Annotated in this window: 68 protein-coding genes (2 of these 68 running past the window's edge); 13 read left to right on the top strand and 55 right to left on the bottom strand. The window is 69.7% G+C overall.

All coding sequences use genetic code 11. The features are described from left to right. The 3 genes in view from ABH926_RS12895 to ABH926_RS12885 are tightly spaced (at most 51 nt apart) and all read left to right on the top strand, a layout consistent with a single transcriptional unit that may run on beyond the window. On the top strand, nt 1–314 hold the 3' portion of the coding sequence (locus tag ABH926_RS12895) for a GNAT family N-acetyltransferase (RefSeq protein ID WP_370365711.1). It extends 493 nt beyond the left edge of the window; the window shows 314 of its 807 coding nt (coding positions 494–807); its start codon lies beyond the left edge, outside the window; its stop codon occupies nt 312–314. Between the two features lie 51 nt (nt 315–365). Then, the gene (locus tag ABH926_RS12890) at nt 366–959 is read left to right on the top strand and encodes a helix-turn-helix domain-containing protein (RefSeq protein WP_370365710.1); all 594 of its coding nucleotides are present in this window, start codon (nt 366–368) and stop codon (nt 957–959) included. A gap of 13 nt (nt 960–972) precedes the next feature. Further along, nucleotides 973–2,250, top strand: a complete 1,278-nt coding sequence (locus ABH926_RS12885) for an MFS transporter (RefSeq protein ID WP_370365708.1) — start codon at nt 973–975, stop codon at nt 2,248–2,250. Here the strand turns inward: ABH926_RS12885 and ABH926_RS12880 are convergent. Then, nucleotides 2,147–3,658, bottom strand: coding sequence for an NAD(P)H-hydrate dehydratase (locus ABH926_RS12880; RefSeq protein WP_370365707.1), 1,512 nt, complete (start codon nt 3,656–3,658; stop codon nt 2,147–2,149). The two genes, ABH926_RS12885 and ABH926_RS12880, sit on opposite strands and share 104 nt — an antisense overlap. Before the next feature lie 100 nt (nt 3,659–3,758). On the opposite strand from ABH926_RS12880, the gene ABH926_RS12875 reads away from it, so the two are divergent. Beyond that, a complete protein-coding gene (locus tag ABH926_RS12875) occupies nt 3,759–4,400 on the top strand; it encodes a DUF1707 domain-containing protein (RefSeq protein WP_370365706.1) in 642 nt (213 codons plus the stop codon). Nucleotides 4,401–4,704: 304 nt separating this feature from the next. Here ABH926_RS12875 and ABH926_RS12870 read toward each other — a convergent pair whose 3' ends face one another. Together ABH926_RS12870 and glmS are read right to left on the bottom strand one after the other, a co-directional pair. Further along, a complete protein-coding gene (locus tag ABH926_RS12870) occupies nt 4,705–5,055 on the bottom strand; it encodes a holo-ACP synthase (protein ID WP_370365704.1) in 351 nt (116 codons plus the stop codon). A gap of 17 nt (nt 5,056–5,072) precedes the next feature. After that, nucleotides 5,073–6,962 (bottom strand): glutamine--fructose-6-phosphate transaminase (isomerizing), encoded by a 1,890-nt coding sequence (gene glmS / locus ABH926_RS12865; RefSeq protein WP_370365703.1) that lies wholly within the window; start codon nt 6,960–6,962, stop codon nt 5,073–5,075. 86 nt (nt 6,963–7,048) lie between these two features. On the opposite strand from glmS, the gene coaA reads away from it, so the two are divergent. Continuing rightward, complete coding sequence (coaA, locus tag ABH926_RS12860; RefSeq protein ID WP_370365702.1) at nt 7,049–8,035, top strand: type I pantothenate kinase; 987 nt, start codon at nt 7,049–7,051, stop codon at nt 8,033–8,035. A 61-nt stretch (nt 8,036–8,096) separates the two neighbouring features. Here the strand turns inward: coaA and ABH926_RS12855 are convergent, their stop codons facing one another. The 7 genes from ABH926_RS12855 to ABH926_RS12825 all read right to left on the bottom strand — a co-directional run bounded on the left by ABH926_RS12855 (nt 8,097) and on the right by ABH926_RS12825 (nt 14,036). Beyond that, entirely contained in the window at nt 8,097–9,098 is a 1,002-nt protein-coding gene (locus tag ABH926_RS12855) for a hypothetical protein (protein ID WP_370365701.1), read from the bottom strand. Between the two features lie 14 nt (nt 9,099–9,112). Beyond that, a complete protein-coding gene (locus ABH926_RS12850; RefSeq protein WP_370365700.1) occupies nt 9,113–9,616 on the bottom strand; it encodes a SigE family RNA polymerase sigma factor in 504 nt (167 codons plus the stop codon). Nucleotides 9,617–9,930: 314 nt separating this feature from the next. Further along, nucleotides 9,931–10,059 carry a hypothetical protein gene (locus ABH926_RS12845; RefSeq protein WP_370365699.1) on the bottom strand — a complete coding sequence of 43 codons (129 nt, stop codon included), beginning with the start codon at nt 10,057–10,059 and terminating at the stop codon, nt 9,931–9,933. A 28-nt stretch (nt 10,060–10,087) separates the two neighbouring features. Further along, nucleotides 10,088–10,882 (bottom strand): ABC transporter permease subunit, encoded by a 795-nt coding sequence (locus ABH926_RS12840; RefSeq protein WP_370365698.1) that lies wholly within the window; start codon nt 10,880–10,882, stop codon nt 10,088–10,090. A gap of 13 nt (nt 10,883–10,895) precedes the next feature. Then, the gene (locus ABH926_RS12835; RefSeq protein WP_370365697.1) at nt 10,896–11,885 is read right to left on the bottom strand and encodes an ABC transporter ATP-binding protein; all 990 of its coding nucleotides are present in this window, start codon (nt 11,883–11,885) and stop codon (nt 10,896–10,898) included. Beyond that, complete coding sequence (locus tag ABH926_RS12830) at nt 11,882–12,838, bottom strand: ABC transporter permease (RefSeq protein WP_370365696.1); 957 nt, start codon at nt 12,836–12,838, stop codon at nt 11,882–11,884. The genes ABH926_RS12835 and ABH926_RS12830 overlap by 4 nt, the downstream gene beginning before the upstream one ends. Continuing rightward, a complete protein-coding gene (locus ABH926_RS12825; RefSeq protein ID WP_370365695.1) occupies nt 12,831–14,036 on the bottom strand; it encodes an ABC transporter ATP-binding protein in 1,206 nt (401 codons plus the stop codon). Before ABH926_RS12825 ends, ABH926_RS12830 begins: the two co-directional genes overlap by 8 nt. Before the next feature lie 198 nt (nt 14,037–14,234). On the opposite strand from ABH926_RS12825, the gene ABH926_RS12820 reads away from it, so the two are divergent. Next, entirely contained in the window at nt 14,235–15,554 is a 1,320-nt protein-coding gene (locus ABH926_RS12820) for an ATP-dependent 6-phosphofructokinase (RefSeq protein WP_370365694.1), read from the top strand. Between the two features lie 46 nt (nt 15,555–15,600). Here the strand turns inward: ABH926_RS12820 and glmM are convergent, their stop codons facing one another. From glmM to ABH926_RS12800, 4 genes are all read right to left on the bottom strand, one after another. After that, nucleotides 15,601–16,944 carry a phosphoglucosamine mutase gene (gene glmM / locus ABH926_RS12815; RefSeq protein ID WP_370365693.1) on the bottom strand — a complete coding sequence of 448 codons (1,344 nt, stop codon included), beginning with the start codon at nt 16,942–16,944 and terminating at the stop codon, nt 15,601–15,603. Nucleotides 16,945–17,092: 148 nt separating this feature from the next. Further along, nucleotides 17,093–17,611, bottom strand: a complete 519-nt coding sequence (rpsI, locus tag ABH926_RS12810) for a 30S ribosomal protein S9 (protein ID WP_370365692.1) — start codon at nt 17,609–17,611, stop codon at nt 17,093–17,095. 48 nt (nt 17,612–17,659) lie between these two features. Beyond that, nucleotides 17,660–18,103, bottom strand: coding sequence for a 50S ribosomal protein L13 (gene rplM, locus ABH926_RS12805; protein ID WP_370365690.1), 444 nt, complete (start codon nt 18,101–18,103; stop codon nt 17,660–17,662). A 200-nt stretch (nt 18,104–18,303) separates the two neighbouring features. Next, complete coding sequence (locus ABH926_RS12800) at nt 18,304–19,965, bottom strand: ABC-F family ATP-binding cassette domain-containing protein (RefSeq protein ID WP_370365689.1); 1,662 nt, start codon at nt 19,963–19,965, stop codon at nt 18,304–18,306. Between the two features lie 56 nt (nt 19,966–20,021). On the opposite strand from ABH926_RS12800, the gene ABH926_RS12795 reads away from it, so the two are divergent. Together ABH926_RS12795 and ABH926_RS12790 are read left to right on the top strand one after the other, a co-directional pair. After that, complete coding sequence (locus ABH926_RS12795; protein WP_370365687.1) at nt 20,022–20,507, top strand: NADPH-dependent FMN reductase; 486 nt, start codon at nt 20,022–20,024, stop codon at nt 20,505–20,507. A gap of 9 nt (nt 20,508–20,516) precedes the next feature. Continuing rightward, nucleotides 20,517–21,062 (top strand): DUF6886 family protein, encoded by a 546-nt coding sequence (locus tag ABH926_RS12790; RefSeq protein WP_370365686.1) that lies wholly within the window; start codon nt 20,517–20,519, stop codon nt 21,060–21,062. Between the two features lie 29 nt (nt 21,063–21,091). Here ABH926_RS12790 and truA read toward each other — a convergent pair whose 3' ends face one another. Then, nucleotides 21,092–21,946 (bottom strand): tRNA pseudouridine(38-40) synthase TruA, encoded by an 855-nt coding sequence (gene truA, locus ABH926_RS12785; RefSeq protein WP_370365685.1) that lies wholly within the window; start codon nt 21,944–21,946, stop codon nt 21,092–21,094. 102 nt (nt 21,947–22,048) lie between these two features. Here truA and ABH926_RS12780 point away from each other — a divergent pair, with 102 nt between their 5' ends. Further along, nucleotides 22,049–22,525, top strand: coding sequence for a hypothetical protein (locus ABH926_RS12780; protein ID WP_370365684.1), 477 nt, complete (start codon nt 22,049–22,051; stop codon nt 22,523–22,525). Between the two features lie 65 nt (nt 22,526–22,590). On the opposite strand, the gene rplQ is transcribed toward ABH926_RS12780, so the two are convergent. The 8 genes from rplQ to ABH926_RS12740 form a co-directional block, all read right to left on the bottom strand. Further along, a complete protein-coding gene (gene rplQ / locus ABH926_RS12775; RefSeq protein ID WP_370365683.1) occupies nt 22,591–23,115 on the bottom strand; it encodes a 50S ribosomal protein L17 in 525 nt (174 codons plus the stop codon). Between the two features lie 89 nt (nt 23,116–23,204). Further along, nucleotides 23,205–24,230 carry a DNA-directed RNA polymerase subunit alpha gene (locus ABH926_RS12770; RefSeq protein ID WP_012785190.1) on the bottom strand — a complete coding sequence of 342 codons (1,026 nt, stop codon included), beginning with the start codon at nt 24,228–24,230 and terminating at the stop codon, nt 23,205–23,207. A gap of 95 nt (nt 24,231–24,325) precedes the next feature. Further along, nucleotides 24,326–24,952, bottom strand: a complete 627-nt coding sequence (rpsD, locus tag ABH926_RS12765; protein ID WP_012785189.1) for a 30S ribosomal protein S4 — start codon at nt 24,950–24,952, stop codon at nt 24,326–24,328. Nucleotides 24,953–24,972: 20 nt separating this feature from the next. Beyond that, nucleotides 24,973–25,383, bottom strand: a complete 411-nt coding sequence (gene rpsK / locus ABH926_RS12760) for a 30S ribosomal protein S11 (protein ID WP_012785188.1) — start codon at nt 25,381–25,383, stop codon at nt 24,973–24,975. Nucleotides 25,384–25,458: 75 nt separating this feature from the next. After that, a complete protein-coding gene (gene rpsM, locus ABH926_RS12755) occupies nt 25,459–25,839 on the bottom strand; it encodes a 30S ribosomal protein S13 (protein ID WP_370365682.1) in 381 nt (126 codons plus the stop codon). Nucleotides 25,840–26,025: 186 nt separating this feature from the next. Continuing rightward, nucleotides 26,026–26,139 (bottom strand): 50S ribosomal protein L36, encoded by a 114-nt coding sequence (rpmJ, locus tag ABH926_RS12750; protein ID WP_009740505.1) that lies wholly within the window; start codon nt 26,137–26,139, stop codon nt 26,026–26,028. A 132-nt stretch (nt 26,140–26,271) separates the two neighbouring features. Continuing rightward, nucleotides 26,272–26,493, bottom strand: coding sequence for a translation initiation factor IF-1 (gene infA / locus ABH926_RS12745; RefSeq protein WP_012785186.1), 222 nt, complete (start codon nt 26,491–26,493; stop codon nt 26,272–26,274). Between the two features lie 347 nt (nt 26,494–26,840). Further along, nucleotides 26,841–27,461, bottom strand: a complete 621-nt coding sequence (locus tag ABH926_RS12740) for a DUF1707 domain-containing protein (RefSeq protein ID WP_370365681.1) — start codon at nt 27,459–27,461, stop codon at nt 26,841–26,843. A 115-nt stretch (nt 27,462–27,576) separates the two neighbouring features. Here ABH926_RS12740 and ABH926_RS12735 point away from each other — a divergent pair, with 115 nt between their 5' ends. The 3 genes from ABH926_RS12735 to ABH926_RS12725 all read left to right on the top strand — a co-directional run bounded on the left by ABH926_RS12735 (nt 27,577) and on the right by ABH926_RS12725 (nt 31,648). Next, nucleotides 27,577–28,695: a sensor histidine kinase gene (locus ABH926_RS12735; RefSeq protein ID WP_370365680.1), complete on the top strand. Its 1,119-nt coding sequence runs from the start codon at nt 27,577–27,579 to the stop codon at nt 28,693–28,695. Nucleotides 28,696–28,765: 70 nt separating this feature from the next. Continuing rightward, on the top strand, nt 28,766–29,443 hold the full coding sequence (locus tag ABH926_RS12730) for a response regulator (RefSeq protein ID WP_370365679.1): 678 nt from the start codon (nt 28,766–28,768) through the stop codon (nt 29,441–29,443). 78 nt (nt 29,444–29,521) lie between these two features. Continuing rightward, nucleotides 29,522–31,648 (top strand): MMPL family transporter, encoded by a 2,127-nt coding sequence (locus tag ABH926_RS12725; RefSeq protein ID WP_370365678.1) that lies wholly within the window; start codon nt 29,522–29,524, stop codon nt 31,646–31,648. A 109-nt stretch (nt 31,649–31,757) separates the two neighbouring features. On the opposite strand, the gene ABH926_RS12720 is transcribed toward ABH926_RS12725, so the two are convergent. The 26 genes from ABH926_RS12720 to ABH926_RS12595 form a co-directional block, all read right to left on the bottom strand. Continuing rightward, a complete protein-coding gene (locus ABH926_RS12720) occupies nt 31,758–32,522 on the bottom strand; it encodes a sensor domain-containing protein (protein ID WP_370365676.1) in 765 nt (254 codons plus the stop codon). An 85-nt stretch (nt 32,523–32,607) separates the two neighbouring features. Further along, nucleotides 32,608–33,435: a type I methionyl aminopeptidase gene (gene map / locus ABH926_RS12715; protein WP_370365675.1), complete on the bottom strand. Its 828-nt coding sequence runs from the start codon at nt 33,433–33,435 to the stop codon at nt 32,608–32,610. 43 nt (nt 33,436–33,478) lie between these two features. Continuing rightward, complete coding sequence (locus ABH926_RS12710; protein ID WP_370365674.1) at nt 33,479–34,156, bottom strand: adenylate kinase; 678 nt, start codon at nt 34,154–34,156, stop codon at nt 33,479–33,481. 91 nt (nt 34,157–34,247) lie between these two features. Next, on the bottom strand, nt 34,248–35,594 hold the full coding sequence (gene secY, locus ABH926_RS12705; RefSeq protein WP_370365673.1) for a preprotein translocase subunit SecY: 1,347 nt from the start codon (nt 35,592–35,594) through the stop codon (nt 34,248–34,250). Between the two features lie 1,070 nt (nt 35,595–36,664). Beyond that, nucleotides 36,665–37,105, bottom strand: coding sequence for a 50S ribosomal protein L15 (gene rplO, locus ABH926_RS12700; protein WP_370337345.1), 441 nt, complete (start codon nt 37,103–37,105; stop codon nt 36,665–36,667). Nucleotide 37,106: 1 nt separating this feature from the next. Further along, nucleotides 37,107–37,289: a 50S ribosomal protein L30 gene (rpmD, locus tag ABH926_RS12695; RefSeq protein WP_012785176.1), complete on the bottom strand. Its 183-nt coding sequence runs from the start codon at nt 37,287–37,289 to the stop codon at nt 37,107–37,109. Nucleotides 37,290–37,294: 5 nt separating this feature from the next. Continuing rightward, complete coding sequence (rpsE, locus tag ABH926_RS12690; protein ID WP_370365672.1) at nt 37,295–37,930, bottom strand: 30S ribosomal protein S5; 636 nt, start codon at nt 37,928–37,930, stop codon at nt 37,295–37,297. Nucleotides 37,931–37,961: 31 nt separating this feature from the next. Then, complete coding sequence (gene rplR, locus ABH926_RS12685) at nt 37,962–38,345, bottom strand: 50S ribosomal protein L18 (RefSeq protein ID WP_370365671.1); 384 nt, start codon at nt 38,343–38,345, stop codon at nt 37,962–37,964. After that, a complete protein-coding gene (gene rplF, locus ABH926_RS12680) occupies nt 38,345–38,887 on the bottom strand; it encodes a 50S ribosomal protein L6 (protein ID WP_370365670.1) in 543 nt (180 codons plus the stop codon). Before rplF ends, rplR begins: the two co-directional genes overlap by 1 nt. A gap of 17 nt (nt 38,888–38,904) precedes the next feature. Continuing rightward, the gene (rpsH, locus tag ABH926_RS12675) at nt 38,905–39,303 is read right to left on the bottom strand and encodes a 30S ribosomal protein S8 (RefSeq protein ID WP_370365669.1); all 399 of its coding nucleotides are present in this window, start codon (nt 39,301–39,303) and stop codon (nt 38,905–38,907) included. Between the two features lie 96 nt (nt 39,304–39,399). Further along, nucleotides 39,400–39,585 (bottom strand): type Z 30S ribosomal protein S14, encoded by a 186-nt coding sequence (locus tag ABH926_RS12670; RefSeq protein ID WP_012785171.1) that lies wholly within the window; start codon nt 39,583–39,585, stop codon nt 39,400–39,402. Nucleotides 39,586–39,589: 4 nt separating this feature from the next. Then, nucleotides 39,590–40,162, bottom strand: a complete 573-nt coding sequence (gene rplE / locus ABH926_RS12665) for a 50S ribosomal protein L5 (RefSeq protein ID WP_370365668.1) — start codon at nt 40,160–40,162, stop codon at nt 39,590–39,592. A gap of 1 nt (nt 40,163) precedes the next feature. Next, on the bottom strand, nt 40,164–40,523 hold the full coding sequence (rplX, locus tag ABH926_RS12660) for a 50S ribosomal protein L24 (RefSeq protein WP_370337618.1): 360 nt from the start codon (nt 40,521–40,523) through the stop codon (nt 40,164–40,166). A 12-nt stretch (nt 40,524–40,535) separates the two neighbouring features. Beyond that, a complete protein-coding gene (gene rplN / locus ABH926_RS12655) occupies nt 40,536–40,904 on the bottom strand; it encodes a 50S ribosomal protein L14 (RefSeq protein WP_012785168.1) in 369 nt (122 codons plus the stop codon). Between the two features lie 92 nt (nt 40,905–40,996). Then, complete coding sequence (rpsQ, locus tag ABH926_RS12650) at nt 40,997–41,278, bottom strand: 30S ribosomal protein S17 (RefSeq protein WP_370365667.1); 282 nt, start codon at nt 41,276–41,278, stop codon at nt 40,997–40,999. After that, the gene (gene rpmC / locus ABH926_RS12645) at nt 41,275–41,499 is read right to left on the bottom strand and encodes a 50S ribosomal protein L29 (protein WP_194896210.1); all 225 of its coding nucleotides are present in this window, start codon (nt 41,497–41,499) and stop codon (nt 41,275–41,277) included. The genes rpsQ and rpmC overlap by 4 nt, the downstream gene beginning before the upstream one ends. After that, nucleotides 41,499–41,918 carry a 50S ribosomal protein L16 gene (gene rplP, locus ABH926_RS12640; RefSeq protein WP_012785165.1) on the bottom strand — a complete coding sequence of 140 codons (420 nt, stop codon included), beginning with the start codon at nt 41,916–41,918 and terminating at the stop codon, nt 41,499–41,501. Before rplP ends, rpmC begins: the two co-directional genes overlap by 1 nt. Continuing rightward, a complete protein-coding gene (gene rpsC, locus ABH926_RS12635) occupies nt 41,918–42,793 on the bottom strand; it encodes a 30S ribosomal protein S3 (RefSeq protein ID WP_370365666.1) in 876 nt (291 codons plus the stop codon). Before rpsC ends, rplP begins: the two co-directional genes overlap by 1 nt. Beyond that, nucleotides 42,793–43,185 (bottom strand): 50S ribosomal protein L22, encoded by a 393-nt coding sequence (gene rplV / locus ABH926_RS12630; RefSeq protein ID WP_012785163.1) that lies wholly within the window; start codon nt 43,183–43,185, stop codon nt 42,793–42,795. The genes rpsC and rplV overlap by 1 nt, the downstream gene beginning before the upstream one ends. Then, nucleotides 43,178–43,459, bottom strand: a complete 282-nt coding sequence (gene rpsS, locus ABH926_RS12625; RefSeq protein WP_344656634.1) for a 30S ribosomal protein S19 — start codon at nt 43,457–43,459, stop codon at nt 43,178–43,180. The genes rplV and rpsS overlap by 8 nt, the downstream gene beginning before the upstream one ends. Nucleotides 43,460–43,471: 12 nt before the next feature. Next, nucleotides 43,472–44,308, bottom strand: coding sequence for a 50S ribosomal protein L2 (gene rplB, locus ABH926_RS12620; RefSeq protein WP_370365665.1), 837 nt, complete (start codon nt 44,306–44,308; stop codon nt 43,472–43,474). Then, nucleotides 44,308–44,643 carry a 50S ribosomal protein L23 gene (gene rplW / locus ABH926_RS12615; RefSeq protein WP_370337325.1) on the bottom strand — a complete coding sequence of 112 codons (336 nt, stop codon included), beginning with the start codon at nt 44,641–44,643 and terminating at the stop codon, nt 44,308–44,310. Before rplW ends, rplB begins: the two co-directional genes overlap by 1 nt. Next, nucleotides 44,640–45,293, bottom strand: a complete 654-nt coding sequence (rplD, locus tag ABH926_RS12610) for a 50S ribosomal protein L4 (RefSeq protein WP_370365664.1) — start codon at nt 45,291–45,293, stop codon at nt 44,640–44,642. The genes rplW and rplD overlap by 4 nt, the downstream gene beginning before the upstream one ends. 1 nt (nt 45,294) lies before the next feature. Next, nucleotides 45,295–45,942, bottom strand: coding sequence for a 50S ribosomal protein L3 (gene rplC / locus ABH926_RS12605; protein ID WP_370365663.1), 648 nt, complete (start codon nt 45,940–45,942; stop codon nt 45,295–45,297). An 11-nt stretch (nt 45,943–45,953) separates the two neighbouring features. Continuing rightward, complete coding sequence (rpsJ, locus tag ABH926_RS12600) at nt 45,954–46,262, bottom strand: 30S ribosomal protein S10 (RefSeq protein WP_012785157.1); 309 nt, start codon at nt 46,260–46,262, stop codon at nt 45,954–45,956. Between the two features lie 587 nt (nt 46,263–46,849). Next, complete coding sequence (locus ABH926_RS12595; protein WP_370365662.1) at nt 46,850–48,097, bottom strand: FAD-dependent monooxygenase; 1,248 nt, start codon at nt 48,095–48,097, stop codon at nt 46,850–46,852. Between the two features lie 147 nt (nt 48,098–48,244). Here ABH926_RS12595 and ABH926_RS12590 point away from each other — a divergent pair, with 147 nt between their 5' ends. Beyond that, entirely contained in the window at nt 48,245–48,424 is a 180-nt protein-coding gene (locus ABH926_RS12590; RefSeq protein ID WP_370365661.1) for a type II toxin-antitoxin system prevent-host-death family antitoxin, read from the top strand. 24 nt (nt 48,425–48,448) lie between these two features. Here the strand turns inward: ABH926_RS12590 and ABH926_RS12585 are convergent, their stop codons facing one another. The 6 genes from ABH926_RS12585 to rpsL all read right to left on the bottom strand — a co-directional run. Next, entirely contained in the window at nt 48,449–49,129 is a 681-nt protein-coding gene (locus ABH926_RS12585; RefSeq protein WP_370365659.1) for a hypothetical protein, read from the bottom strand. Beyond that, entirely contained in the window at nt 49,119–49,337 is a 219-nt protein-coding gene (locus ABH926_RS12580; RefSeq protein WP_370365658.1) for a hypothetical protein, read from the bottom strand. The genes ABH926_RS12585 and ABH926_RS12580 overlap by 11 nt, the downstream gene beginning before the upstream one ends. A 170-nt stretch (nt 49,338–49,507) precedes the next feature. Further along, a complete protein-coding gene (tuf, locus tag ABH926_RS12575; protein ID WP_370365657.1) occupies nt 49,508–50,701 on the bottom strand; it encodes an elongation factor Tu in 1,194 nt (397 codons plus the stop codon). A gap of 112 nt (nt 50,702–50,813) precedes the next feature. Then, nucleotides 50,814–52,931: an elongation factor G gene (gene fusA / locus ABH926_RS12570; RefSeq protein WP_370365656.1), complete on the bottom strand. Its 2,118-nt coding sequence runs from the start codon at nt 52,929–52,931 to the stop codon at nt 50,814–50,816. Between the two features lie 37 nt (nt 52,932–52,968). Continuing rightward, the gene (rpsG, locus tag ABH926_RS12565) at nt 52,969–53,439 is read right to left on the bottom strand and encodes a 30S ribosomal protein S7 (RefSeq protein WP_012785149.1); all 471 of its coding nucleotides are present in this window, start codon (nt 53,437–53,439) and stop codon (nt 52,969–52,971) included. After that, nucleotides 53,439–53,504, bottom strand: partial view of a 30S ribosomal protein S12 gene (gene rpsL / locus ABH926_RS12560; RefSeq protein WP_012785148.1) — the final stretch only. 309 nt of this gene lie beyond the right edge of the window; the window shows 66 of its 375 coding nt (coding positions 310–375); the start codon falls outside the window, past its right edge; the stop codon is at nt 53,439–53,441. The genes rpsG and rpsL overlap by 1 nt, the downstream gene beginning before the upstream one ends.

Raw genomic sequence — 53,504 nt, 5'->3', positions numbered from 1 at the left:
TGGTGAACGCGGGGAGGTTCACGGTGCTGGCGCGCGGTGCCGCCGGCAGCGCACACGCCGGCGTGGCGATGGCCGGCGGCGGCTGCGGGCCGGCGATCGCCGGGACCACGGAGATCGGCGGGATCGGTACGCGGCCGGCGTTCCGGCGGCGCGGGGCCGGGGCCGCGGTCACCGCGGCACTGTCGCGGCATCTGCTGGAGGTCGCGGCGCTGGACTGTGTCTGGCTGTCCCCTGCCGGGCCCGACCAGGAGCGGCTGTATTCGACGATCGGGTACCGGAGCCTCGGGGAGATGCTGTTCATCTGGAAGCCCTAAGTTACAGAAGACACCTTGCAGAAGGAATCTTCTGTATGTAGCGTGGCCGGTATGACCGAGCCGCGCCGCATCACCGATCCCGAAATCCTCAAGGGCCTGTCGCATCCGCTGCGCCAGCGGCTGTACCGGCTGCTGACGCAGCTCGGGCCGTCGACGACGACCATCCTCGCCGCGCACCTGGACGGCGCCGACCCCGGGCAGATCAGCTACCACCTGCGGGAGCTGGGCAAGCGGGGGTTCATCGAGGAGGTGCCCGAGCTGGCCCGGGACCGGCGGGAGCGGTGGTGGCGGGTGCCGCAGGGGACGTTCAGCTGGTCGAGTGCCGATTTCCAGACGCCGGAGGGGCAGGCCGTGGCCGACGCGGCGTTCGCGCAGACCGTGCGGGACCAGTTCGAGCGGCTGGAGGCGTATGTCACCCGGAAGGCCGAATGGTCGCCGGAGTGGCAGGCCGCGGGGACCGCGACCAGCACGAACCTGCGGCTGACCCGGGAGGAGCTGCGCGGGCTCAGCGACGAGCTGAACGCGGTGATGCGCAAGTGGGCGGCGCTCGGGCGGCGGGATCCCGCGCTGCGCCCTGAGGAGCAGCCGGTGGACGGGCGGGAACAGGTGTTCCTGTTCTTCCACGCCTTCCCCGAGAAGGTCTGAGGGGGGATCCACGATGACTGCTGTCGTCGTCGCACCGGTCCTCTCGCGGCCTACACCGGCTCTGCGGAACCCGCGGTATCTGCGGTTGCTCGGCGGCGCCACGCTAAGCGCGCTCGGGGATCAGGTCTGGTACGTCGCGCTGTCCTATGCCGCGGTGCGGTCGGCGTCACCGGCTGCCGCCGGGCTGGTGTTGTCGGTCTCCGCGATACCGCGGCTGCTGCTGGTGCTGTTCGGCGGGGTGATCGTCGACCGGTTCGACGCCCGGAAGCTGATGATCGGCAGCGACGCGCTGCGGATGGCGGTGTGCCTGGGGGCCGCGGCGTTCGCGGCGGCGGCCTCGCCCGGGTTGGGGCTGTTGGCGGCGGTCGCGGTGGTGTTCGGGGCCGTGGACGCGCTGTTCATGCCGGCGTCGGTGGCCTTGCGGCCTCGGCTGCTGGAGCCGCATCAGTACTCCGGCGGTGCGGTGCTGTGGACGCTGTCGGGGCGGCTGGCGCTGACGGTGGGGGCGCCGTTGGGCGGACTGGTCGCGGCCTCGGCGGGGTTCGCGGCGGCGCTGGTGGTGGACGCGGTGAGCTTCGCCGTGTCGGTGGCGAGTCTGGTGGGGCTGCGGGTCGGGGGCGATGAGGCCGCGGCGGGAACCCGGGACGCGCGCAAGGAGCCGTTCGGCCGCAGCTTCGCGGCCGGGCTCGGCTATCTGCGGCGGCACGCGGTGCTGGGGCCGTTCGTGGTCTGGCTTGCGCTGACGAACATCGGGATGGTCGGGCCGCTGAACGTGGGCGCGGCGCTGCTGGCCACCCGGCGCGGGTGGGGCGCGCCGGGGATCGGGCTGCTGCTGACCGGGTTCGGGGTCGGGGCGGCCTTGGGCGCGGTGCTGATGGCGAAGGTGCGGCTGCGGGGCGGTCTCGGGGTCTGGCTGGCTTGGGCCGGGGCTGCTCAGGGTGCTGCCGGGGCGGCGATGGCGCTGGCTCCCGCGCTGGGCGTGGCGGTCGCGGTCGCGGCGACGGTCGGGGTGCTGTCCAGCGCCATGGGCGTGCCGGCGACGGTCGTGATGCAGGCGGAGTGCGACGACGCCTTCCGGGGGCGGGTCGGGAGTGTCACGACGCTGATCTCGCTCGGGATCGTGCCGCTGACCATGGGCTTGATGGGCCTGATGGTGGGGGCGCTGGGGCTGCGGGCGGCGTTCGGGATCAGCGGCGCCGTCGAGGTGCTGGGGTTGGTGTGCCTGCTGTCGCGGGGATTCCGGACGGTGCGGGCTCCGCAGACGCCGCAGGCTCCGCAGGCGCAGCGGTGAGGGCTTCGACCAGGTCCCCGGCGATGAGCTGGCGGCCCGGGTGGCGGCGTTGGAGGTCGAGGGCTGCCTGGCCGTGCAGATAGGCCGCGACGCTGGCGGCGTCGTGCGCGGACAGGCCCGAGGCGAGCAGGCCGCCTGCGAGCCCTGACAGCACGTCGCCGGAGCCCGCGGTGGCCAGGGCCGGGGTGCCGGTGCGGTTCACCCGGACGGCGGAGTCGCCGGGGTCTGCGACGAGTGTGGTCGAACCCTTCAACAGAACGGTGCAGCCGAAGCGGCCGGCGAGTTCGCGCACGGCGGCCAGCCGGCGGGCCTCGACGTGCTCGGCGCTCCAGGGGTCGCGTAGCAGGCGGGCCGCCTCGCCGGCGTGCGGGGTGAGCAGCGTCGGGTGGTCGCGGTCGAGGGGCTTGCCGCGAGCGGCCAGGGCGGCCAGGCCGTCCGCGTCGACGAGGACCGGGACCTCGGCGGCCAGGGCGGAGGCGACACGGTCGGCGCTGTCCGGGCCGATACCGGGGCCGACGACCCAGGACTGGACCCGGCCCTCGCCGATCAGCACTTCGGGGTAGCGGGCCAGGACGCCGTCGACGACCTCGGGCTCGCCGACGAACCGCACCGCCCCCACGCCGCTGCGCAGGGCCGCGCCGGTCGCGAGGACGGCCGCGCCCGGGTAGCGGGGGGATCCGGCGGCGAGGCCGACGACGCCGCGGCGGTACTTGTTGCTCTCGGCGGAGGCCGTGGGCAGCAGCGCTTCGACGTCGGCGGCTTCCAGGGCCTCCAGAACCGGGGCGCCTTCCAGGTACGGCGCCAGGCCGATGTCGACGAAGCGGAGGTCGCCGACATGTTCGGCGCCCGGGGAGATGAGCAGGCCGGGCTTGTAGGTGCCGAAGGTGACGGTGACATCGGCGTGGACCGCGGGGCCGGCGACTTCGCCGGTGTCGGCGTCGATGCCGCTGGGCAGGTCGACGGCGACGATGAGCGGGCCGGCCGCCTCGATCTGTTCGAAGAGCCCTGCCGCGTTCGGTCGCAGACCACCGCGACCGCCGATGCCGACGACGCCGTCGAGGACCAGGTCGGCTTCGCTGTAGCGCGACTCCCCCGCCGGGCTCACGCGGCCGCCCGCGGCCCGCACGGCCGCCAGGCCGCCGGCGTGCGCCCGCGCCTCGTCGAGCAGGACGGCTTCGACCTTCGCGCCGCGGCGGGCCAGGCGTGCGGCGGCGTACAGGGCGTCGCCGCCGTTGTCGCCGCTGCCGGCGATGACGACGACGCGCGCGCCGTACACCCGTCCCAGCAGCCTGACGCACTCCGACGCCAGACCGGAGACGGCGCGCTGCATCAGCTCGCCGTCGGGCAGACGCGCCATGAGCGCGGCCTCCGCGTGCCGGACCTGGTCTACCGAATGCGCCCTCAGCATGTGTACACCCTGTCATGGCCCGGCAGGCCTCGATAGGATCTCCGCCATGTCAGGGGAGGGCCCGCCCGTCTCCCACCACCACCCGTTAAGGAGACACTTCGTGTCGCAGGACTTTCCGGTGCCGCGGGCAGAGATGCGGGCGTCGCACGAGGACCGCGACATCATCGTCGACCAGCTGCGGGTGGCCGCCGGCGACGGACGCATCGACGGCGACGAGCTCGACCAGCGGATCGAGGCCGCGATGAGCGCCCGGACCTACGGCGAGCTGGACAAGCTCACCAAGGACCTGCCGCGTGCGACGCAGCAGGCGGGTCTGGCGCGCCGGACCGAGGCGCAGGCTTCGCAGAACATCACCATCTCGCACGGGAACACGCACAAGCGCGGCGCGTGGCTGGTGCCGCGGCAGCTGAACGTCACGGTGCGGCACGGCAACGTCCTGCTGGATTTCACCGAGGCGGTGTTCAGCGGCGCCCGCGAGGTCGACATGGTGCTGGACGTACGGCACGCGAACCTGCGCATCCTGGTGCCGGCCGGCACGGTGCTGGACACCTCGGGCCTGGCGACCCGGCACGCCAACCTCGGCCAGCCCGGCCTCGGGCCGGCCGCGCCGGACGCGATCCGACTCACGCTCAGCGGCCAGGCTGAGCACACCAACCTGCGGGTGCGGCGGCTCTCGCGGTTCGCGGAGCGCCGGCGCGAGCGGCTGGCGCAGCGGGCCCGGCAGCAGTCGCTGCCGCGATGAGGCCGGGGCCGGCCGGGCGCAGGCCCGGCGGACCGTCGGGGACGCGGCCCGCGGGGCGGCCCGGTGCGCCGTTCGGGGAGCGGCATCGGTGAGGGGTCGCGGGCGGCGAGCTGCGGCGGCTGCCGGCTCGCTGCTCGGTGAGCACTGCCGGTAAAGCATCGCGGGCACGCGCAGACGGCCCGGCTTGCTGCTCGGCAAGCGGCGCCGGTAAGCGACACGGGCATCGCGCAGACCAGGTGCGAGCGCCGCTCGGCAAGCGCCGCGGCTGAAGAGGCCCGAAGTGCCGCCGCCCGGCCCGACCGCCTCACCCCTCGGCGATGACCACCGCCGAAGCGATCCCGGCGTCATGCGACAGCGACACGTGGAACGTCCGGATCCCGCGCGAGTCCGCCAGCGCCGCGACCGTCCCGGTGACCCGCAGCTCCGGCCGGCCGTCCGGCAGGGTCACCACCTCGCCGTCGTGCCAGCGCAGGCCGCGGGGCGCGCCGAGGGACTTGGCCAGTGCCTCCTTCGCCGCGAAGCGGGCGGCCAGGGAGGCCGTGCCGCGCTCGCGCTCGGCGGGCGTGAACAGCTTCTCCCGCAGAGCCGGGGTGCGGGCCAGCGAGGCCGCGAACCGTTCGACGTCCACCACGTCGATGCCCACACCCAGGATCATGCGCGTCCTTACTCGACCTACTCCACCGTGACCGACTTCGCCAGGTTACGCGGCTGGTCCACGTCGTAGCCCAGGGCGTCCGCCAGTTCGGCGGCGAACACCTGCAGCGGGACCGTGGCCACCAGCGGCTGCAGCAGGATCGGCAGCTCCGGGACGTGGAACAGGAAGTCCGCGTAGGGGGTGACCACGTCGTCGCCGTCCTCGGCGATGACGATGGTCTTGGCGCCGCGGGCCCGGATCTCCTGGATGTTGCTCACGATCTTGTCGTGCAGCAGCGGCCGCTTCGGCGAGGGCACCACGACCACCACCGGCAGGTCCTGCTCGATCAGGGCGATCGGGCCGTGCTTGAGCTCGCCGGCGGCGAAGCCCTCGGCGTGGATGTAGGCCAGCTCCTTGAGCTTGAGCGCGCCCTCCAGGGCCATCGGGTAGCCGACGTGGCGGCCCAGGAACAGCACCGTGCGCGCGCCGACCATGGAGCGGGCCAGCTTGCGGACCGGCTCCATGCGGTTCAGGGTCTCGGCGATCGCCGCCGGGGAGTCCGACAGCTGGGTGAGGACCTCGGCCACCTCGTCGTTGAACTTCACGCCGCGCACCTGCGCCAGGTACAGGCCGACCAGGTAGCAGGCGGTGAGCTGGGTCAGGAACGCCTTGGTGGAGGCCACGCCGATCTCCGGGCCGCCGTGGGTGTAGACCACGGCGTCGGACTCGCGCGGGATGGTGGAGCCGTTGGTGTTGCAGATCGCCAGGACCCGGGAGTGCTGCTCGCGGGCGTGCCGCATGGCCATCAGGGTGTCCATGGTCTCGCCGGACTGCGAGATCGCTATCACCAGCGTGTCCTTGGTCAGGATCGGGTCCCGGTAGCGGAACTCGCTGGCCAGCTCGACCTCGACCGGGATCCGGGTCCAGTGCTCGATGGCGTACTTGGCGATCAGGCCGGCGTGGTAGGCGGTGCCGCAGGCGATCACGATGATCTTCGTGACGGCGCGCAGCTCGTCCTCGGTCAGCCGCATCTCGTCCAGGGTCAGCTTGCCGTCGCCGTTGACCCGGCCCAGCAGGGTGTCGGCGACCGCCTGCGGCTGCTCGGCGATCTCCTTCTGCATGAACCAGTCGTAGCCGCCCTTCTCGGCGGCCGAGGCGTCCCAGGAGACGTGGAACCGCTTGCCCTCGACGACCTCGCCGTCGAAGGTGGTGATCTTCACCGAGCCGTCCCGGAAGACCTCGGCGACCTGGTCCTGGCCCATCTCGATGGCCTCGCGGGTGTGCGCGATGAACGCCGAGACGTCCGAGGCCAGGAACGCCTCGCCCTCGCCGACGCCGATCACCAGCGGGGAGTTGCGGCGCGCGCCGACCACCACGTCGGGGGCGTCGGCGTGCACGGCGACCAGCGTGAAGGCGCCCTGCAGCCGGTTCACGACCCGGCGCATCGCGGCGCCCAGGTCGCCGTCGCCGGCCGCGGCGAAGTCGCGGGCCAGCAGGTGCGCGACCACCTCGGTGTCGGTCTCGGACAGGAACTCCAGGCCCTCGCCGGCCAGTTCGGCCTTCAGCCGCGCGAAGTTCTCGATGATGCCGTTGTGGATCACCGCGACCTTGCCGGCGGTGGCGCTGTAGGCACCGTCGGTGGCACTGAAGTGCGGGTGGGCGTTGCCGTCGGTGGGTCCGCCGTGGGTGGCCCAGCGGGTGTGGCCCAGGCCCGTGGTCGACGCCGGGAGGGGGCGGGCGTCGAGTTCCTTCTCCAGGTTCGCCAGCTTCCCGGCCTTCTTGGCGCCGGCCAGCCGCGCCTCGCCGCCGGACCGGTCGACCACGGCGATGCCCGCCGAGTCGTAGCCCCGGTACTCCATCCGACGCAGACCCTCAATGACGATACCCAGGGCTTGCTGGGAGCCTACGTAACCCACGATTCCGCACATGGGTCCAGAGCATAGTGGTATGCCCGGTGACCTGGATTGGTACAGACCAATCCAGGGCATGACTACCTGTCGGTAGGGTTGGCCGGGTGACCAACACCGCGCCGTCTGCTCCCAGCCCTTTCCTGGAGTTCAGCCGGGAAGAGTGGGCCGCCCTGCGGGACCTGACTCCGATGCCGCTGACCGAGCCCGAGATCGAGCGGCTGCGCGGGCTGCTCGACGTCACCGACATCGACGAGGTGCGCGATGTCTACCTGCCGCTGACCCAGCTGCTCAGCCTGTATGTGCGGGCCACCTCGGAGCTGCGCGGCACCATCGCGTCTTTCGCCGCGGGCGCCGGCGGCGGGGACCGGCAGGGCCAGTGGACGCCGGAGACCGCGCCGCCGTTCGTCATCGGCATCGCCGGCTCGGTCTCGGTGGGCAAGTCCACGTTCTCCCGCACGCTGCGCGACCTGCTCGCCCGCAGCCCGGAGCATCCCGAAGTGGGCCTCATCACCACCGACGGCTTCCTGTACCCGAACGCCGAGCTGGAGCGCCGCGGCCTGATGGGGCGCAAGGGCTTCCCGGAGTCCTACGACCAGCGCGCGTTCCTGCGCTTCCTGTCGGCGGTGAAGTCCGGCCAGGAGGCGGTGGAGGCGCCGGTGTACTCGCACCTGGTCTACGACATCGTCCCGGGCGAGTGCGTCGAGGTGAAGCGGCCGGACATCCTGCTCGTGGAGGGCCTGAACCTGCTGCAGCCGGCCCGCACCCGGGCCGACGGCCGGACCTCGCTGGCGGTGTCGGACTTCCTGGACTTCTCGGTCTACCTCGACGCGCGCCGCTCGGACCTGAAGACCTGGTACACAGACCGGTTCCTGGCGCTGCGCTCGACGGCGTTCAGCGACCCGCAGTCCTACTTCCACAAGTTCGCCTCGCTGTCCGACGAGGCGGCGCGGGGGCTGGCGCTGGAGATCTGGACGTCGATCAACGAGCGGAACCTGATGGACAACATCCTGCCGACCCGGGGCCGGGCGCGGCTGGTGCTGCTCAAGGGCGCTGATCACCGAGTGGAGCGGGTGCGGCTGCGCAAGCCGTGACCGCCGGTCCGGGAAAGCGATGCGCGGGTCGAAGTCGAGTTCCGGCCCGCGCATCGCGCTTTCACCGCGAGGTGGACGGCGCGGTGTTCGGGGCGGTGTTCGAGGCGGTGGACGGGGCGGTGGTCGAGGCGGTGGTCGGGGCGGCCATCACCTGCAGGTTCAGGTCGGCCAGCTGCTGGCGGACCGTCGGGAACAGCGGCGAGGTCGCCAACGTCGCGAACTGCTGCGGGCTCAGCACCGGACCGTTCTGGTCGAAGCCCCACAGCGCGTGCGCGTCGGGGACCTCGGTGCCGGGCCTCCAGGGCATGTCCCGGACCATTTCGGTCAGCTCCATGCTGAACGCCGGGGCGGTGCCGCTGGGGATGAACTCGTACACCGCTGTGTGGAAGACCAGCGCCGTGGGATCGGTCACCATCGTCTTGTCACTGAGGCTGTCCTGCGCCTCGGTGTCGGTGGAGGTGACCAGGACCGTTCCTCCGGGCACCTGGACCGTTCCGGAGACCAGGGGGATCGCCGCCGTCGCCTGGTGGGGGTGGTTGTACTTCGCGTCGACGGGAGCGGCCCGATAGTCGTAGTCGCCGGGGGCCCACTGCGCGAGGCTGGTCCCGGTCGGCCCGGTGATCGTCAGTGTCGTGCACATGCCGGCCTGCCCGATGCCCCGGCAGGAGATCCGGACTCCTGCCGGGAGATACGGCTTCAACGCGTCGAGCAGTTGTTGCTCACGCTGCGGCGGATTCCCCGAAAGCTGGAACACCGCCGGGGTGGTCATGGGCGCGGTGGGATTCGGCTTGGCGGGCTCGGCAGCGCTTTGCGTCGTCGTCGCGGCATGACCCGAGCCGACCGATTCGGGCCCGCCGTCGCCGCCGGGCCGTAGCGCCAGCACCCCGGCGAGCGCCACCGCGGCCACCGCACCGGTCACGCCGGCCGTCGTCCACCGGTCGCGGCGGCGCCGTCCGTTCCCCCAGGCGACGGCGGGGCCGATCAGGTCGCGCGAGGTGGGGACCCGGTCCAGGTCGGCATCCTGGAACAAGGCCCTGACATCGTCGCTCTCATGGTCCGTCATCGATTCCTCCTTCATCAGTCTCGACGGATGTCACTGAGCGAGTCGCCGATCCGGACCCGTAGCAGCGTCAGGGCCCGCGAACTCTGACTCTTCACGGTCCCCTGTGAGACGCCGAGGGCTTCGGCGGTCTGCGCGACCGAGTAGTCCTCCCAGAACCGCAGCACCACCACAGCCCTGGCCCGGTCCGGCAGGTCGGCGAGCGCCTCCAGCAGGACGGCGGTGGTGCCGTCGCCGTAGCCGTCGCCCGGCGCGGGCGGTTCGGACACGGATTCGATCGACACCGTCGCGAACCGCTTCTTCCGCTTCGCCGACAGGTGACAGCGGTACAGCACCTGTTTGGCGTACGCGTCCGGATGCTCGACCCGCTTGATCCGGCGCCAGGAGCGGTACATCAGCCCGAAGGCCGTCTGCACCAGATCCTCGGCGCTATGCCAGTCCCCGCACAGCAGATACGCACCGCGCAGCAGCTGCTTCTGGCGGCTCGCGGCGAATTGCCGGAAGTCCTCCTCGTCGCTCATCCACCCTCCCGTTGATCGCCGACTCACCAGTACTCAATGCCGTGGCGGGCGGATCGGTTGGAAGCAGTGAGCTGCGTGTCTCCGTTTTCTACAAGACACGGCCGCGGCCGGGGGCGGACGCCGCCGGCGCCGCGCCGGTCAGCCCAACAACACGCTGGTCACCCGTCCGGGGAGCCGGTCGAGCGCGGAGCCGGGTAGGGCGCCGCGCCGCAGCTCCGCCAACCAAGCACCTCGCCGAGCGTCGGGAAGCCGTCGGCCAGCCGAGGCCAGGCCGATCCGGATCGGATCGGATCGGATCGGATCGGCGAAGGCGATCAGCACCGTGACCGCGCCGCACGGGAGTCCAGGCGCGAGCGCTCGGCGACGTCCGGGAAATGGAGTCCGTGGTAGTGGTGCACGAGGCCGCGCAGAACGGGAACAGGCTCGCGACGCACGCTTTCCATGCGCGGAGCCTATTCCCGTGCGTTCAGGTCAGGCCGCCTCACCTGATACGCGGAAGGACTGCAGCCGCCGCGTCCCATAGCCCAGCGCCACGACGGTGAACGCCACGGACATGATCACCGAGGTGCTCAGCGAGAGGTTCGCGCCGAGGTTCGGCAGGTGCCCGATCTTGTCGGCCAGGCCCAGTTCGTACTGGCCGATGGACAGCAGGCGCAGGCCGCTGACATAGCGGGTCAGCAGGCTCTCCCAGACCAGGATGTAGATCAGGGTCACGGCCACCGAGCGCTTGGTCACCACCGACAGGAACAGGAAGAACGCGCTGTAGACCAGGGCCCCGATCGCGGCGGCGACGATGACGCCGACCGCCTCGGAGGCGTCGCCCTTGACCGGCGTGAACGTCATGTCCAGCGGGCCGGGGTTGTCGACGTAGCCGGAGGTGCCGATGAAGGCCGCGATCGCGATCGGCACCACGGCGAACACCAGGGTCGCGCCGGAGGCCACGATCCACTTGGTGAACATCACGGTGGCCCGGCTGACCGGGGTGGCCAGCAGGTGCAGGATCGAGGCGTCGTCGACCTCGGTGCCCAGCACCGAGGTGCCGATGATCATCGCGGTCAGCGGCAGCAGCGTGACCAGCCCGATCTGCCCGAGCACCACGCCGGGCCAGCCGAAATCGTGCGAGCTGTTGATGTTGGTGGCGGCGCGCAGCCCGATGGTCAGGGCCAGCAGCAGCGCCGGGGGCAGCGCGATCAGCAGCGAGCGGCGCCGGCCCAGCAGACCGCGCAGCGTGATGGCGGCGATCGTGGGATTGAAGACGGTTGACATCTGTGTCAGCTCCTTACGACGCCACCAGATAGGTGAACACGGACTCCAGCGACTCGTCGGCGGGCAGCACCGCGCGCAGCCGCACATGGTGCTCGCGCGCCACCGCCGCCAGCTCCCGGCTGAACGCGCCGTAGTCGCCGGCCCGCACCTCCAAGCCGCCGCCGGGGTTCAGCTCCACGCCGTTGACCGACGGCCGGCCGATCAGCGCCGCGGCCAGGGTCCGGTCGTCGCTGGAGGCGACCTGGAACACGTGCGGACGGCTGGTCATCAGCCGGCGGATGGTGCGGTAGTCGCCGGAGGCGGCCAGCCGGCCGGCCACGATGACCTGCACCGTGCCGCTGAGCTTCTCGACCTCCTCCAGGATGTGCGAGGAGAACACGATGGTGTGGCCGGCGTCGCCGAGCCGGTGCAGCAGGTCCATCATGTGCATGCGCTGGCGCGGGTCCATGCCGTTGAACGGCTCGTCCAGCAGCAGCACGCGCGGGTCGTGCACGAGCGCGGCGGCCACCTTGATGCGCTGGCGCATGCCCTTGGAGTAGGTCTCGATGCGGCGGTCGGCGGCCTCGGTGTCCATCTCGACCATGCGCAGCGCGCGGGCCACGGCGGCCTCGACGTCGGGCAGCTTGTGCAGCTTGGCCGTCGCGGCGACGAACTGCCGGCCGGTCAGGAAGGCGTAGACCGAGTCGCGCTCGGGCACCAGGCCGATCACCTTGTAGATGCCGGGGTTGTGCCACGCGGTCTGGCCGGCCACGGTGACCGTGCCGCGCGAGGGCGACAGGAAGCCGGAGACCAGGTGCAGCAGCGTGGACTTGCCGGCGCCGTTCGGGCCGAGCAGGCCGGTCACGCCCGGGCCGATGGTCATCGTGATGTCGTTGACCGCGACCACGTTGCCGTACCAGTGGGTCACGTTGTCCAGCACGATCTCGGCCGGGCCGCCGTTCGGCGCCCGCACCGGCGCCGGGGCCGGCGTCTCGCGCTGCACGGGGATGTCGTCGATGGTCACAGCAGGCTCGCCTTCTGGTAGCGGCGAATCAGGAGGAGGACGGCCAGCGCGCAGAGCACGGCGACCACGGCCAGGTACACGATTCCGAAGCTGCCGGGGTAGGGCACGTCGGCGTTCTTCGGCGCTCGGCCGACGATCCACTCCTTCAGCCCTTCGAGCAGGTTCGCCGGGCTCAGCAGGCCGGAGATCTTGGGCCCGGTGCCGACCGACTCGGGCTTCACGAAGTAGCCGGTGCCGTCGGCGTTGTGGTGGTAGTGCGGCTGGAACCCGGTCAGGTGGATCAGCGCGGAGGAGATGACCCAGGACCCGAAGAAGAACACCGCGACGGCGCCGGTGGCGAAGGCGCGGCGGCCCGTGTAGCAGGAGAGCACCGCGGCCAGGACGCTGAACACGACGGAGTACAGCAGCGCCAGCTCCAGGCCGGGGATGAAGGCCCGGGTCTCGGCCCAGACGGCGGAGCCGCCGTGCAGCGAGCCGATGGTGCCGACGTAGAGCAGCAGCTCGGGGACCGCGGTGAGCACCAGCATCGCGGTGATCAGGGCGCTGACCTTCGCGATCGGGTAGTCGGTGCGGCGCAGCGGCCGGGAGAAGTACAGCGGCAGGGCGCGATTGCGGATGTCGCGGGAGATCAGCTCCGGGGTCACGGCCGCCAGGTACAGGACGAGGACCAGCTGGAAGCTGAACATGTACTCGTCGTAGCGGATGGCGTGGACGCCGGTCCTGGAGACCGCGAAGGCGTTCGCGATGGCCGGCAGGCACATGATGACCAGGGCCATGAAGGGCACGACCTTGGCGCGCGGGCCGCGGCCCAGGCCCCAGGCCGAGCGCAGGCTGTGCCAGTACAGGGCGCGGACGACGCCCAGGCGGCCGACGCGGTCGCCGGTGTAGGTGCGGTAGCCGATGTCGTGGATGACGCCGGACGGCGAGCCGGCGGCGGCGGTTTCGCTACTCATGGTCGGTCTCGCTCTCGGCGGCTTCGGCGGAGGCTTCGGCGGCGGGGGCCGGGGGTACTGCGGCGGCGTCGGCGGCGGGTGCGGCGGGATCTGCGGCAGCGGCAGCGGCGGCCGTGGCTGATGCGGCAGAGGCGGCGGCGGCGGCCGAGGGTGCGGCGGTGCCGGCGAGCGGTCCGGCCTCGGACCCGTCGCGCTCGTCGGGACCGTCCAGATCGTCGAACTCCTCGTCGGCGAACAGCTCCTCGACCCGGTGCCGCCGCCGCTCCAGCCGGTTCAGCGGCAGCCCGAGGTCGGCCACCGCGTCCCGGATCGCGTCGTAGATCCCGTCGGACTCCTCCTCGGTCGCCCCGAGCCGGACCAGCAGCGCCCGGCCGTCGCGGCGCGGCGTGAGGCCGGCGCTCTTCAGCGCCGCCGCCAGCTTCGCCGCGCCCTCGTCGACCTCGACCGCCAGGACCGCGCTGGCCTTGGTGAAGGCCGACATGGAGGCCGCGCGCAGCAGCTTGCCGGATTCGATGGCGACCAGGGAGTCGCAGATCTGCTCGATCTCGCCCAGCAGGTGCGAGGCGACCAGGATGGAGATGCCGAACTCGGCGCCGATGCGCTCGACCAGGTCCAGCATCGCCTCGCGGCCGGCCGGGTCCAGGCCGTTGGTGGGCTCGTCCAGCAGCAGCAGGCGCGGGTCGCCGACCAGTGCCTGGGCCAGCTTCACGCGCTGCTTCATGCCGGTGGAGTAGGTGCCGATCAGGCGGTAGCGCTCCTCGTGCAGGCCGACGTGGCGCAGCGATTCGGCGGCCCGCTCCTTGGCGGCGGTCGGCGGCAGGCCGCCCATGCGGCCCATATGCGTGACGAACTCGGTGGCGGTCACGTCGGGCGGCAGGCAGTCGTGCTCGGGCATGTAGCCGACCAGGGTCCTGATGCGCTCGGCCTGGTCGACGACGTCGTACCCGAGGACCGAGGCCGAGCCGGAGGACGGGGCCAGCAGCCCGAGCAGGATCTTGATCAGCGTCGACTTGCCCGCGCCGTTCGCCCCGACCAGCCCGATGACGCCGGCCGGGACGGACAGGGTCAGGCCGTCCAGTGCCGTCACCGCGCCCCGGGCGGCGCCGTTGTAGCGCTTGGTGAGGCCGGATGCCTCGATCACGGCGGCGGAGGCTGCCGGGACGGCCCGCGGGGCCGTTGGTGCCGTGGCTGTGGTCATGGTGACAACGGTAGAGAGCCAGGGACCCGCCGCGCTTCAGCTTGAAGTCTCCGATGCCCGTAGCCCGCAAGGATGACGGCATCGCCCGTCGGGAGTAGTCCGGAGCCCCGTCACCCCCTCCCATCGACGTCGCCGTCCGCTCCGGCCGGATGGTGGACCGGTGGCGGCCGATCCCCTGAATCTTGTTAGCGTGAACTCATGAACACGGCCGATCTTCTCACCATCACTTCCGATGATCTGGCCATCACGCGCCTGGGAGACCGCACCGTCGACACCCCGCTGGCCGACCTGCTCGGCGAGCGTGAGGAGACGTGGCACTACGTCACCGAGACCGACCGGGTCCTGCTCGACGTGGTCCAGGGCATAGCGAACAAGCGCGACGTGGATGTGGCCGGCCTGCCGGCCTTCAACCCCGGCGGCCCCCGCCGGAAGCTGTTCTTCGAGCCGTCCGAGGTCACCGCCGCCATCGTCACCTGCGGCGGCCTGTGCCCCGGCCTGAACAACGTGATCCGCGGCCTGGTGCTGCACCTGGGCCGGGCCTACGGCGTCAAGCGCGTCCTGGGGTTCCGCAACGGCTTCAAGGGCCTCACCGACGGCTCGGAGCCGATGGAGCTCACCGAGCAGGCGGTCGCCGACATCCAGAACCGCGGCGGCACCATCCTGGGCACCTCCCGGGGCAACCAGGACCCCCGGGTGGCCGTGGACACGATGGTCCGGCTCGGGGTCAACATCCTGTTCGTGATCGGCGGCGACGGCACTCTGCGCGGCGCCGAGAAGCTGGCGGACGAGGCCCGCGCCCGCGGCGAGCGCATCGCGGTGGTCGGCATCCCGAAGACCATCGACAACGACATCCCCTGGATCGACCGCTCCTTCGGCTTCCACACCGCGTTCGGCCAGGCCGCGCAGTCCATCCGCGCGGCGCACATAGAGGCGTCCTCGACGGAGAACGGCGTCGGCCTGGTGAAGCTGATGGGCCGGCACAGCGGCTTCATCGCCTGCTACTCGACCCTGGCCAGCCACGACGTGGACTTCACCCTGATCCCCGAGGTCCCCTTCGGCATAGACACGTTCCTGTCGCGCCTGAAGAAGAAGGTCGAGCAGCAGGGACACGCCGTGGTCGTGGTCGCCGAGGGCGCGGGCCAGGAGCACTTCCCGGCCTCGGACCAGACCGACGCCTCGGGGAACACGAAGCTGAACGACATCGGGGCGCTGCTGAAGCGGCGGATCGTCGAGTCGTTCGGGGACGAGCCGCTGTCGGTGCGCTACGTGGACCCCGGCTACGAGATCCGCTCCGTCCCGGCGAACGCCTTCGACGCGGTGTACTGCACGCGCCTGGCGCAGGCCGCCACCCACGCCGGCATGGCGGGCTTCACCTCGATGGTGGTCGGCCAGTGGAGCGGCCGGATGGTGCACCTGCCGATCGAGCTGGCCACGGCCAGCCGGAACGTGGTTGACCCGCACGGTCAGCTGTGGATGAACGTGCTGGAGACCACGGGGCAGCCCAAGCAGATGCTGTGAGCCGCGGCACGCCCTCCGGCGCGCCGCGGCCCCCGGGTCATCAGCCCTAGCCCAGCGCCATCTTCACGACCCCGGCCAGGTGCTCGGCCAGCCGGCGCGCCAGCGCGGCGTCCTCGGCCTCCACCATCACCCGGACCAGCGGCTCGGTCCCGCTCGGCCGCAGCAGCACCCGCCCGGTCTCGCCGAGCTCGGCCTCGGCCTCCTTCACGGCCTGCGCCAGCTCCGCGCTCGTCGCGGCCCGCGACTTGTCCACGTCCTTGACGTTGATCATCACCTGCGGGAACTTGTGCATCACCGCCGCGAGCTCGGCCAGCGACTGCCCGGTCTCGGCCACCCGGGCCAGCAGGTGCAGCGCCGTCAGGGTGCCGTCGCCGGTGGTGGCGTGCTCGGTGAGGATCACGTGGCCGGACTGCTCGCCGCCGAGCACGTAGCCGCCGGCGCGCATGACCTCCAGCACGTAGCGGTCGCCGACCGCGGTCTCGACGAAGTTCAGGCCCTCGCGCCGCATCGCCTGCTTGAAGCCGAAGTTCGCCATCACGGTGCCGACCACCGTGTCGCCGGCCAGCTTGCCCTGGGCGCGCAGGGACAGCGCCAGGACCGCCAGGATCTGGTCGCCGTCGACCTCCTCGCCGTCGGCGTCGACGGCCAGGCAGCGGTCCGCGTCGCCGTCGTGGGCGATGCCGGCGTGCGCGCCGTGCTCGATCACGGCCGCCTTCAGCTTGGCCAGGTGGGTGGATCCGCAGTCGTCGTTGATGTTCTGGCCGTCGGGCTCGACGTGGGTGGCGATCACCTCGGCGCCGGCGCGGCGCAGCGCTTCCGGGGAGACCCGGTAGGCGGCGCCGTTGGCCTCGTCGACGACCACCTTCAGGCCGTCCAGGCGGTTGGGGAGGGTGGCCAGCAGGTGCTCGATGTAGCGCTCGCCGCCCTCGGGGTAGTCGTTGACCCGGCCGACGGCGGCGCCGACGGGGCGCGACCACTGCTCGTTCATCCGGGCCTCGATGGCGTCCTCGAGGGCGTCGTCGAGCTTCACGCCGCCGCGGGCGAGGAACTTGATGCCGTTGTCCGGGGCCGGGTTGTGCGAGGCCGACAGGACCACGCCGAGGTCGGCGCCCAGGGCCTCGGTCAGGTAGGCGACCGCCGGGGTGGGCAGCACGCCCAGGCGCAGCACGTCCACGCCGGCCGAGGCCAGCCCGGCGACCACGGCGCCCTCCAGGAACTCCCCGGAGGCCCGGGGATCGCGGCCGACCACCGCCTTGGGCCGGTGTCCCTCGAACGCCCCCACTTCGCCGAGCACGTGCGCGGCGGCCACCGAAAGGTCCAGCGCCAGTTCCGCTGTCAGATCCCGGTTGGCCATGCCGCGAACGCCGTCGGTGCCGAAAAGCCTGGTCATATGCGCGTTCTCCTAGAGGGGGCAGGAGGGTGGAACCCTAGGGATCGGTATTCCCGGGAAAACATCGTACGAACGCCCCGGAAAGCGGATGCTCCCGGGGCGTTCGTATCCACCGTGCGTCCGCACTCGATCGCGGACAGTCGGTGATTTAGCGCTTGCTGTACTGCGGCGCCTTACGGGCCTTCTTCAGACCGGCCTTCTTGCGCTCGGTGGCGCGGGGGTCCCGGGTCAGGAAGCCGGCCTTCTTCAGCGTCGCCCGGTTGTTCTCCAGGTCCGCCGCGTTCAGCGCGCGGGCCACGCCCAGGCGCAGCGCGCCGGCCTGGCCGGAGATGCCGCCGCCGTCGATGCGGGCGACGACGTCGTACGCGCCGTCCAGCTCCAGGACCTTGAACGGGTCGTTCACCAGCTGCTGGTGGACCTTGTTCGGGAAGTAGGAGTCCAGGGTGCGGCCGTTGATCTTCCAGGTGCCGGTGCCCGGCACGATCCGGACGCGGGCGATGGCCTCCTTGCGGCGGCCCAGGCCCTGGCCGGAGGTGCTGGCCGTACGGCGCACGACCGGGGCGGCCGCGGCCGCGGGGGTCTCGGAGGTGTACTCGGTGAGCTCCTCCTCGGTGCCGTCGCCGGCGAACTCGTCAACGGTCTCGGTGGTGGTGTCGACCTCGGTCACAGCCACAGTTCCTTTCTGGGAAATCTAAGAAGAGTGGAGTGGCCGGGACTACTGCGCGACCTGGTTGATGACGAACGGCTCGGGCTTCTGCGCGGCGTGCGGGTGCTCCTCGCCGCGGTACACCTTCAGCTTCGACAGCTGCTGGCGGCCCAGGGAGTTCTTCGGCAGCATGCCGCGGACGGCCTTCTCGATGGCCTTGCGCGGGTCCTTGTCGATCAGGTCGCCGTACTTGACGGAACGCAGACCGCCCGGGTAGCCGGAGTGCCGGTACGCGAGCTTGTCCTCGCGCTTGTTGCCGGAGAGGTGAACCTTCTCGGCGTTGATGATGATGACGAAGTCGCCGGTGTCGACGTGCGGCGCGAAGATCGCCTTGTGCTTCCCGCGCAGAAGCTGCGCGGTCTGCGAGGCGAGACGGCCGAGAACGACGTCACGGGCATCGATGACGTGCCACTGACGCTGCACGTCACCGGGCTTGGGGCTGAACGTACGCACGGAAATGCTCCTGGCGTGTGTCGTAGACGTTTACGCGGTGAAGAAGCACGCCGTCGTCGTGAGTACAAGGCATGCCTAAAGGCGCGAATTGACCTCGCCGTACCCTGCCGCTTTCCCCGGATGCAACGCCAGGGTCATGGTCTCGTACCGGCGCGGGTCGAACGCACCAAGCCACCACTTTACCCGATGGCGGGAGGTGCTCATGACTTCGCACCGGACTTGACCGGCCTGCGGTCCGGCCGGCGCTCGTCCCACACCGGTTCGGGCGCCTCGTAGACCCGGCCGTCGGAGCCGAAGACCAGGTAGCGGTCGAAGCCGCGGGCGAACCACCGGTCGTGCGTGACGGCGATCACGGTGCCCTGGTACGCCTCCAGGCCGGCCTCCAGCGCGTCCGCCGACATCAGGTCCAGGTTGTCGGTCGGCTCGTCCAGCAGGAGCATCGTGGAGCCGGTCAGCTCCAGGCGCAGGATCTGGAACCGCGCCTGCTGGCCTCCGGAAAGGTTGCCGAAGCGTTGCTCCGCCTGTTGATTCAGCGCATAGCGCGCGAGCGTCGGGGACGCGTTGTCGCGTTGGAAAGAGAACTCCTCCCAGAGGATCTCCAGGAGAGTCTTCTGCTCCAGCGCCGGCTGGCGGTGCGTCTGGCGGAAGTGTCCGGGGACGACGCGCGCGCCGAGTTTGAAGGTGCCGGTGTGGGCGATGTCCTCACCCGCCAGGAGACGGAGGAAGTGGGACTTCCCTGAGCCGTTCCCTCCGAGAACCGCTACGCGTTCCCCATAGAAGACTTCCGTAGAGAACGGCTTCATAAGGCCGCTCAGCTCCAGATCCACGCACTCGAAAGCGCGGACACCGGTACGGCCGCCCTTAAGGCGCATCTTCACCTGTTGCTCGCGCGGCGGCGCCGGAGGCGGACCCGCCTGCTCGAACTTCTCCAGGCGCGTGCACATGGCGCGGTACTTGGCGGCCATGTCGGGGCTGATCTTCGCTTGCTGGCGGAGAGTGTTCACCAGGTCCTTGAGCCTGCGGTGTTCCTCTTCCCAGCGGCGCAGGAGTTCTTCGAAGCGGTCGAAGCGGGCCTTGCGGGCCTCGTGGTAGTTCCCGAAGCCGCCGCCGTGGATCCAGACGGAGCCGCCGATGCCGCCGCTGGAACCGACCTCCACGGTGACGATCTTCTTGGCGGTACGCGCCAGGAGTTCGCGGTCGTGGGTGACGAACAGGACCGTCTTGACGGTCTCGTTGATGGCCTCTTCCAGCCAGCGCTTGCCGGGGACGTCCAGGAAGTTGTCCGGCTCGTCGAGCAGGAGCACCTGATCCGGGCCGCGCAGGAGGGCTTCCAGGACGAGGCGCTTCTGCTCACCGCCGGAGAGCGTAGAGGCGGCGCGGAACTGTGCCTGGATATAGGGAATGCCAATAGCGATGGTGCAGCAGGTGTCCCATAGCGTTTCCGCTTCATAGCCGCCTGCGTCGCCCCAGTCGACGAGCGCCTGTGCGTAACGCATCTGGGTCGGCTCGGACTCGTCCTCCATCATGGCCAGTTCCGCGGCCTCCAACTCCGCCGCGGCCTTCTGGAGCGCAGGCTGCGCGACGGACAACAGGAGAGTGCGCACGGTCGGCGGTTCTTCGCCGTCCTGCGGCTTGCGGTCCACGAACTGCCGCATCACGCCGAGGCCGCCGGAGCGGACCACGGCGCCGCCGGTCGGCTCGACGTCGCCGGCGATCAGCCGCAGCAGGGTGGTCTTGCCCGCGCCGTTCGCGCCGACCAGGGCCGCCTTGTCGCCGTCGCCGATCCGGAACGACACGTCCTCCAGCAGGATGCGGCCGTCCGGGAGGTGGTACTGGAGGCTGTTGACGTCGATATGGCCCATAGGTGGCAGTCTCGCTCAGGCCTTCTTAGTCGCGCGAGTGGTTATAGCGTCGGTGCATGGTTCAGGTGCTGCTGCTGTGCGGGTCGGTGCGCGAGGGGTCCTCGAACGAGGCCATGCTACGGCTGGTGCAGGAGGTGGTCGGGGAACCGGATAGTGCGGTGTTCTATGAGGGTCTGGGAGAGCTTCCTCACTTCAACCCGGATCTGGACACCGATCCGCTTCCCGAGTCCGTCGCCGGACTACGCCGCGCTATAGCGGAGGCCGATGCGGTGCTCGTCTGTACGCCCGAGTACGCGGGCACACTGCCGGGTTCCTTCAAGAACTTGCTGGACTGGACCGTGGGTGGGACAGAGATCTGCGACAAGCCGACAGGGTGGATCAACGCCGCGAACCCTGGGCGGGGTGAGGGCGCCATCGCCACCTTGCGCACGGTTCTGGAGTACACAGGTGCGGCGATTGTGGAGGACGCCTGTGTACGGATTGCCTTAGCGGATCCCGATGCACGGAAAAGTATCGGCGCGGTAGTAGAGGCCTTGCGGTAGAACGGACGGATGCGACCGGAACCAGGCCAAGTCCTGCATTTCTCGGAAGATCCGACGATCACCCGCTTCTCGCCCCACGTCGCCGCCACGGCCCAGCAGCAGGAAGCCTACGTGTGGGCGGTCGCCTACGACCGTGCGCCCGACTACTGGTTTCCCCGACAGTGTCCGCGCGCTATGGCGTGGGTGACGCCAGAGACCACGGAGGAGGACCGGGAACGGATCATCGGTCCCGGGGGCGGGCTGCGGGTGCACGCTGTGGAGTACGGCTGGCTGGAGCGGATGCGGACGACGGAGTTGTACGCGTACCGGCTTGACGCACGGGACTTCCGGCCGTTCGGCGACCCGGTGAACGCGCACGTCGCCGAGACGGAGGTAGTCCCGCTCGGGCCGCCGGAGCGCGTGGGCGACTTGTTCGCGCTGTATGAGGAGGCGGACATCCAGCTCAGGGTGCTCCCGACGCTGCTGCCGTTCTGGGACCAGGTGATCACCACGACGCTGGGGTTCAGCGGGATCCGGCTGCGGAACGCCCGGCCGGCGTCGGCTGCCGGCTCCTGACCTCGTGCGCTCGTCAGCTCCCCGGCAGCCTAGTCCGCGCCCAGCACCCTGATCCGCCGCGTCTTCTCCTGCTGGGCGGCCAGTTCGGAGTCTGCGGGATAGACGACTTCCTCCAGCGTCAGCCCCTGCGGCGGCGCGACCTTCACCTCGGGCGAGCGGACCTCCTCGGCGAGGATGCGGCCCGGATCGCCCACCGGCCGTCGCCCCTCCCCCACCGCCAGCAGCGCGCCGACCAGCGAGCGCACCATGGAGTGGCAGAAGGCGTCGGCCCGGACGTCGGCGACCAGCAGCCCGGCGGGCGTCAGCGACGTCGGCGCCTCGCGCGTCCACTCCAGCCGGGTGAGGCAGCGGATGGTGGTGGCGCCCTCGCGCTTCTTGCAGAAGGAGGCGAAGTCGTGCTCGCCGAGCAGCGCGGCCGCCGCCTCGTTCATCAGCGCCGGGTCCAGCGGCCGCGGATGCCACGTGACGTCGTTGCGGCGCAGCGGATGCGGCCCGTAGGGCACGTCGGTGACGCGGTAGGCGTAGCGGCGCCCCTTGGCCGCGAAGCGGGCGTCGAAGCCCTCCGGAGCCGGCGCGGCCGACCAGACCCGCACATCCCCCGGCAGGACGGCCGCCAGCCGCCGCAGCAGCCGCTCCTCGTGCTCGGCCCACAGCACGGCGGGGACGTCCAGATGCGCGACCTGCCCGCTGGCGTGCACCCCGGCATCGGTGCGGCCGGCGACGACCAGCGTCACCTCCTGCCGCAGGATCGTCGACAGCGCCGAGGTCAGCTCCCCGCACACCGTCCGCCGCCCGGGCTGGATGGCCCACCCGGAGAAGGCGGTGCCGTCGTAGGCCAGGTCGAGGCGGACGCGGACGTGGCCGGGGGCGGGGTCGGTGCTCATCGGTCCATTGTGGCGCAGGGGGTCGGCGGTCAGTGTTGTCAGCTCTGTCAGGGCTGTCAGGGCTGTCAGGGCTGTCAGTCGGCGCTGGCAGGATGCGCGGCCATGGGAGCTTCGGGATGGGACTACATAGAGCCCTTCGACACGGACCTGGCCACGACCCTGGCGAATCTGCGCCGCCGGGTCTTCGACGAGGACGACTACTTCTGGTTCGATTCGATCCCGAAGCCTGCCACGTTCGCTGAGCTCGAAGCGCTCTTCGCCGAGATCGCCGCGCTGGAGCTGGGCGAGAACGACTATGACGACCCGCGGATCATCGAACTGACGGACATCGCGTCGAGCGGCACCCACTCCATCTTGGACGCGGGCGGCATCGGCAGCCGGGGCGGTATCCGGGTCGTGCCGGCGGAGCAGGCCGAGGCGGTGTTCGGGAGCCCGCAGCCGAGCCGCGCCGACTTCGAGCGCATGACCATGAACCAGCAGATCGACGTGCTCAATGGCTCGATCGGCGCGTGCGTACAGCTCCACGACGACAGTGGCGCCGTCACCGAAGTCGCCTTCTGGGGCATCTCGGGAGACTGACGCCGCCCACGTGGAAGCCCGCCGCCTCCGAAGAGACGGCGGGCTTCCACGAACACCAGAAGGACTTACTCCTTCTCGGCAGCCTCAGCCTCGGTGGTCTCGGCCTCGGCCTCGACGACCGGAGCCTCCTCGACGACCTCGGCCTCGGCCTTGGCCGGCGCCGGGGCGGCGGTCTTCTTGCTGGCCCGCTTGGTGGCGGCCTCGGCCTCGCGGACCGCGGTCTGCTGCACCGTCAGGGCCTCGACCAGCTGGATCACGGCCATGGGGGCGTTGTCGCCCTTGCGGTTGCCGGCCTTGATGATGCGGGTGTAGCCGCCGGGGCGGTTCTCGTAGTTCGGCGCGATCTCGTCGAACAGGCGGAAGACGATGTCCTTGTCGCGGAGCACGGCCAGGACCTGGCGACGGTTGTGCAGGTCGCCCTTCTTGGCCTTGGTGATCAGCCGCTCGGCGTAGGGGCGCAGCAGGCGCGCCTTGGCCTCGGTGGTGGTGATCTGGTCGTGCTCGAACAGCGACTTGGCGAGGTTCGCCAGGATCAGCTTCTGGTGGGCCGGGGAGCCGCCGAGGCGGGCGCCCTTCTTCGGCTGGGGCATTGCTTCTTCTCCTTGGTGTCTCGGGCCGTGTCAGGTACCCGGGATCATGAGCCGACGGCGCGCAGGGTGCGCGCCGTCGGTGGGGAGCCTTACAGCTCCTCGGTCTCCGCGTAGCCGGAGTCCAGGTCCTCTTCCTCGTCGTACTGGTTGTCCACCACGAGCGAGGGGTCGAATCCGGGCGGGCTGTCCTTCAGAGCCAGGCCCATGCTCATCAGCTTGACCTTGACCTCGTCGATGGACTTCGCACCGAAGTTGCGGATGTCCAGCAGGTCGGCCTCGCTGCGGGCGACGAGCTCGCCCACGGTGTGGATGCCCTCGCGCTTGAGGCAGTTGTACGACCGGACCGTCAGCTCCAGGTCCTCGATCGGCAGCGCCAGGTCGGCGGCCAGGGCGGCGTCCGTCGGGGACGGGCCCATGTCGATGCCCTCGGCCTCGATGTTCAGCTCGCGCGCCAGGCCGAACAGCTCCACCAGCGTCTTACCGGCGGAGGCCACGGCGTCGCGCGGGCGCATCGACTGCTTGGTCTCCACGTCCAGCACCAGGCGGTCGAAGTCGGTCCGCTGCTCGACGCGGGTGGCCTCGACGTCGTACTTGACCTTCAGCACCGGCGAGTAGATCGAGTCGATCGGGATGCGCCCGATCTCCTGGCCCGCCTGCTTGTTCTGCACCGCGCTGACGTAGCCGCGGCCGCGCTCGACGGTGAGCTCCATCTCGAGCTTGCCCTTGCCGTTGAGCGTGGCGATGATCAGCTCGGGGTTGTGGACCTCGACGCCGGCCGGCGGGGCGATGTCGGCGGCGGTGACGGTGCCCGGGCCCTGCTTGCGCAGGTACATGGTCACCGGCTCGTCGATCTCCGAGGAGACGACCAGCTGCTTGATGTTCAGGATGAGGTCGGTGACGTCCTCCTTCACACCCGGGATCGTGGTGAACTCGTGGAGCACGCCGTCGATCCGGATGGACGTCACCGCGGCGCCGGGGATGGACGACAGAAGCGTCCGGCGCAGCGAGTTGCCGAGGGTGTAGCCGAAGCCGGGCTCCAGCGGCTCGATGAGGAACCGCGAACGGTACTCATCGATGATCTCCTCGGTGAGGGTGGGGCGCTGTGCGATAAGCACGGTGGATCCTCCGTTGCCTGGGCCGGCCGCTATTTACCAGCCACGGGATGGTGCACCGGCGAGGCGGACAGGCCGCCTCGCCGGCAGACGAGCTGCTACTTGGAGTAGAGCTCGACGATCAGCTGCTCCTGGACCTGCGTGTCAATGACAGCACGCTCCGGGAGGGAGTGCACGAGGATCCGCATCTTCGACGGGATGACCTCGATCCACGCCGGCACGGCACGCTCGCCGGCCTCGGCGCGGGCGACCACGAACGGGGTGAGCTCCAGGCTCTCCTTGCGCACCTCGACGATGTCGCTCGGGGTGACCCGCATCGAGGGGATGTTCGCCTTGTGGCCGTTGATCAGGATGTGGCCGTGGCGCACCAGCTGGCGCGCGTGGTCGCGGGACTTGGCGAAGCCGGCGCGGTAGACCACGTTGTCCAGGCGGGACTCGAGGATGCGGAGCAGGTTCTCACCCGTCTTGCCGCCCTTGCGGTTGGCCTCCTCGTAGTAACCGCGGAACTGCTTCTCCAGAACGCCGTAGATACGGGCGGTCTTCTGCTTCTCGCGAAGCTGGAGCAGGTACTCGTTCTCCTTGGTGCGACCGCGGCCGTGCTCACCCGGGGGGTAGGGACGGATCTCGATCGGGCACTTCGGGCCATCGCACTTGCTGCCCTTGAGGAAGAGCTTGGTCTTCTCGCGGCGGCAGCGCTTGCAGTCGGGGCCGGTGTAACGGGCCATGTTTGTTCTTCTCTCCTAGCTCAGACGCGCCGGCGCTTCGGCGGACGGCAGCCGTTGTGCGGCGAAGGGGTGACGTCGTTGATGGATCCGACCTCCAGGCCGGTCTGCTGCAGCGACCGGATGGCGGTCTCGCGGCCGGAGCCGGGACCCTTGACGAACACGTCGACCTTCTTCATGCCGTGCTCCATGGCGCGGCGGGCGGCGGCCTCGGCGGTCATCTGAGCGGCGAACGGGGTCGACTTGCGCGAGCCCTTGAAGCCCACCTGACCCGAGCTCGCCCACGCGATCACGTTGCCCTGCGGGTCGGTGATCGAGACGATGGTGTTGTTGAACGTGCTCTTGATGTGAGCGTGCCCGTGGGCGACGTTCTTCTTTTCCTTGCGGCGCAGCTTGGGAGCCTTGGCGCCGGCCTTACGGCTCTGGGGAGGCATTGTGCTGGGTTCTCCTGATTGAGGTGATCGGTCCGGTGCCACTGACAACCAGATGGAGTCCGGTCCGTGGCTGGACTACTTCCGGCCGGCCTTCTTCTTGCCGGCGATGGCCTTGCGCGGGCCCTTGCGCGTACGCGCGTTGGTGTGGGTGCGCTGACCGTGCACCGGCAGGCCCTTGCGGTGCCGGACGCCCTGGTAGCAGCCGATCTCGATCTTGCGGCGGATGTCCGCCTGGACCTCACGGCGAAGGTCGCCCTCGACGCGGTAGTTCGTGTCGATCCACTGGCGGAGCTTGACGAGGTCGTCCTCCGTCAGGTCCTTCACGCGCGTGTTCGGGTTGATGCCGGTCTCCGCGCACGTCTGCTGCGAGCGGGTCCGGCCGATGCCGTAGATGTAGGTGAGGGCGATCTCCAGACGCTTTTCGCGCGGGATGTCCACACCAGAGAGACGTGCCATCAGGCAGGCTCCTGTTTCTGTTTCATCCGGAGGTGTCGATGCAGCGCCGGTCCTGGTGCCTGACCAGGTCTCCGGCCTCCGGGCCGGGGGTCTCATCCGCGAGCCCTATGGCGGGAGCTCGCGGGGTCGGGACGCTGCGGGTTACATCAAGCCGGCTTGTTGCGGAGCCGGCCGGTGAGCTTCAGCTCAGCCCTGACGCTGCTTGTGGCGCAGGTTCTCGCAGATCACCATGACGCGGCCGTGGCGACGGATCACCTTGCACTTGTCACAGATCTTCTTGACGCTGGGCTTGACCTTCATGTTGGTTCCTTAACTGGTATCGGTCGTCCGGTGCGGAAACACCGAAAGGCAGCCCACCACCATGAGCGTGGTGAGCCTCGATAGGGATGCGAACGGCAGGGACCCCTCCCGCGGTGGGAGAAGCCCTACAGGTCACTTGTAGCGGTAGACGATGCGCCCGCGGGTCAGGTCGTACGGGCTCAGCTCGACGACGACCCGGTCGTCCGGGAGGATCCGGATGTAGTGCATCCGCATCTTGCCGGAGATGTGCGCGAGGACCTTGTGGCCGTTCGCCAGCTCAACGCGGAACATCGCGTTGGGCAGGGACTCGATGATGGTGCCCTCGATCTCGATGGCGCCTTCTTTTTTGGCCAAGTTCCTTCAATCTCCTTCAGAAGGGTGTCTACTGCCGCGTCGGTTCCGGCAACAGGAGCAAGTGGTGGTCCAGCTGTGATGCGCTCATAGACCCAGCCGCGGGGGCGCACGTGAACCACTCCATACGGAGCCGACACGCCAGTGTACGCCGAACACTTGCAGAACGCGAAACCGGGGCTTTGTACCCCGTGTGCGCGAAGGGTAAAACCGGGGGCGGGTGGCGAAAATTCCCAGCCCGTTCGCCTCGGGGACACCGTGGGACAGCATGGGACACCAGAAGACCGCGACCGGGCGTCCGGTCGCGGTCTGGCGAGGTCAGTCGGGGGCGGCGGCGCCGGCCGCCGCCCTCAGTTCCGCCGGTTGATCCCCCGGGCCAGCATCAGCACGCCCAGGATCCCGATCGGCCAGGCCGGCCAGAACTGACCCCAGTCGTGCCCGCCGGCCAGGTTGCTGACCAGCCAGATGCCGGTGAGCAGCACCGACAGCGACAGCCAGGAGCTGAACGAGGCGATGCCGCGGGCCCCGCCGCGCCGGGCCGCCGCCTTCGACCACCGCTCCTGCTGCTGCGTCCAGCGCTGCTGGTGCCGTTCCTGGTGCCGCTGCCAGCGGTCCTGGTGGCGCTCCAGGTGGTGGTTGATCCGGTCCTGGATGGCCTGGTTGTCGATGTTGATCTGCATCCGGCCGGACCCGTCGCGGCGCACCTCGACCGGCCGCTGCTGCGAGGCCGCGGTGCGCTGCTGGGCCTGCTGGAAGTTCAGCTGCGCCAGGTCCACCGGCAGGTCCCGGGTGAGCGTGCGCAGTTCTCCGTACGTCTTGGCCTCGTAGGCCTTGGTCATGCGCTCGTCGAACTCCTCGAGCGTCAGCCGTCCCGCGGCATGGTGCTCGCGCAGCTGCTCGACGAGGCGCTCGCGGTCGGCGTCGCCGGCGCGCATATCGGGATCGAACGAGGCCCCACCCTGCGTCGTCATCTCCGTGACTCCCCAACTGACTCGCGACATATCTCGACTGTACCGCAGGTTCGCCGCATCAGGATCCCCCCTCGGAGGGAGGTACGACTACTCCCGGTGGAGCATGATCTATCACGTGCGAAGCACGGACGCGCTGTCCAGACTCCAGATCCGCCCGCAGCGACCGCGGCGCAACGACGTCATGGTGGCCCTGATCGTGCTGCTCCTGAACAGCGGCACCTACCTCATACCCGGCATCGTGCCGTGGGGACCGTGGCGCTACGCCATGGAGACCCTGACCATCGTGCCGCTGCTGTGGCGGGAGTCCCTCCCGGTCCCCTCGGCCCTGACCACCGGCGCGCTGACGCTGATCGTCACCGCCACCGTGCACCCGGCCCAGCCGTTCCCGTACGCGGTCCTGGTCACCCAGTACACGATCGGGGCGGTGCTGCGCGGCCGGACCCGGGCGTTCCTGGTCGGCGTGTTCATGGCCGGCAACGTCGTCGCCGAGGCTCTGCACCAGCAGTGGGGCAACCCGGAGGACTTCCTGGTCACCTTCACCCTGAGCCTGACCGCGCTGTTCCTCGGGGTGCTGATGCAGTCCGAGCGCGACTCGCTGTCGGGGCGCGCCGACCGCGCGCTGCGTGCCGAGCGGGCCCGGATCGCCCGGGACATGCACGACGTGGTCGGCCACGCCGTCGCCCTGATGGTGGTGCAGGCCGAGGCCGGGCCGCTGCTGGTGCGCGACAAGCCGGAGCGGGCCGAGGCGGCCTTCGAGGCCATCTCGGCGGCCGGCCGCGACGCCATGGCGCAGCTGCGGGGCCTGCTCGGCACGCTCAGCCAGGACGCCGCCGGCCGTCGCGACCCGCTGCCCACCCTGGCCGACCTCGACGATCTGGTGCACCAGGTCCGCAGGGCCGGGCTCCAGGTGCGCCTGGAGCAGACCGGCAGCGCCGCGCCGCTGTCGCCGGGTGCCGAGACCGCGGCCTACCGTGTGGTGCAGGAGGCCCTCACCAACACCCTCAAGCACGCCCGGGCCTCGCGCGCCGAGGTCCGGCTGAGCTGGGCGCCCAGCGCACTGGAGATCACCGTGTCGGACGACGGCCGCGGGCTGCCCGAGGGCGCGTCCGACGGGGGCGGCCACGGCCTGGTGGGCCTGCGCGAGCGGCTGGCGCCGGTGGGCGGCGCGCTGAGCTGGACCTCGCCGCCGGACACCGGCGGGTTCGCGCTGACCGCGGTCATCCCCTCCGGATGAGCGGGCCGGCCGATACCAGACCGTCACCGGGCGCGGGACAGTCTTCACACGGGCCTGATAGAAAGCGGGCGTGGCGATTCGGGTAGTGGTGGCCGACGACCAGGAACTGGTGCGCAGCGGGTTCGCGATGATCCTGGACGCGCAGCCGGACATCGAGGTGGTCGGCGAGGCCGGCGACGGCGCCGAGGCGGTGGCGCTGGCCCGCGCGCTGCGCCCCGACGTCGTGCTGCTGGACGTCCGGATGCCGGTGATGGACGGCATCGAGGCCGCGCGCCAGGTCACCGCCGAGGGCGACAGCCGGATCCTCATGCTCACCACCTTCGACGTCGACGAGTACGTGTACGACGCGCTCTACGCCGGCGCCTCCGGCTTCCTGCTCAAGGACGTCCGCCGCGACGATCTGGTGCACGCGGTCCGCGTGGTCGCGGCCGGGGACTCGCTGCTGGCGCCCTCGGTGACCCGGCGGCTGATCGCCGACGTCACCTCCCGCCGCCCGGCCCGGGCCGGCGAGCCGGCCGCCGCGCCCTCGGCCCGCCTGGACGCGCTCACCCCGCGCGAGCGCGAGACGCTGCTGCTGATCGCCCGGGGCGCCTCGAACGCCGAGATCGCCGCCCGGCTGTACGTCACCGAGCACACGGTGAAGACCCACGTCAGCAACATCCTGATGAAGCTGGGGCTGCGGGACCGGGTCCACGCGGTGATCTTCGCCTACGACAGCGGGCTGGTGACTCCCTCTCCGGAGGGATGACTCACCCGATCTACCGAGTCCGCCGGTCCCCTCCCGCGCGGGATCACATGACCCCCGCCGCCACCGGACAGTGGGGGCATGTTGAAACACGCTGCAGAGCTGGCCATCCGCCGGCCCGGGACCGTGGTCGCCGTGTGGGTCGTGGTCCTGGTGGTCGGGCTGGGCCTGGGCGGGACCGTGTTCGGCAAGCTCGGGGGGCTCGGGGCCAACGTCCCGGGCAGCCAGTCCCAGGTGACCGCCGACCGGCTGAACAAGATCGATCCGGGCGCCGACGCCATCGACGGGCTGGTGACCTCGACGACCCCGGGCACGGTGATCGCCGCGAACGCCGCCCTGCAGGGCCGGGTCGCCGCCGCCGTGGCCGACCTGCGCCGGATCCCGGGCGTCGCCCAGGCGACCGACTCCGTCGAGAATCCCGCCATGACCGGCGACGGCCAGGTGGTCGCGATCCCGGTGACCTTCGTCAGCGGGATCTCCACGCACGACGAGAACGTCGCCTTGAAGGCTACCCAGGCACGCCTGCGCGCCATCGCCACGCCCGAGTTCCAGGTGCGGGTCGGCGGCGGTCCGCTGATCAGCGACGCGCTGAACACCACCGCGCAGTCCGACGCCAGCAAGGCCGAGCTGATCTCCCTGCCGATCGTTCTGCTGTTGCTGGTGGTGGTGTTCGGCGGGCTGCTCGCGGCCTCGCTCCCGCTGGTGCTGGCGGTCTGCGGCGTCGCCTCCACGCTGCTGGTGCTGTACGGGTTCAGCTTCGCCACCGACCTGTCGGTGTACTCGGTGCAGATCACGACGATGCTGGGCCTGGGCCTCGGCGTGGACTACGCCCTGCTGATGGTGACCCGCTTCAAGCAGGAGCGGGTCGGCACGCCCGACATCGCCGACTGCGTGCGCCACACCGTCTCGGCCGCCGGCCGCACGGTCTTCTTCTCCGGGCTCACCGTCGCGGTCAGCCTGGTCGGGCTCGTGGTGTACCCGGCGCCGTTCCTGCGCAGCATGGGCCTGGCCGCGACGGCCGTGGTGGCCGTGGACATGCTGGCCGCGGTGACGCTGCTGCCGGCGCTGCTCGCGAAGTTCGGGCACCGGATCAAGCCGGCGAGCCCGAAGCGCTCGGAGGGGCGCTGGTTCGGGCGGTTCGCGGCCGGGGTGGCGCGGCGTCCGCTGCCGGTGCTGCTGGTGATCGCCGCGGGCCTGGTCACCGTGGCCACCCCGGTGCTTTCGCTGACCCTGAGCCCCGGCGACGCGCGCGAGCTGCCGGCAAGCTCGGAGGCGCGGCAGGTGTACGACCTGAGCGTGGCGCACTTCCCGGGCCAGAGCGCGGCCGACCCGCTGTACGTGCTGGTCGAGGGAGGCGCCGCGAAGCCGGCCTACCTGGCGCACCTGCGGTCGCTGCCGGGGGTCGTGCAGTCCGCGCAGAAGACGCTACCGGACGGCAGCGCGGTGCTGCAGCTGACGCCGGCCGGGGCGGTGAACGGCAAGGTGGCGACCGGGCTGGTGCAGACGATCCGGGACGAGCATCAGGGCGCGTACGTCACCGGGGACAGCGCGCATCTGGTGGACTTCCGGCAGATGCTGGTCGACCGGCTCCCCTACGCCGCCGGCGTGGTGCTGGTGTCGGTGTTCGTGCTGCTGTTCCTGTTCACCGGCTCGGTGCTGATCCCGCTCAAGGCGGTGCTGACCAACCTGCTGAGCATCGGGGCCTCACTGGGCGCGACGGTGTGGGTCTTCCAGCAGGGCCACTTCGCAGGGGTCTTCGGCTCCGGGCTCAAGGGCGGTCTGGGCGCGCTGGACTTGACGGTCCCGCCGCTGATGATCGCCGTCGCCTTCGGCCTGTCGATGGACTACGAGATCTTCATCCTCGGCCGGATCCGCGAGGCCCGGCTGGCCGGCGAGGACGCGCGGCAGGCCGTGGTCACCGGGGTGCGGTACACCGGCCGGGTGGTGACCTGCGCGGCGGCACTGCTGGTGATCGTCTTCGCCTGCTTCATGACCGGCGGCGCGGCCCCGATCCTGGAGTTCGGCTTCGGACTGACCTTCGCGGTGCTGATCGACGCCACGCTGGTCCGCATGATGCTGGTGCCCGCGGTGCTGGCGCTGCTCGGCGAGCGGGCCTGGTGGGCGCCGCGGGCCCTGCGCGGGGTGCACGATCGGTTCGGAGTGGCCGAGGCCCCTGTGCCGGCCTCTGAGGAGCTGTTGAGCGTCTGAGCGGGAAGGCAGCCGGGCGCGCAGACCGCGGGTGTGAAGACACTGCGATGTGCGCGCCTGGCGGCGTTTCGCCGCGCACAGAGGCCGTCGCGCGAAGGGCCGTCCTGCGTCAGAGACTTGAGACTGTCGTCGGCGCGGAGCGCGGCGTCGCCAGATCCGACACCTTCGCCACCGCCCGCGTCACCACCTGCTGGGTCAGCTCCGTGTCGGTGCTGCCGAAGTCGGTGTCGGCCACGTACAGCAGGGTGCTGCCGACGCGCACCAGCACCAGGTCCACCTGGGCCTGCAGGTCGTCGACATCGGCGACGACGCGGATCGCGGCGCTGGCGTCGCCGGCCGGCGGGAAGGCCAGCGGCGTGACCAGGAAGTCGTAGGTGCTGCCGTCCTTGTCGGTCTCGGTGATCTTGGTGCAGCTGCGCATCGCCTGGGTGACCGAGGCCAGCAGCTTCTGCGCGGCCTCGGGGGTGGCGAAGCCGGCCAGGCCGGTGGCGATGTTCGGGCCGAACTGCGATTTGGTGAAGGAGGCGTCGGCGGACGCGAGCGCGCCGGCCGGGTGGCCCTGGCTGTTCATCAGGTCGGTCATCGCCCGGCAGTCCGGTTCGGTGGAGGACATCACGCCGTTGGCGTCCTCGCTGTCGTCGTCGGCGACGAAGCCGGCCGGCAGGTCCGCCGGAGCCAGCAGCCGGGAGCGGAGTTCGGCGGCGGTCGGCGGGGCGCTCGGCGGGTCGCCGGGCACGGCCGTGCTCGGGGGCACCGCGGGCTGCGGCGCGGCGGCGGCGGGTTTGGCGGAACTCTTCGACCCGCCGCAACCGGCTGCGGCGCCGAGCGCCAGGAGCGCTGCCGCGGCCAGGGCGGCCGCTCGGTCACGAGCCATGCTTCATCGTCCGCCGGGATCAGGGCCGCCAGGCGGCGGACACCGCGGACCCCGCCGCGCGGTCACCCCTGTCGGTCACGTCTTGTCACTCTTCCGGAGCAGTGGTCACCACGACACCTTCGGGTGTCAGCGCGACCGTGTGCTCCCAGTGTGCGGCGTAGGAGCCGTCCTTGGCCACGACCGTCCAGTCGTCGGCCAGCACCCGGGTCTTGTTCTTGCCCAGGGTCAGCATCGGCTCGATGGCGATCGCCATGCCGGTGGTCAGCACCGTGCGCTCACCGCGCACCGGGTAGTTGAACACCATCGGCGCCATGTGCATCGCCGAGCCGATGCCGTGGCCGCCGTAGTCGCGCACGATGCCGTAGCGGCGGGGGTGCGAGCGGGTGGAGTCGTCGATGGCGGTGGAGACGTCGTTCAGCGCGGCGCCCTCCTTCACCGCCTTGATGCCGGCCCACATCGCCTGCTCGGTGACCCGGGACAGCTCGGCGAGCTCCGGGGCGACCTCGCCGACGGCCACGGTGATCGCGGCGTCGGCGTGCCAGCCCCGGGTGTTCCAGCGCCCGGCGACGGCCTGCCCGGCCTCGTCGGGGATGATCGCGCCGCAGTCGATGGAGATCAGGTCCCCCTCGCGCAGCACGCGCGAGCCGGGGATGCCGTGCACGATCTCCTCGTTGACCGAGGCGCAGATCGAGCCGGGGAAGTCGCCGTAGCCCAGGAAGGACGGCGCGGCCCCGAGCGAACGAATGGACTCCTCGGCGATCCGGTCCAGCTCACCGGTGGTGATGCCCGGCCGGACCGCCGAGCGCAGCAGCGCCAGCGTCCGTGACACGACCTTGCCGGCCTGCTTCATGACCTCGAACTGCTCCGGGGTCTTCAGCTCGATCAGACCGTCGTCGTCACCGTGGGCGTGCATGTGTGGGAATTCCTTAGGGACTGCTGGGAGGGTACGCGGCCGTTCAGCCGCGAGCGGTGTCCACCGCCGCGAAGGCGCGCTGCGTGATGACGTCGACCTCGCCGGTGGCGTCGATCGTGGTCAGCACACCCTGCTCGCGGTAGTAGCCGATGATCGGGGCGGTCTCGGCGGCGTAGACCTCCAGGCGGGTGCGCACCACGTCCTCGGCGTCGTCGGAGCGCTGGTAGAGCTCGCCGCCGCAGATGTCGCAGGTGTCGCCGCTCTTGGAGGGGCTGTAGTCGACGTGGAAGATGTGCCCGGAGTCGTTGCGGCACAGCCGGCGCCCGGAGATCCGCTTGATCACCTCGTCGTTGTCGACCTCCAGGTCGAGCACGACGTCCAGGTAGGCCTTGCCGGCCGAGGGCGTGACCCCGTTGTCCGCGAGGATCTTGTCCAGCTCCTCGGCCTGCGCCACGTTCCGCGGGAAGCCGTCGAGCAGGAAGCCGCCGGCCGCGTCCGACTGCGAGAGCCGGTCGCGGACGATGTCTATGGTGAGCTCGTCCGGCACCAACTGGCCCGCGTCCAGGTACTCCTTGGCCTTGACGCCCAGCGGGGTGCCCTGCGAGATGTTCGCCCGGAAGATGTCCCCGGTGCTGATCTTCGGGACGCCCAGGTGCGAGGCGATGAACGAGGCTTGCGTGCCCTTGCCCGCACCCGGCGGTCCGACGAGAACGATACGCACTAGATGAGGAACCCTTCGGCGTCAGTGGGACGGGCGACGGAGTGCCGCCCGCTTCGGGTGAGGCGCGTCGACGCCGTTGTCATCACCGCCATCACCGCAGGAATCCTTCGTAGTTGTGCTGCTGGAGCTGGGACTCGATCTGCTTCACGGTCTCCAGGCCCACGCCCACCATGATCAGGATAGTCGTGCCGCCGAACGGGAACTTCCCGCTGGCGTGCAGCTCGGCCAGCGCGATGAACGGCACGATCGCAATCACCGCCAGGTACAGGGCGCCGGGCCAGGTCACGCGGGTCGAGACGTACTGCAGGTACTCGGCGGTGGGCTTGCCGGCCCGGATGCCCGGGATGAAGCCGCCGTACTTCTTCATGTTGTCCGCGATCTCGTCGGGCACGAAGGTGATCGAGACGTAGAAGAAGGCGAAGCCGAGGATCAGCAGGAAGTAGGTGATCGAGTACGTCAGCGAGTACCCGTTGGTGGTCATCCCGAACTCCTTGTCGACCCAGTGCGCCCACCCCTTCTGGGCGTTCGGGTTCGTGAAGTTCGCGATCATCAGCGGCAGCTGCAGCAGCGAGGAGGCGAAGATGACCGGGATGACGCCGGCCTGGTTCACCTTCATCGGGATGTAGGTCGAGGACCCGCCGTACATCCGCCGCCCGACCATGCGCTTGGCGTACTGCACCGGAATCCGCCGCTGCCCCTGCTCGACGAACACCACGGCGCCGACCATGACCATGCCCATCAGCAGCACGCCGAAGAACACCGGCCAGCCGTCCATGGTGGTGGAGCCCTGCTTGATGGACCACAGCGAGGACGGGAAGTTCGCGGTGATCGAGGTGAAGATCAGCAGCGACATGCCGTTGCCGATACCCCGGTCGGTGATGAGCTCACCGAGCCACATGATCAGCGTGGTCCCCGCGGTCAGCGTGATGACCATGACGGCCATCCCGACCCAGTCGACCTTCGGGTAGATCACGTTCGACCCGGAGCACCCCGGGCCCAGCAGGGCGCTCGGGTTGTTCTTCATCAGCGTGAGCATCGTGGTCGACTGCAGAATCGCCAGCCCGATGGTCAGGTACCGGGTGTACTGCGTGATCTTCGTCTGCCCCGCCTGACCCTCCTTCTTGAGGGCCTCCAGCCGCGGAATCACCACGGTCAGCAGCTGCAGAATGATCGACGCGGTGATGTACGGCATGATGCCCAGCGCGAAGATCGAAAGCTGCAGCAGGGCACCGCCGGAGAACAGGTTGATCAAACCCAGCGCACCATTGCTCTGACCACTGGACTTGCTGATCCCCACACACTGGCTCAACGTATGCGTGTCCACACCCGGGGCCGGAATGTGGGCGCCCAGCCGGAACAGGGCCATGATGCCGAGCGTGAAGAGCAGCTTCTTGCGCAGGTCGGGCGTACGAAACGCCCGAGCGAATGCGGTGAGCATGGTCCTCCTGCGCCTTGACGCGACAGATTGTCAAAGGGTCCTGATGACCGCGCGCCGCGGGCTCTGCGCAGGTACGCGGGGCTCGGAGGGCACACGGGGTCGGGTCGGGGTGATGGCCGACCTGCGCCATCTTACGCATAGCAGGGAGGCGAAGGCGAGCGTCGGGTAGGGGGCTTCGGCACAGGGTGGCCACAGCATTACTGGGGGTCGGGGTCGGGCCAGGCACAGGAAGCACCCACCAAGCCCCCGATCAGCCCCGACGCCCACCCCAGCACCCGCACAACCAGCGGGACACACGCCTTGCCACCAGCGGCGCACCCCCCCACCACCGCGGAGTCCGCCAGCCCAGCGCTGCGAAGCGCTGACTTGCGATTGAGCACCCCCAAGCGCACCACGACACGGTGCGCACGCGTGGCACGGAGCACGACAAGCAGCCGAGACGACGCCTTACCAACGGCATGGGCATCTGGTTGCCAGCGGGCGATGCGAGGCCACGAGCTGAGCTGGGTCCACGCGCAGGGCGATTCCTCAAATTCAGCCACGCAAAGCATCGGCCGGCGCCTTACCCGCACCTATATAAGGCACGGAGGAGCGGCCTGGAGCACCGTGTGGCAGGTGGATCCCGCACACCATAGAGAGGTCTTTGTTCGGCGGACCCGGAACACGGCGACCACAAGCAACACCGCCAGCAGGCAACGCGGCGCACCACGTACGGGACCAAGGCGACCAGTCGCGGGCCGCCGCCAAACAGCAGGTCGCGAGGCCCACCCCCGCTGTAGAGCGCCCGCCGGAGGCCTGCCTTTAGGCACCCACCAAACGCTGGCAGGCAGCCGCCAGACCAGACGCGTGCGCAGTGACTCGGACCCACGCGCGCTCGTGCACACGCGAACAGCCAGCCCGCCACAAGCCCCTCAACCAAACCGCGCCCCGCCGAACCCTGCGAACCACACCCGAACCCACAAAGAAAGCCCCTTCGCCCCCGAAGAGCTCCCCCACCCCCAAAAAAAGAAGCGCTGCCCCGGGCCCAAGCCCGGGGCAGCGCCCCATCAAACCAATCCGAACCCTAAGGCTCAGACCTCCTCAGCCGAGCCGCCGGCCGCAGCCAGCTTCTCCTTCGCCGAGGCGGAGAAGGCGTGCGCCTTCACCTGCAGCGCGACCGACACCTCGCCGGTGCCGAGCACCTTGACCAGCTCGTTGTCGCGGACCGCGCCCTTGGCGACCAGGTCCTCGACGGTGACCTCGCCGCCGGCCGGGTACAGCGCCGACAGCTTGTCCAGGTTCACGACCTGGAACGTCACCTTGAACGGGTTCTTGAAGCCCCGCGCCTTGGGCAGGCGCATGTGCAGGGGCATCTGGCCGCCCTCGAAGCGGGCCGAGACCTGGTAGCGGGCCTTGGTGCCCTTGGTACCGCGGCCGGCCGTCTTGCCCTTGGAGCCCTCGCCGCGACCCACGCGGGTCTTGGCGGTCTTGGCGCCGGGGGCCGGGCGGAGGTGGTGGACCTTCAGTGTCATGTCAGTCGACCTCCTCGACCTTGACGAGGTGGCGAACGGTGTGGACCATGCCGCGGAACTGCGGGAGGTCCTCCTTCACCACGGTGTCGTTGATCCGCTTCAGACCGAGCGACCGGAGGGTGTCCCGGTGGTTCTGCTTGGTCCCGATCTTGGAGCGGGTCTGCGTGATCTTCAAACGGGCCATGTCTCTCAGCTCCCCACACCGGCACGGGCGCGCAGGAGGGCGGCCGGGGCCACGTCCTCCAGCGGCAGCCCGCGGCGGGCGGCGACTTCCTCGGGGCGCACCAGGCCCTTCAGAGCCGCCACCGTCGCGTGGACGATGTTGATCGGGTTGTCCGAGCCGAGCGACTTGCTCAGCACGTCGTGGACGCCCGCGCACTCCAGCACGGCGCGCACCGGGCCGCCGGCGATGACGCCGGTACCGGGGGAGGCCGGCTTCAGGAGAACGACGCCGGCGGCGCGCTCGCCCTGGACCGGGTGCGGGATCGTGCCCTGGATGCGGGGGACCTTGAAGAAATTCTTCTTGGCCTCCTCGACACCCTTGGCGATCGCGTCGCGGACTTCCTTCGCCTTGCCGTAGCCGACGCCCACGGTGCCCTCGCCGTCGCCGACGATCACCAGGGCGGTGAAGCTGAAGCGGCGGCCACCGCGCACGACCTTGGCCACCCGGTTGATGGTGACGACGCGCTCGATGTGCGCCGACTTCTCAACCGGCGCCTGGTCGCCGCGACGGTCACGACGCTCGCGGCGGTTGTTGCCGCCCTCGCCGCCACCCTGGTTGTTCTGCCCACCGAAGCCGCCTCCGCGGCGCTGCGGACCAGCCATCAGAGGCTCCTTCCGTTAGTGCTCTGCATACTCACAGCTCCAGCCCCGCTTCCCGGGCGCCGTCGGCCACCGCGGCCACCCGGCCGTGGTACTTGTTGCCGCCGCGGTCGAAGACGACCGTGCCGACACCCTTGGCCTTGGCCCGCTCGGCGACGAGCTTGCCCACTTCCTTGGCCCTGGCGGTCTTGTCGCCCTCGCCGCCGCGCAGCCCGGCCTCCATGGTGGAGGCGGACGCCAGCGTCACGCGGGTGACGTCGTCCACGATCTGCGCGACCATGTGGCGCGCCGAACGGGTGACCACCAGGCGCGGACGCAGTGCCGTGCCGGAGACCTTCTTGCGGACGCGCAGGTGACGGCGCTTGACCGCGTTGCGCTTCTTCGCCGGACCCTTGCCGATCTTGACTGCGAAAGCCATTACTTCTTCCCAGCCTTTCCGGCCTTGCGGCGGATGACCTCGCCGGCGAACTTGATGCCCTTGCCCTTGTACGGGTCGATCTTGCGCAGCTTCTTGATGTAGGCGCAGGTCTCGCCCACCAGCTGCTTGTCGATCCCGGACACGGAGAACTTGGTCGGGCTCTCCACGGCGAAGGTGATACCGGCGGGAGCCGGGACCGGCACCGGGTGGCTGTAGCCGAGGGAGAACTCGAGGTCCGAGCCCTTGGCGGTCACGCGGTAACCGACACCGGAGATCTCCAGGTTCTTGGTGTAGCCCTGGGTCACGCCGATGATCATGTTGTTGACCAGGGTGCGCGACAGACCGTGGCGCTCCTTGGCGACCCGCTCATCGTTGGGACGCGCGACGACCAGAGTGCCGTCGTCGCCCTTCTCGATGGTGATCGGGGAGACCACGGTGTGCGACAGGGTGCCCTTGGGGCCCTTGACGGTCACTTCCTGGCCGTTGATGGTGACGTCGACGCCGGTGGGAACCGGGATCGGCAGTCGTCCAATACGAGACATTGCTTCTCCTCCTTCCCTTACCAGACGTAGGCGAGGACTTCGCCGCCGACGCCCTTGCGCGCCGCCTGACGGTCGGTCAGCAGACCGGTCGAAGTCGAGATGATGGCGACACCGAGGCCCCCGAGGACCTTCGGCAGGTTGGTGCTCTTCGCGTACACGCGCAGACCCGGCTTGGAGATGCGCTTGATGCCCGCGATGGAGCGCTCACGGTTCGGGCCGAACTTCAGCTCGATGGTGAGGGACTTGCCCACCTCCGCGTCCTCGACCTTCCAGGAGGCGATGTAGCCCTCCTGCTTGAGGATCTCGCAGATGTGCGTCTTGATCTTGCTCGACGGCATGGTCACCTGGTCGTGGTACGCCGAGTTGGCGTTCCGCAGCCGGGTGAGCATGTCCGCGATCGGGTCGGTCATGGTCATAGCTTGGCCTTCAGGCCTTCCTCGCCGTGGTATCCCTGCGCTGCTCACGCTCTCCGACAAGAGCGCACATACGCAGGGACCTGCGGCGTGTAGTAGTTACCAGGAGCTCTTGGTGACGCCCGGCAGTTCGCCGGCGTGCGCCATCTCGCGCAGGCAAACCCGGCACAGGCCGAACTTGCGGTAGACCGAGTGCGGACGGCCGCACTTGGAGCAGCGGGTGTAGCCGCGCACCTTGAACTTCGGCTTCGCGAGAGCCTTGTTGATCAGGGCCTTCTTCGCCATTTGCTCACGCCTCCTTGAACGGGAATCCGAGGAGACGCAGCAGGGCGCGACCCTCATCGTCGTTGCGAGCGGTCGTCACGACGGTGATGTCCATGCCGCGCACGCGGTCGATCTTGTCCTGGTCGATCTCGTGGAACATCGACTGCTCGTTCAGACCGAACGTGTAGTTGCCACGGCCGTCGAACTGCTTGGGCGACAGACCACGGAAGTCGCGGATACGGGGCAGCGCGATCGACACCAGCCGGTCGCAGAACTCCCACATCCGGTCCCCGCGCAGCGTGACGTGCGCACCGATGGGCTGGCCCTCGCGCAGCTTGAACTGCGCGATGGACTTGCGGGCCCGGGTGACGGTCGGCTTCTGGCCGGTGATCGCCGCGAGGTCGCGGACGGCGCCGTCCATCAGCTTGGAGTCGCGGGCGGCGTCGCCCACGCCCATGTTGACCACGATCTTGGTCAGACCGGGGATCAGCATGACGTTCGGGAAGCCGAACTGCTCCTTGAGCGCCGGCGCGATCTCCTCGCGGTAGCGCAGCTTCAGACGCGGCTGCACCGAGGTCTCAGTCTCAGTCACGGTCATGTCAGATGTCCTTACCGGTGCGCTTGGCGTAGCGGACGCTGCGCGTGACGGTCTTCTTCGAACCGTCGGCGAGCGTGCGCTCCTCCTCCACGCGGCGGTAGCCCACGCGCGTGACGACCTTGGCGCCCTCGTGCTCGACGACCAGCATCACGTTGGAGACGTGGACCGGGGCCTCGATCGTGATGATGCCGCCGGTCTTGCTCCCGCGGACGGACTGGCCGACCTTGGTGTGCTTCTTGATCCGGTTGACGCCCTCGACGAGGACCTTCGAGGTCTCCGGGAAGGCCTGGATGACCTTGCCCTGCAGACCCTTGTCCTTACCGGTGATGACCTGGACCAGGTCACCCTTCTTGATGTTCAGCGACGCCATGGCTTACAGCACCTCCGGGGCGAGCGAGACGATGCGCATGTAGCGCTTCTCGCGCAGCTCACGGCCCACCGGGCCGAAGATGCGGGTCCCGCGCGGGTCCCCGCCGTCCTTGATCAGGACGGCCGCGTTCTCGTCGAAGCGGATGTACGAGCCGTCGGGACGCCGGCGCTCCTTGACGGTGCGCACGATGACGGCCTTGACGACGTCGCCCTTCTTGACGCCCGCGCCGGGCAGAGCGTCCTTCACCGTGGCGACGATGACGTCGCCGATTCCGGCGTAGCGGCGGCTGGAGCCACCGAGCACGCGGATGCAGAGGATTTCCTTCGCACCCGTGTTGTCGGCGACCCGGAGCCGCGACTCCTGCTGGATCACTGTCTATCTCCTTCGTCGTGCCGGTTCACAGGGGGCTGCCGCCCGTTGCACACAGTCGGCAGCCGGTCCCTGTGCCTGGCCGAACGGACTGGTTACTTGGCCTTCTCGAGAACCTCGACCAGGCGCCAGCGCTTGGTCGCCGAGGTCGGCCGGGTCTCCATGAGCAGGACGCGGTCGCCGATGCCGGCCGTGTTCTGCTCGTCGTGGGCCTTCAACTTGGTGGTGCGGCGCACGACCTTGCGGTACTTCGGGTGCTTCTTGCGGTCCTCGACCTCGACGACGATGGTCTTCTCCATCTTGTCGCTGACGACGTACCCCTCGCGCACCTTGCGCGCGCCACGCTCCTCGGTGGTCTCCACCGTCTGCTCGCTCACTTCGCCTCCTCAGTACTGATGCCGAGCTCACGCTCTGTCATCAAGGTGTAGATGCGAGCGATGTCCTTCTTCACGGCGCGCATGCGGCCGTGGTTCTCAAGCTGGCCGGTGGCCTGCTGGAAGCGGAGGTTGAACAGCTCCTCCTTGCTCTCACGGAGCTTCTCCAGCAGTTCGGCGTCGCCGAGCTCGCGCAGTTCGCGCGCGGTGGTCCCGGTCGCCATCAGATGTCACCTGCCTCACGCTTGATGATCCGGCACTTGAGCGGGAGCTTGTGCGTCGCGCGAAGCAGGGCCTCGCGAGCGCGCTCCTCGTTCGGGTACGAGAGCTCGAAGAGCACTCGGCCGGGCTTGACGTTCGCGACCCACCACTCGGGCGAACCCTTACCGGAACCCATGCGGGTCTCGGCCGGCTTCTTGGTCAGCGGACGGTCCGGGTAGATGTTGATCCACACCTTGCCACCACGGCGGATGTGCCGGTTGATGGCGATACGGGCGGACTCGATCTGCCGGTTGGTCACGTACGCCGGGGTCAGCGCCTGGATGCCGTACTCGCCGAACGCCAGGTTGTTGCCGCCCTTGGAGGCGCCCGAGCGACCGGGGTGGTGCTGCTTGCGGTGCTTGACCCGCCGAGGGATCAGCATCACGCCTCCTTAGACTCGGTAGGGGCCGCGGCCGGAGCCTCGGCCGGAGCGGCAGCCTGGGCCGGAGCCTGGGACTGCTGGCCGCCACCGCCGCCGCCGCCGTCGCGACGCGGACCGCGGCCACCGCCGCCGCCGCCGTCACGGCGCGGGGGACGGCCGCCGCCGTCGCGGCCGCCGCCACGGCGGTCGCCGTCACGCTGCGGACGCCCGGCACGGGCCTCGGCGGCGTTCAGCGCACGCTGCGCCGACAGCGAGGTGACATCGCCCTTGTAGATCCAGACCTTCACGCCGATGCGGCCGAAGGTGGTCTTGGCCTCGTAGAAGCCGTAGTCGATGTTCGCCCGCAGCGTGTGCAGGGGCACGCGGCCCTCGCGGTACTGCTCCGAGCGGCTCATCTCGGCGCCGCCCAGACGACCGGAGACCTGGACCTTGATGCCCTTGACGCCGGCCTTCATCGAAGACTGGATCGCCTTGCGCATCGCGCGGCGGAACGCCACGCGCTGGGCCAGCTGCTCCGCGATGCCCTGCGCGACCAGCTGGGCGTCACTCTCGGGGTTGCGCACCTCGAGGATGTTCAGCTGGACCTGCTTGGCGGTGAGCTTCTCGAGCTTGCCGCGGATGCGGTCGGCCTCGGCGCCGCGGCGGCCGATGACGATGCCCGGACGCGCCGTGTGGATGTCGACGCGGACGCGGTCACGCGTGCGCTCGATCTCCACCTTGGAGATGCCGGCGCGGTCCATGCCCTCGGTCATGAGGCGGCGGATCGCGACGTCTTCCTTGACGTAGTCCTTGTACAGCTTGTCGGCGTACCACCGGGACTTGAAGTCCGTGGTGATGCCGAGGCGGAACCCATGCGGGTTAACCTTCTGGCCCACTATCGGGTCCTGCCCTTCTGCGCGACGCCCGCGGTCTCCTGGACCACGATCGTGATGTGCGAGGTCCGCTTGCGGATGCGGTAGGCGCGGCCCTGGGCGCGCGGCCGGAACCGCTTCAGGGTCGGGCCCTCGTCCACGTACGCCTCGCTGATCACCAGCGAGCCGCGGAGCTGCTTGTTGTTGCGCGCGTTGGCGGCAGCCGACGCGACGCACTTGAAGACCGGCTCGGCGGCGGCGTACGGCGCGAAGCGCAGGGTGTCCAGCGCCTGCTCGACGTCCTGGCCGCGGACCATGTCCACGACGCGGCGCACCTTCATGGCGGTCATGCGGATGTTCTTCGCCTGGGCAATGGCCTCATTGCCCGCGAGGTCCTTGGCCTTGTTCTCAGCCACGGCGCGACCTCCGATCGTCCTTCACGTGACCCTTGAACGTGCGGGTCGGGGAGAACTCGCCCAGCTTGTGGCCGACCATGGCCTCGGTGATGAACACCGGGACGTGCTTGCGGCCGTCGTGCACGGCGATGGTGTGACCCAGCATGTCCGGCACGATCATCGAGCGCCGGGACCAGGTCTTGATGACGTTCTTGGTGTTCTTCGCGTTCTGGGCGTCCACCTTCTTCATCAGGTGGCCGTCCACGAAGGGACCCTTCTTGAGACTGCGCGGCATCTAAACCTCCTCCTAGCGCTTCTTGTTGGTCTTGCGACGGCGGACGATGTACTTGTCGGAGGCCTTGCCCGGCTTGCGGGTACGGCCTTCCTTCTGACCCCACGGGGACACCGGGTGGCGGCCACCGGAGGTCTTGCCCTCACCACCACCGTGCGGGTGGTCGATCGGGTTCATCGCGACACCGCGGACGGTCGGGCGCTTGCCCTTCCAGCGCATGCGGCCGGCCTTGCCCCAGTTGATGTTCGACTGCTCGGCGTTGCCGACCTCGCCGACCGTGGCGCGGCAGCGCAGGTCGACGTTGCGGATCTCGCCGGAGGGCATGCGCAGCTGCGCGAACGGGCCGTCCTTGGCCACGAGCTGCACGCTCGCGCCGGCCGACCGGGCGATCTTCGCGCCGCCGCCGGGGCGGAGCTCGATCGCGTGGATCGTGGTACCGGTCGGGATGTTGCGCAGCGGCAGGTTGTTGCCGGGCTTGATGTCCGCGCCGGGACCGTTCTCGATCCGGTCGCCCTGGCTCAGGTTCTTCGGAGCCAGGATGTAGCGCTTCTCGCCGTCCGCGTAGTGCAGCAGCGCGATGCGGGCGGTGCGGTTCGGGTCGTACTCGATGTGAGCGACCTTGGCCGGCACGCCGTCCTTGTCGTTGCGGCGGAAGTCGATCAGACGGTAGGCCCGCTTGTGGCCGCCGCCCTGGTGGCGCACGGTCACACGGCCGGTGCTGTTGCGACCGCCCTTGCTGTGGACCGGGACGACCAGCGACTTCTCCGGGGTGCTCCGGGTGATCTCGACGAAGTCGGCGACCGAGGAGCCGCGACGGCCCGGGGTCGTCGGCTTGTACTTACGGATGCCCATTAGGAAACCGGCCCTCCAAACAGCTCGATGCGGCCCTTCTTGCCGCCACCGGGGTTCGGGTCCACGGTCACGATCGCGCGCTTGGTGTCCTTGCGCTTGCCCACGCCGTAGCGCGTGCGCTTGCGCTTGCCCTGGCGGTTGATCGTGTTCACCGACAGGACCTTGACGTCGAAGATCTCCTCGACGGCCTCGCGGATCTGGATCTTGTTCGTGTCCGGGTGGACGACGAACGTGTAGGTGTTCTGGTCCAGAAGGGCGTAGCTCTTCTCCGACACCACCGGCTTGATGATGATGTCGCGGGCCAGGACCGAGCGGTCAGCGAACTTGCTGCTCACGCGTCGCTCCCCTCAACTTCGAGGGAGGACGCCACCGCGGTGGCCGACTTCCCCTTAGCGGGACCGGCGATGAACTGGTCGTACGCGCCCTGGGTGAACACGACGGCGTCGTTGACGAGCACGTCGTAGGTGTTCAGCTGGCCGACGTCGATCAGGTGCACGGTCGGGACGTTGCGGAGGCTCTTGTAGGAGACCTCGTCGGTGCGCTGCAGCACGACCAGCACGTTCTTGTGCTCGGTCACGCCCTTGAGCAGCGCCACGGCGGACTTGGTGTTCGGCGTGGAGCCCTCCACCAGAGCGTCCACCACGATCACGCGGCCGTCGCGGGCCCGGTCGGACAGGGCACCGCGCAGGGCGGCGGCCTTCATCTTCTTCGGGGTGCGCTGGGCGTAGTCGCGCGGCACCGGGCCGTGGACGACGCCACCGCCGGCGAACTGCGGCGCGCGGGTCGAACCCTGACGGGCCCGGCCGGTGCCCTTCTGGCGGTACGGCTTCTTGCCGCCGCCGGACACCTCGCCGCGGGTCTTGGTCTTGTGCGTGCCCTGGCGGGCCGCGGCCAGCTGGGCCACCACGACCTGGTGGATCAGCGGGATGTTGGTCTGGACGTCGAAGATCTCGCCGGGGAGGTCGACGGAGACAACCTGCGTCATGTCAGGCTCCCTTCTTGACCGAGGTCTTGACCAGGACCAGCCCGCCGTTGGGGCCGGGGATGGCACCCTTGACCAGGATCAGGCCCTTCTCGGCGTCCACGGCCTGGACGGTGAGGTTCTGGACGGTCACGCGCGCGGAGCCCATGCGGCCGGCCATGCGCACGCCCTTGAAGACGCGACCGGGGGTCGCGCAGGCGCCGATGGAACCGGGCGAACGGTGCTTGCGCTGCACGCCGTGGCCCGCGCCGAGGCCCCGGAAGTTGTGGCGCTTCATGACACCGGCGAAGCCGTGGCCCTTGGAGGTGCCGGAGACGTCGACGATCTGACCCTGCGTGAAGGTCTCGGCGGTGATCTCCTGGCCGAGCTCGTACTCGGCGGCGTCGGTGGTCCGGATCTCCACGGTGTAGCGGCGCGGCGTGACGCCGGCCTTCGCGAAGTGGCCGGCCTCGGGCTTGGTCACCTTGGTCGGCTTCACGGCACCGTAGGCGATCTGCACGGCCTCGTAGCCGTCGATCTCCTGCTTGCGGATCTGCGTCACCACGCACGGCCCGGCCTTGACGACGGTCACCGGGACGACCCGGTTGTTCTCGTCCCAGACCTGGGTCATGCCGAGCTTCTCGCCCAGGACGCCCTTAATCTGCTTTCCCATGTGCCGGCCGCCTAGAGCTTGATCTCGATGTCGACGCCCGCGGGGAGGTCGAGACGCATCAGCGAGTCAACCGTCTTCGGGGTCGGGTCGAGGATGTCGATGAGTCGCTTGTGCGTGCGCATCTCGAAGTGCTCGCGCGAGTCCTTGTACTTGTGCGGCGAGCGGATGACGCAGTACACGTTCTTCTCAGTCGGCAGCGGCACCGGGCCGGCGACCTGCGCACCAGTGCGGATCACGGTCTCGACGATCTTCTTCGCCGAGGAGTCGATCACCTCGTGGTCGTAGGCCTTGAGCCTGATGCGGATCTTCTGTCCCGCCATGGCTGCTTGGTTCCTTATCCTTCGTCTTTCTTGGACCTGTTGTCCGGCGTCTGCGTCGGCCCTCCCCGATCGGTGCCGGAGAGTGCTCGCATCAACGCGACCGGCGGTCGGGGCGGTTGTGGACCCACCTGACCACCGGGTTTGCCGCGTTCCACAACCTGTGTGTCCCGCGAAGCCTGTCGTGCTTTGCCCGCTTCTTCCGGTCCACGCGGTCGGGCGTGTCGCCCGGCGGACCGTGGAGATCCCGTAGGCGTGGCTCATCGCCTCGCCTGCAGAACCGGATTCCGCGAGAACGTGCCCTACCAGCAGTGGAGCCCTGGCCGAGGACGGCCGGGAGCCCCCGCGCACCCGCTGCTTCCCCTCGAACGGAGGCACAATCGGGCGCGGACGGTCAGGCAACCTCAACAGTATGGCCCAGGCCTGGGGGTTTTGGGAAATCGGGGCGTGGGGAAACCAGGCATTCATTTTGAGATGTGATATGGGGCACATCGCGCGCGGGCCGATCCCGGGGCCCCGACGCTGGTCACCGACAGGAATCGGGCCGGTACTGTCGATATTCGACAGGACCGGCCCGGCACCCACATGCCTCATGCCGCGACGCGCATCCCCTCGGCCGCCGTACCCTTCGCCGCCACACCCTCTTCAGCCACGACCAGCGTCGGATACTCCTTGTACTCCACCGCATTCGCCGCCCGGGCGGTCAGCCAGTTGAAGAAGCCGCCGGCCAGTTTGCCGCTCAGCATCTTGTAGATCTTGTCCCGCTTTGCGATCTTCTTGGCGTCCAGCGGCGCCAGGAAGCCGCCCGCGCCCTTGCCCTGCCTCTGACCGGTCTTGGCGGCCGGACGCAGGATCCGCTCGTAGGCGGCGAACGCGGCGGTGTGGTCGGCGCCGGCCGCGGCGAGTTCGCCGGCCAGCACGTGCGCGCCCATCATCGCCATGCCGGTTCCGCTGCCGCCGGGGCCGGCGCACCACGCGGCGTCGCCGAGGAGCACGACCCGGCCGGTCGACCAGCTGTCCATGTGGATCTGGCTGAGGGTGTCGAAGTAGAGGTCGTCGGCCTTCGCCAGGTGCTCCAGCAGGCGCGGGGTCTCCCAGCCGGCGCCGGCGAAGGTCGCGGCGACCAGTTCCTTCTGCGCGGCGGTGTCGCGCCGGTCGTACTCCAGGCCCGGGGCGTGGAAGACGAGGCCGACGCCGATGCGGTCCCGGTCCCGGCCGCTGCTGGCCATCACGCCGCAGCCGGGGACGTTGTAGATGCGGCCCTCGTGGTCCAGGCCCAGGTCGTTCGGAGCCGTGAAGCCGGCTATGGCCCAGCCCAGGTCCTTGCGGAACCGCTCCTCGGGGCCGAAGGCCAGGCGGCGGACCCCGGAGTGCAGACCGTCGGCGCCGACCACCAGGTCGTAGTCCGCGACGGCGCCGCCGGCGAAGGTCACCCGGACGCCGTCGGCGCCCTGCTCCAGGCCGACGATCCGGTCGCCGAAGACGTAGTCGGTGTAGTCGCGGGTGGCGTCGTAGAGGATGCGCGCCAGGTCGCCGCGCTCGATCTCGACCTCGCCGCTGAAGAAGGCCGAGGAGAAGGCCAGGACGGGCTGCCCGGCGCCGTCGATGATCACCTCGTCCCCCATCGCGGTCTCGGCGGCCTTCACCGCGTCGAAGATGCCCATCGCCTTGAGCAGCTTCACCTGTTCGCCGCGGAAGTCGACGGCGCCGCCGCTGTCCCGCAGGAACGCCGAGCGCTCGACGACGGTCGCCGCGAAGCCGTGCCGGTGGAGCCAGTAGGCGAGCGCGGGGCCCGCGATGCCGGCGCCGGATATCAGGATGCTGCGGGTGTTCTTCATGGCCTGCTCCTTGGATTCCCTGCCCTGCCGTGGTTGATGACCCGACTGTACAATCGTCTTGGACATTCGTGCAAGACATTTGTTCAAGACGCTTGGCCAAACGTGTCGATCCGCGATTCCCGGCGGGGTGCGGCATACGGTCACGCCATGGAAGCCGCCTACACCCTCGACGACGCCCGCGCCCTGTTCCCCGACCTGGTCGAGGAGGCCCGCGTCACCCGCCACCCGGTCTACGTCACGGACGACACCGGCGAGCCGGTGGTCGCGATCGTGGACATGCGCTGGCTGGAGGAATGCGAGAAGTTGATGGCGGCGGCCCACGGGTGAGGAAGCCCGGCACGGGACTCCGGCCTAGAGCAGCCTGAGGCCGAACCGGTCGGCGAAGTACTGGTACCGCCGCTTGGTCAGGGTGGCGAGCGGCAGCCCGTAGGACAGGCAGCCGGCGGCGATCCAGGCCTCGTCGGAGGACGGCGCCCGGCCCGCACGCTGCGCCGCGACAGTGATGCGGGCCCAGATCCGGCAGACGGTGTCGTCGCCGCCGAGCACCCGGTCGGGATCGGTCCACCGGCTCAGGTCCTCGGCCCGCGAGTGGCCCCACAACAGGCGTTCGGGCCACGTCGCCAGCTCAGCCAGCGCGACGAAGGGCAGGACCACGGTGCGGCCGGCGAGCTTGCCCGGCGCCGGATCCGCGGTGAACCAGCGGGAGGCCAGGGCCGTGTCCGCGGCGACGAGGTCGGGCGGGGGATACCCGGCGGCCGGCGCCGCACCGGCCACGGCGACCAGCCGCGGCGCGGGATGCGGATACTCATCGACCAGCGCAGCAGATGCAGTGGCAGTGGCAACCAGCCGTGGCACGGAATCCTGATTCTCGTCCGCCGGCACCGCGGCGGGCGGATACTCGCCGGCGGAAACCATCTCCAGTCCGCGGTGCACACCGGCCCGCAGGCCGGCGCGCCGGCCCAGCACCTCCCCCACCGTCAGCCACCGCGACATCAGCTCGTCGGCGCCAGGAGCGCGCTCCTCATCGGCCATGGCGCTGCCGCTCCTGCCGAAGCCAGGCCAGGAACGCCTTGTGCTCGCGCTCCGAGGCGAACAGCGTCGGCCAGGTCGCCAGCTCCTCGCGGGTCAGGGGCCTGATGCCGGCGTCGCCGACCCGCGCCGCGAGGTCGCGGCGGCGCAGGGGCTGGACGCGGGCCAGCCACGCGTCGAAGGGCTCGCCGGGTTGCGGGGGATACTTCACGCCCACCTCCGAGTTCGGGGAATGACATCTAGTTAATTCCCCTGAGACCGGTGCCGGGTGTGAGCCGTGCAGGAAATTCACTCGAAAGTAGACGCGGGAAGGCCCCCGGAGCTCGAAGCTCCGGGGGCCTTCCCGCAGTGCCACTCAGCGGCCGTGAGGCCGCGGAGGCCTTACTTGGTGATCTTCACCACACGACCGGCACCGACGGTGCGGCCACCCTCACGGATGGCGAACCGCAGGCCCTCCTCCATGGCGATCGGCTGGATCAGCTCGACGGCCATCTCGGTGTTGTCGCCCGGCATGACCATCTCGGTGCCCTCGGGGAGGGTCACGACGCCGGTCACGTCGGTCGTCCGGAAGTAGAACTGCGGACGGTAGTTGTTGAAGAACGGGGTGTGGCGGCCGCCTTCGTCCTTGCTCAGGATGTAGACCTGGGCGTCGAAGCCGGTGTGCGGGGTGGTCGTGCCCGGCTTGATCACGACCTGGCCGCGCTCGACGTCGTCGCGCTTGATGCCGCGGAGCAGCAGACCGACGTTCTCGCCGGCCTGGCCCTCGTCGAGCAGCTTGCGGAACATCTCGACGCCGGTGACGGTCGTCGTCTGCTTGGTCTCACGGATGCCGACGATGTCGACGGTCTCGTTGACCTTGACGATGCCGCGCTCGATGCGACCGGTGACGACGGTGCCACGACCGGTGATCGTGAAGACGTCCTCGATCGGCATCAGGAACGGCTTGTCGATCTCGCGCTCCGGCTGCGGGATCGCGGTGTCGACGGCCTTCATCAGCTCCAGGAGCTTGGCGGTCCACTCCGGGTCGCCCTCGAGCGCCTTGAGCGCCGAGACGCGCACGACCGGCAGGTCGTCGCCCGGGAACTCGTACTCGGAGAGCAGCTCGCGCACCTCGAGCTCGACGAGCTCCAGGATCTCCTCGTCGTCCACCATGTCCGACTTGTTCAGCGCGACCACGATGTAGGGCACGCCGACCTGGCGGGCCAGGAGCACGTGCTCCTTGGTCTGCGGCATCGGGCCGTCGGTGGCGGCCACGACCAGGATGGCGCCGTCCATCTGGGCCGCACCGGTGATCATGTTCTTGATGTAGTCCGCGTGACCGGGGCAGTCGACGTGCGCGTAGTGCCGCGCGTCGGTCTGGTACTCGACGTGCGCGATGGAGATGGTGATACCGCGCTGACGCTCTTCGGGCGCCTTGTCGATCTGGTCGAACGGGGTGTAGGGGTTCAGGTCCGGGTGAGCGTCGTGCAGAACCTTGGTGATGGCCGCGGTCAGCGTCGTCTTCCCGTGGTCGATGTGACCGATGGTGCCGATGTTGACGTGCGGCTTGTTCCGCTCGAACTTCGCCTTCGCCACGTTGTCCTCCTGTGGACTGGTGAGGTGCCGCCGGGGATGGATTCCGCCGGCGGCGTTTCTACGGATTCTCAGGAGGGACCGGAATCAACCGGTACTCTCCCGACGGCTTGGGCTACTCGCCGCGCGCCTTCTTGACGATCTCTTCCGCCACGTTCCGGGGAACCTCGGCGTAGGAGTCGAACTGCATGCTGTACGAGGCCCGGCCGGACGTCTTGGACCGCAGGTCCCCGACGTAGCCGAACATCTCGCTCAGCGGGACCAGGGCCTTGACGACCCGGGAACCGAACCGCTCCTCCATGGCCTGGATCTGGCCACGGCGGGAGTTCAGGTCGCCGATCACTTCGCCCATGTAGTCCTCGGGCGTGGTGACCTCGACCGCCATCATCGGCTCGAGCAGCGCCGGGTCGGCCTTGCGGGCCGCTTCCTTGAACGCCATCGAACCGGCGACCTTGAAGGCCATCTCGGAGGAGTCGACCTCGTGGTACTTGCCGTCCAGCAGCGTCACCTTCACGCCGGTCAGCGGGAAGCCGGCGAGCACGCCGAACTCCATCGCGTCCTGGCAGCCGGCGTCGACCGAGGGGATGTACTCCTTCGGGATCCGCCCGCCGCTGACGGCGTTGACGAACTCGTAGCCCTCGGCACCCGGCTCGCCGTCCGCAAGCGGCTCGAGCGAGATGATGACGGAGGCGTACTGGCCCGAACCACCGGTCTGCTTCTTGTGCGTGTACTCGACCTTCGGCACCGCGCGACGGATGGTCTCGCGGTAGGCCACCTGGGGCTTGCCGACGTTCGCCTCGACCTTGAACTCGCGGCGCATGCGGTCCACCAGGATCTCCAGGTGGAGCTCGCCCATGCCGGAGATGACGGTCTGGCCGGTCTCCTCGTCGGTGCGAACCTGGAAGGACGGGTCCTCCTCGGCCAGGCGCTGGATCGCGACGCCCAGCTTCTCCTGGTCGGACTTCGTCTTCGGCTCGATCGCGACGTGGATCACCGGGGCCGGGAAGGTCATCGACTCCAGGATGATCGGGTTCGCGGTGTCCGACAGCGTCTCGCCGGTCGTGGTGTCCTTCAGACCCATGACGGCGATGATGTCGCCGGCGCCCACCGACTCGATCTCCTCACGCTTGTTCGCGTGCATGCGGTAGATCTTGCCGATGCGCTCCTTGCGCCCCTTGACCGAGTTCAGGTACGTGCCGCCGGACTCCAGCTTGCCGGAGTAGACCCGCACGAACGTGAGCTTGCCCAGGTGCGGGTCGCTCATGATCTTGAACGCCAGCGCCGACATCGGCTCGTCGTCGGAGGGCTTGCGGTGCAGCACCGTCTCCTCGTCGCCGACCTTGTGGCCGTCGATGGCCTCCACGTCCAGCGGCGAGGGCAGGTAGCGCACGATCGCGTCGAGCAGGGGCTGCACGCCCTTGTTCTTGAACGCGGTCCCGCAGAACACCGGGTTCAGCTTGGCGGCCAGAGTGGCGCGGCGGATGGCCGCGTACAGCTGCTCCGTGGTGGGCTCCTGGCCCTCCAGGTACAGCTCCATCATCTCGTCGTCGGCCTCGGCGATGGTCTCCAGCAGACGCCCGCGCCACTCGTCGGCGGCCTCGGTGTGGGTGTCCGGGATGTCGACCTCGTCGTAGGCCTCGCCCAGCTTGGTCTCGGCGCTCCACACCAGGGCCTTCATCTTCACCAGGTCGATGACGCCCTTGAAGTCCGCCTCGGCACCGATCGGCAGCTGCATGACCAGCGGGGTGGCCTGCAGACGGGTGACGATCATGTCGACGCAGCGGTGGAACTCCGCACCGGTGCGGTCCAGCTTGTTGATGAAGCAAATGCGCGGGACGCCGTAACGGTCGGCCTGCCGCCAGACCGTCTCGGACTGCGGCTCCACGCCGGCGACACCGTCGAACACCGCGACCGCGCCGTCGAGAACACGCAGCGAACGCTCCACCTCGACGGTGAAGTCCACGTGCCCGGGCGTGTCGATGATGTTGATGGTGTTGTCGACGTTGTCCACCGACCAGTGACAGGTCACAGCAGCGGACGTGATCGTGATGCCACGCTCCTGCTCCTGCTCCATCCAGTCGGTGGTGGCAGCGCCGTCGTGGACCTCGCCGATCTTGTAGCTCATACCCGTGTAGTACAGGATGCGCTCGGTCGTCGTGGTCTTGCCCGCGTCGATGTGGGCCATGATCCCGATGTTGCGGACCTTGGCCAGGTCAACGGCGTTGGGGGCCATTTCGCTCAGCTACTTTCTGCGGTCTCGGCTACCGGGGTTACCAGCGGTAGTGCGCGAACGCCTTGTTCGCGTCCGCCATCTTGTGCGTGTCCTCGCGGCGCTTGACCGAGGCACCCAGGCCGTTGGAGGCGTCCAGGAGCTCGTTCATCAGGCGCTCGGTCATGGTCTTCTCGCGGCGCTGCCGGGAGTAGCCGACCAGCCAGCGCAGGGCCAGCGTGGTGCTGCGGCCGGCGCGGACCTCGATCGGCACCTGGTAGGTCGCACCACCGACGCGGCGGGACTTGACTTCCAGGGTCGGCTTGACGTTGTCCAGCGCGCGCTTGAGCGTGATCACCGGGTCGGTGCCGGTCTTCTCGCGGCAGCCTTCCAGGGCGCCGTAGACGATGCGCTCGGCGGTGGAGCGCTTGCCGTCCAGCAGCACCTTGTTCACCAGGGAGGTGACCAGGGGCGAGTTGTAGACCGGGTCGATGACGACCGGGTGCTTCGGGGCAGGACCCTTGCGAGGCATTAGCTCTTCTCCTTCTTGGCGCCGTAGCGGCTGCGGGCCTGCTTGCGGTTCTTGACGCCCTGGGT

Origin of the sequence: Catenulispora sp. GP43, assembly GCF_041260665.1 — a bacterium.
Lineage (GTDB): Bacteria > Actinomycetota > Actinomycetes > Streptomycetales > Catenulisporaceae > Catenulispora.
This window is presented reverse-complemented; position numbering and strand designations above follow the sequence as displayed.

Coding starts and splice junctions, on each gene's coding strand:
- ABH926_RS12890 (WP_370365710.1), top strand. CDS start 366: ATGACCGAGCCGCGCCGCATCACCGATCCCGAAATCCTCAAGGGCCTG.
- ABH926_RS12885 (WP_370365708.1), top strand. CDS start 973: ATGACTGCTGTCGTCGTCGCACCGGTCCTCTCGCGGCCTACACCGGCT.
- ABH926_RS12880 (WP_370365707.1), bottom strand. CDS start 3,658: ATGCTGAGGGCGCATTCGGTAGACCAGGTCCGGCACGCGGAGGCCGCG.
- ABH926_RS12870 (WP_370365704.1), bottom strand. CDS start 5,055: ATGATCCTGGGTGTGGGCATCGACGTGGTGGACGTCGAACGGTTCGCG.
- glmS (WP_370365703.1), bottom strand. CDS start 6,962: ATGTGCGGAATCGTGGGTTACGTAGGCTCCCAGCAAGCCCTGGGTATC.
- ABH926_RS12855 (WP_370365701.1), bottom strand. CDS start 9,098: ATGACGGACCATGAGAGCGACGATGTCAGGGCCTTGTTCCAGGATGCC.
- ABH926_RS12850 (WP_370365700.1), bottom strand. CDS start 9,616: ATGAGCGACGAGGAGGACTTCCGGCAATTCGCCGCGAGCCGCCAGAAG.
- ABH926_RS12845 (WP_370365699.1), bottom strand. CDS start 10,059: ATGGAAAGCGTGCGTCGCGAGCCTGTTCCCGTTCTGCGCGGCCTCGTG.
- ABH926_RS12840 (WP_370365698.1), bottom strand. CDS start 10,882: ATGTCAACCGTCTTCAATCCCACGATCGCCGCCATCACGCTGCGCGGT.
- ABH926_RS12830 (WP_370365696.1), bottom strand. CDS start 12,838: ATGAGTAGCGAAACCGCCGCCGCCGGCTCGCCGTCCGGCGTCATCCAC.
- ABH926_RS12825 (WP_370365695.1), bottom strand. CDS start 14,036: ATGACCACAGCCACGGCACCAACGGCCCCGCGGGCCGTCCCGGCAGCC.
- ABH926_RS12820 (WP_370365694.1), top strand. CDS start 14,235: ATGAACACGGCCGATCTTCTCACCATCACTTCCGATGATCTGGCCATC.
- glmM (WP_370365693.1), bottom strand. CDS start 16,944: ATGACCAGGCTTTTCGGCACCGACGGCGTTCGCGGCATGGCCAACCGG.
- ABH926_RS12800 (WP_370365689.1), bottom strand. CDS start 19,965: ATGGGCCATATCGACGTCAACAGCCTCCAGTACCACCTCCCGGACGGC.
- ABH926_RS12795 (WP_370365687.1), top strand. CDS start 20,022: ATGGTTCAGGTGCTGCTGCTGTGCGGGTCGGTGCGCGAGGGGTCCTCG.
- ABH926_RS12790 (WP_370365686.1), top strand. CDS start 20,517: ATGCGACCGGAACCAGGCCAAGTCCTGCATTTCTCGGAAGATCCGACG.
- truA (WP_370365685.1), bottom strand. CDS start 21,946: ATGAGCACCGACCCCGCCCCCGGCCACGTCCGCGTCCGCCTCGACCTG.
- ABH926_RS12780 (WP_370365684.1), top strand. CDS start 22,049: ATGGGAGCTTCGGGATGGGACTACATAGAGCCCTTCGACACGGACCTG.
- rplQ (WP_370365683.1), bottom strand. CDS start 23,115: ATGCCCCAGCCGAAGAAGGGCGCCCGCCTCGGCGGCTCCCCGGCCCAC.
- rpsD (WP_012785189.1), bottom strand. CDS start 24,952: ATGGCCCGTTACACCGGCCCCGACTGCAAGCGCTGCCGCCGCGAGAAG.
- rpsK (WP_012785188.1), bottom strand. CDS start 25,383: ATGCCTCCCCAGAGCCGTAAGGCCGGCGCCAAGGCTCCCAAGCTGCGC.
- rpsM (WP_370365682.1), bottom strand. CDS start 25,839: ATGGCACGTCTCTCTGGTGTGGACATCCCGCGCGAAAAGCGTCTGGAG.
- rpmJ (WP_009740505.1), bottom strand. CDS start 26,139: ATGAAGGTCAAGCCCAGCGTCAAGAAGATCTGTGACAAGTGCAAGGTG.
- ABH926_RS12740 (WP_370365681.1), bottom strand. CDS start 27,461: ATGACGACGCAGGGTGGGGCCTCGTTCGATCCCGATATGCGCGCCGGC.
- ABH926_RS12725 (WP_370365678.1), top strand. CDS start 29,522: ATGTTGAAACACGCTGCAGAGCTGGCCATCCGCCGGCCCGGGACCGTG.
- ABH926_RS12720 (WP_370365676.1), bottom strand. CDS start 32,522: ATGGCTCGTGACCGAGCGGCCGCCCTGGCCGCGGCAGCGCTCCTGGCG.
- map (WP_370365675.1), bottom strand. CDS start 33,435: ATGCACGCCCACGGTGACGACGACGGTCTGATCGAGCTGAAGACCCCG.
- secY (WP_370365673.1), bottom strand. CDS start 35,594: ATGCTCACCGCATTCGCTCGGGCGTTTCGTACGCCCGACCTGCGCAAG.
- rplO (WP_370337345.1), bottom strand. CDS start 37,105: ATGACACTGAAGGTCCACCACCTCCGCCCGGCCCCCGGCGCCAAGACC.
- rpmD (WP_012785176.1), bottom strand. CDS start 37,289: ATGGCCCGTTTGAAGATCACGCAGACCCGCTCCAAGATCGGGACCAAG.
- rpsE (WP_370365672.1), bottom strand. CDS start 37,930: ATGGCTGGTCCGCAGCGCCGCGGAGGCGGCTTCGGTGGGCAGAACAAC.
- rplR (WP_370365671.1), bottom strand. CDS start 38,345: ATGGCTTTCGCAGTCAAGATCGGCAAGGGTCCGGCGAAGAAGCGCAAC.
- rplF (WP_370365670.1), bottom strand. CDS start 38,887: ATGTCTCGTATTGGACGACTGCCGATCCCGGTTCCCACCGGCGTCGAC.
- rpsH (WP_370365669.1), bottom strand. CDS start 39,303: ATGACCATGACCGACCCGATCGCGGACATGCTCACCCGGCTGCGGAAC.
- ABH926_RS12670 (WP_012785171.1), bottom strand. CDS start 39,585: ATGGCGAAGAAGGCCCTGATCAACAAGGCTCTCGCGAAGCCGAAGTTC.
- rplE (WP_370365668.1), bottom strand. CDS start 40,162: ATGACCGTGACTGAGACTGAGACCTCGGTGCAGCCGCGTCTGAAGCTG.
- rpmC (WP_194896210.1), bottom strand. CDS start 41,499: ATGGCGACCGGGACCACCGCGCGCGAACTGCGCGAGCTCGGCGACGCC.
- rplP (WP_012785165.1), bottom strand. CDS start 41,918: ATGCTGATCCCTCGGCGGGTCAAGCACCGCAAGCAGCACCACCCCGGT.
- rpsS (WP_344656634.1), bottom strand. CDS start 43,459: ATGCCGCGCAGTCTCAAGAAGGGTCCCTTCGTGGACGGCCACCTGATG.
- rplB (WP_370365665.1), bottom strand. CDS start 44,308: ATGGGCATCCGTAAGTACAAGCCGACGACCCCGGGCCGTCGCGGCTCC.
- rplD (WP_370365664.1), bottom strand. CDS start 45,293: ATGACGCAGGTTGTCTCCGTCGACCTCCCCGGCGAGATCTTCGACGTC.
- rplC (WP_370365663.1), bottom strand. CDS start 45,942: ATGGGAAAGCAGATTAAGGGCGTCCTGGGCGAGAAGCTCGGCATGACC.
- rpsJ (WP_012785157.1), bottom strand. CDS start 46,262: ATGGCGGGACAGAAGATCCGCATCAGGCTCAAGGCCTACGACCACGAG.
- ABH926_RS12595 (WP_370365662.1), bottom strand. CDS start 48,097: ATGAAGAACACCCGCAGCATCCTGATATCCGGCGCCGGCATCGCGGGC.
- ABH926_RS12590 (WP_370365661.1), top strand. CDS start 48,245: ATGGAAGCCGCCTACACCCTCGACGACGCCCGCGCCCTGTTCCCCGAC.
- ABH926_RS12585 (WP_370365659.1), bottom strand. CDS start 49,129: ATGGCCGATGAGGAGCGCGCTCCTGGCGCCGACGAGCTGATGTCGCGG.
- fusA (WP_370365656.1), bottom strand. CDS start 52,931: ATGGCCCCCAACGCCGTTGACCTGGCCAAGGTCCGCAACATCGGGATC.
- rpsG (WP_012785149.1), bottom strand. CDS start 53,439: ATGCCTCGCAAGGGTCCTGCCCCGAAGCACCCGGTCGTCATCGACCCG.